Source organism: Kocuria sp. KKT182, assembly GCF_055635395.1.
In genome coordinates, this window is sequence record NZ_CM145757.1 from 2193446 (window position 1) to 2251116 (window position 57671).

Annotated in this window: 50 protein-coding genes and 1 pseudogene; 28 read left to right on the plus strand and 23 right to left on the minus strand. The window is 68.9% G+C overall.

The genetic code is table 11. The features are described 5' to 3' along the window. Window positions 1-150 precede the first annotated feature (150 nt). The 8 genes and pseudogenes from ACZ2G1_RS10210 (at window position 151) to ACZ2G1_RS10245 (ending at window position 9479) form a co-directional block, all read left to right on the plus strand. Window positions 151-288 (plus strand): hypothetical protein, encoded by a 138-nt coding sequence (locus ACZ2G1_RS10210; RefSeq protein WP_161976678.1) that lies wholly within the window; start codon window positions 151-153, stop codon window positions 286-288. Between the two features lie 45 nt (window positions 289-333). Further along, complete coding sequence (locus tag ACZ2G1_RS10215; protein ID WP_470376674.1) at window positions 334-1458, plus strand: maleylacetate reductase; 1125 nt, start codon at window positions 334-336, stop codon at window positions 1456-1458. A 71-nt stretch (window positions 1459-1529) separates the two neighbouring features. Further along, window positions 1530-2492: an aldo/keto reductase gene (locus ACZ2G1_RS10220; RefSeq protein ID WP_470376675.1), complete on the plus strand. Its 963-nt coding sequence runs from the start codon at window positions 1530-1532 to the stop codon at window positions 2490-2492. A 34-nt stretch (window positions 2493-2526) separates the two neighbouring features. Then, window positions 2527-3458 (plus strand): annotated as a pseudogene (locus ACZ2G1_RS10225) (dioxygenase family protein). A gap of 69 nt (window positions 3459-3527) precedes the next feature. Further along, entirely contained in the window at window positions 3528-5024 is a 1497-nt protein-coding gene (locus tag ACZ2G1_RS10230; RefSeq protein WP_470376676.1) for a sugar porter family MFS transporter, read from the plus strand. A 382-nt stretch (window positions 5025-5406) separates the two neighbouring features. Next, window positions 5407-6540: an MFS transporter gene (locus ACZ2G1_RS10235; RefSeq protein ID WP_470376677.1), complete on the plus strand. Its 1134-nt coding sequence runs from the start codon at window positions 5407-5409 to the stop codon at window positions 6538-6540. Window positions 6541-6580: 40 nt separating this feature from the next. Continuing rightward, a protein-coding gene (locus tag ACZ2G1_RS10240) for an IS5 family transposase (RefSeq protein ID WP_470376661.1) occupies window positions 6581-7386 on the plus strand; the annotation gives its coding sequence in 2 pieces (ribosomal slippage) (window positions 6581-6920 and window positions 6920-7386; 807 coding nt in all). A gap of 533 nt (window positions 7387-7919) precedes the next feature. Next, window positions 7920-9479, plus strand: a complete 1560-nt coding sequence (locus tag ACZ2G1_RS10245) for an IclR family transcriptional regulator (RefSeq protein WP_109244631.1) — start codon at window positions 7920-7922, stop codon at window positions 9477-9479. 236 nt (window positions 9480-9715) lie between these two features. On the opposite strand, the gene ACZ2G1_RS10250 is transcribed toward ACZ2G1_RS10245, so the two are convergent. The 8 genes from ACZ2G1_RS10250 to ACZ2G1_RS10285 form a co-directional block, all read right to left on the minus strand. Continuing rightward, a protein-coding gene (locus tag ACZ2G1_RS10250) for an IS5 family transposase (RefSeq protein WP_470376678.1) occupies window positions 9716-10545 on the minus strand; the annotation gives its coding sequence in 2 pieces (ribosomal slippage) (window positions 9716-10194 and window positions 10194-10545; 831 coding nt in all). A gap of 147 nt (window positions 10546-10692) precedes the next feature. Continuing rightward, window positions 10693-10944, minus strand: a complete 252-nt coding sequence (locus tag ACZ2G1_RS10255) for a hypothetical protein (protein ID WP_109221892.1) — start codon at window positions 10942-10944, stop codon at window positions 10693-10695. Window positions 10945-11125: 181 nt separating this feature from the next. Next, entirely contained in the window at window positions 11126-11953 is an 828-nt protein-coding gene (locus ACZ2G1_RS10260) for a pyruvate, water dikinase regulatory protein (RefSeq protein WP_109244636.1), read from the minus strand. A gap of 94 nt (window positions 11954-12047) precedes the next feature. Then, window positions 12048-14441, minus strand: coding sequence for a phosphoenolpyruvate synthase (ppsA, locus tag ACZ2G1_RS10265; protein WP_470376679.1), 2394 nt, complete (start codon window positions 14439-14441; stop codon window positions 12048-12050). Window positions 14442-14613: 172 nt separating this feature from the next. Continuing rightward, a complete protein-coding gene (locus ACZ2G1_RS10270; RefSeq protein WP_470376680.1) occupies window positions 14614-18066 on the minus strand; it encodes a pyruvate carboxylase in 3453 nt (1150 codons plus the stop codon). A 222-nt stretch (window positions 18067-18288) separates the two neighbouring features. Then, entirely contained in the window at window positions 18289-18930 is a 642-nt protein-coding gene (locus ACZ2G1_RS10275; protein WP_109223274.1) for a LutC/YkgG family protein, read from the minus strand. Continuing rightward, window positions 18927-20513, minus strand: coding sequence for a LutB/LldF family L-lactate oxidation iron-sulfur protein (locus ACZ2G1_RS10280; RefSeq protein ID WP_470376681.1), 1587 nt, complete (start codon window positions 20511-20513; stop codon window positions 18927-18929). Before ACZ2G1_RS10280 ends, ACZ2G1_RS10275 begins: the two co-directional genes overlap by 4 nt. Continuing rightward, window positions 20510-21361, minus strand: a complete 852-nt coding sequence (locus tag ACZ2G1_RS10285; protein ID WP_284563686.1) for a (Fe-S)-binding protein — start codon at window positions 21359-21361, stop codon at window positions 20510-20512. The genes ACZ2G1_RS10280 and ACZ2G1_RS10285 overlap by 4 nt, the downstream gene beginning before the upstream one ends. 446 nt (window positions 21362-21807) lie before the next feature. Here ACZ2G1_RS10285 and ACZ2G1_RS10290 point away from each other — a divergent pair, with 446 nt between their 5' ends. The 4 genes from ACZ2G1_RS10290 (at window position 21808) to epsC (ending at window position 25722) form a co-directional block, all read left to right on the plus strand. Then, window positions 21808-23595: an L-lactate permease gene (locus tag ACZ2G1_RS10290; protein WP_470376682.1), complete on the plus strand. Its 1788-nt coding sequence runs from the start codon at window positions 21808-21810 to the stop codon at window positions 23593-23595. Window positions 23596-23745: 150 nt separating this feature from the next. Continuing rightward, entirely contained in the window at window positions 23746-24459 is a 714-nt protein-coding gene (locus ACZ2G1_RS10295) for a FadR/GntR family transcriptional regulator (RefSeq protein WP_095651903.1), read from the plus strand. Between the two features lie 342 nt (window positions 24460-24801). Then, the gene (locus ACZ2G1_RS10300; protein ID WP_141246871.1) at window positions 24802-25047 is read left to right on the plus strand and encodes a hypothetical protein; all 246 of its coding nucleotides are present in this window, start codon (window positions 24802-24804) and stop codon (window positions 25045-25047) included. 165 nt (window positions 25048-25212) lie between these two features. Next, complete coding sequence (epsC, locus tag ACZ2G1_RS10305; protein ID WP_470376683.1) at window positions 25213-25722, plus strand: serine O-acetyltransferase EpsC; 510 nt, start codon at window positions 25213-25215, stop codon at window positions 25720-25722. Window positions 25723-25809: 87 nt separating this feature from the next. On the opposite strand, the gene ACZ2G1_RS10310 is transcribed toward epsC, so the two are convergent. Further along, window positions 25810-26298: a GNAT family N-acetyltransferase gene (locus tag ACZ2G1_RS10310; protein WP_272027739.1), complete on the minus strand. Its 489-nt coding sequence runs from the start codon at window positions 26296-26298 to the stop codon at window positions 25810-25812. A 104-nt stretch (window positions 26299-26402) separates the two neighbouring features. Here ACZ2G1_RS10310 and ACZ2G1_RS10315 point away from each other — a divergent pair. The 3 genes from ACZ2G1_RS10315 to ACZ2G1_RS10325 all read left to right on the plus strand — a co-directional run bounded on the left by ACZ2G1_RS10315 (window position 26403) and on the right by ACZ2G1_RS10325 (window position 28600). After that, window positions 26403-27637 (plus strand): IS3 family transposase gene (locus tag ACZ2G1_RS10315; RefSeq protein WP_272028149.1). Its coding sequence is split into 2 segments (ribosomal slippage): window positions 26403-26712 and window positions 26712-27637, totalling 1236 coding nucleotides; the frame shifts between segments, so codons are not numbered across the junction. Window positions 27638-27859: 222 nt separating this feature from the next. Continuing rightward, on the plus strand, window positions 27860-28027 hold the full coding sequence (locus ACZ2G1_RS10320; RefSeq protein ID WP_426120815.1) for a hypothetical protein: 168 nt from the start codon (window positions 27860-27862) through the stop codon (window positions 28025-28027). A gap of 63 nt (window positions 28028-28090) precedes the next feature. Beyond that, window positions 28091-28600, plus strand: a complete 510-nt coding sequence (locus tag ACZ2G1_RS10325) for a hypothetical protein (RefSeq protein ID WP_426120811.1) — start codon at window positions 28091-28093, stop codon at window positions 28598-28600. A gap of 58 nt (window positions 28601-28658) precedes the next feature. Here the strand turns inward: ACZ2G1_RS10325 and ACZ2G1_RS10330 are convergent, their stop codons facing one another. From ACZ2G1_RS10330 to ACZ2G1_RS10345, 4 genes are all read right to left on the minus strand, one after another. Then, window positions 28659-28850 (minus strand): 3'-5' exonuclease family protein, encoded by a 192-nt coding sequence (locus ACZ2G1_RS10330; protein WP_017834438.1) that lies wholly within the window; start codon window positions 28848-28850, stop codon window positions 28659-28661. Between the two features lie 542 nt (window positions 28851-29392). Then, complete coding sequence (locus ACZ2G1_RS10335) at window positions 29393-29716, minus strand: hypothetical protein (protein WP_470376684.1); 324 nt, start codon at window positions 29714-29716, stop codon at window positions 29393-29395. Further along, window positions 29716-30294 carry a hypothetical protein gene (locus ACZ2G1_RS10340; protein WP_138976442.1) on the minus strand — a complete coding sequence of 193 codons (579 nt, stop codon included), beginning with the start codon at window positions 30292-30294 and terminating at the stop codon, window positions 29716-29718. Before ACZ2G1_RS10340 ends, ACZ2G1_RS10335 begins: the two co-directional genes overlap by 1 nt. A 237-nt stretch (window positions 30295-30531) precedes the next feature. Beyond that, a complete protein-coding gene (locus ACZ2G1_RS10345) occupies window positions 30532-31779 on the minus strand; it encodes an IS256 family transposase (RefSeq protein WP_031282481.1) in 1248 nt (415 codons plus the stop codon). A gap of 316 nt (window positions 31780-32095) precedes the next feature. On the opposite strand from ACZ2G1_RS10345, the gene ACZ2G1_RS10350 reads away from it, so the two are divergent. Together ACZ2G1_RS10350 and ACZ2G1_RS10355 are read left to right on the plus strand one after the other, a co-directional pair. Beyond that, a complete protein-coding gene (locus ACZ2G1_RS10350) occupies window positions 32096-32263 on the plus strand; it encodes a hypothetical protein (protein WP_470377744.1) in 168 nt (55 codons plus the stop codon). A 63-nt stretch (window positions 32264-32326) separates the two neighbouring features. Further along, window positions 32327-32836, plus strand: a complete 510-nt coding sequence (locus tag ACZ2G1_RS10355) for a hypothetical protein (protein ID WP_470376685.1) — start codon at window positions 32327-32329, stop codon at window positions 32834-32836. Between the two features lie 104 nt (window positions 32837-32940). On the opposite strand, the gene ACZ2G1_RS10360 is transcribed toward ACZ2G1_RS10355, so the two are convergent. Next, complete coding sequence (locus tag ACZ2G1_RS10360; RefSeq protein ID WP_470376686.1) at window positions 32941-34218, minus strand: amidohydrolase family protein; 1278 nt, start codon at window positions 34216-34218, stop codon at window positions 32941-32943. A gap of 54 nt (window positions 34219-34272) precedes the next feature. Here ACZ2G1_RS10360 and ACZ2G1_RS10365 point away from each other — a divergent pair, with 54 nt between their 5' ends. The 5 genes from ACZ2G1_RS10365 (at window position 34273) to ACZ2G1_RS10385 (ending at window position 40608) form a co-directional block, all read left to right on the plus strand. Then, window positions 34273-35046, plus strand: a complete 774-nt coding sequence (locus ACZ2G1_RS10365) for a MerR family transcriptional regulator (RefSeq protein WP_035929384.1) — start codon at window positions 34273-34275, stop codon at window positions 35044-35046. A gap of 497 nt (window positions 35047-35543) precedes the next feature. Next, entirely contained in the window at window positions 35544-38222 is a 2679-nt protein-coding gene (locus ACZ2G1_RS10370) for a multicopper oxidase domain-containing protein (RefSeq protein WP_470376687.1), read from the plus strand. A 179-nt stretch (window positions 38223-38401) separates the two neighbouring features. Then, a complete protein-coding gene (locus ACZ2G1_RS10375) occupies window positions 38402-38734 on the plus strand; it encodes a cupin domain-containing protein (RefSeq protein ID WP_058874019.1) in 333 nt (110 codons plus the stop codon). Window positions 38735-38912: 178 nt separating this feature from the next. Then, on the plus strand, window positions 38913-40115 hold the full coding sequence (locus ACZ2G1_RS10380) for a globin domain-containing protein (protein ID WP_109269495.1): 1203 nt from the start codon (window positions 38913-38915) through the stop codon (window positions 40113-40115). Window positions 40116-40140: 25 nt separating this feature from the next. Then, window positions 40141-40608: a pyridoxamine 5'-phosphate oxidase family protein gene (locus ACZ2G1_RS10385; protein WP_058874003.1), complete on the plus strand. Its 468-nt coding sequence runs from the start codon at window positions 40141-40143 to the stop codon at window positions 40606-40608. A gap of 314 nt (window positions 40609-40922) precedes the next feature. Here ACZ2G1_RS10385 and ACZ2G1_RS10390 read toward each other — a convergent pair whose 3' ends face one another. Genes ACZ2G1_RS10390 through moaA form a run of 4 tightly spaced genes read right to left on the minus strand, consistent with a single transcriptional unit; the run spans window position 40923 to window position 43328 of the window. Further along, window positions 40923-41213, minus strand: coding sequence for a DUF6457 domain-containing protein (locus ACZ2G1_RS10390; RefSeq protein WP_058874004.1), 291 nt, complete (start codon window positions 41211-41213; stop codon window positions 40923-40925). Between the two features lie 28 nt (window positions 41214-41241). Next, window positions 41242-41835: a molybdenum cofactor guanylyltransferase gene (gene mobA / locus ACZ2G1_RS10395; RefSeq protein WP_051063819.1), complete on the minus strand. Its 594-nt coding sequence runs from the start codon at window positions 41833-41835 to the stop codon at window positions 41242-41244. Then, window positions 41832-42167 (minus strand): MoaD/ThiS family protein, encoded by a 336-nt coding sequence (locus tag ACZ2G1_RS10400; protein ID WP_017834538.1) that lies wholly within the window; start codon window positions 42165-42167, stop codon window positions 41832-41834. Before ACZ2G1_RS10400 ends, mobA begins: the two co-directional genes overlap by 4 nt. A 39-nt stretch (window positions 42168-42206) precedes the next feature. Continuing rightward, window positions 42207-43328, minus strand: a complete 1122-nt coding sequence (moaA, locus tag ACZ2G1_RS10405) for a GTP 3',8-cyclase MoaA (protein ID WP_470376688.1) — start codon at window positions 43326-43328, stop codon at window positions 42207-42209. A gap of 422 nt (window positions 43329-43750) precedes the next feature. On the opposite strand from moaA, the gene ACZ2G1_RS10410 reads away from it, so the two are divergent. The 6 genes from ACZ2G1_RS10410 (at window position 43751) to ACZ2G1_RS10435 (ending at window position 53264) form a co-directional block, all read left to right on the plus strand. Further along, window positions 43751-47470, plus strand: coding sequence for a nitrate reductase subunit alpha (locus ACZ2G1_RS10410; RefSeq protein ID WP_470376689.1), 3720 nt, complete (start codon window positions 43751-43753; stop codon window positions 47468-47470). Then, entirely contained in the window at window positions 47470-49140 is a 1671-nt protein-coding gene (gene narH / locus ACZ2G1_RS10415) for a nitrate reductase subunit beta (protein WP_058874010.1), read from the plus strand. Before ACZ2G1_RS10410 ends, narH begins: the two co-directional genes overlap by 1 nt. Beyond that, window positions 49140-49838 carry a nitrate reductase molybdenum cofactor assembly chaperone gene (gene narJ / locus ACZ2G1_RS10420; protein ID WP_017834488.1) on the plus strand — a complete coding sequence of 233 codons (699 nt, stop codon included), beginning with the start codon at window positions 49140-49142 and terminating at the stop codon, window positions 49836-49838. Before narH ends, narJ begins: the two co-directional genes overlap by 1 nt. Beyond that, window positions 49835-50668 (plus strand): respiratory nitrate reductase subunit gamma, encoded by an 834-nt coding sequence (narI, locus tag ACZ2G1_RS10425; protein ID WP_109223117.1) that lies wholly within the window; start codon window positions 49835-49837, stop codon window positions 50666-50668. Before narJ ends, narI begins: the two co-directional genes overlap by 4 nt. Window positions 50669-50704: 36 nt before the next feature. Continuing rightward, window positions 50705-51949 (plus strand): MFS transporter, encoded by a 1245-nt coding sequence (locus ACZ2G1_RS10430; protein ID WP_470376690.1) that lies wholly within the window; start codon window positions 50705-50707, stop codon window positions 51947-51949. A gap of 217 nt (window positions 51950-52166) precedes the next feature. Further along, window positions 52167-53264: a cytochrome P450 gene (locus ACZ2G1_RS10435; RefSeq protein WP_017834491.1), complete on the plus strand. Its 1098-nt coding sequence runs from the start codon at window positions 52167-52169 to the stop codon at window positions 53262-53264. Window positions 53265-53382: 118 nt separating this feature from the next. Here the strand turns inward: ACZ2G1_RS10435 and ACZ2G1_RS10440 are convergent, their stop codons facing one another. The 5 genes from ACZ2G1_RS10440 to ACZ2G1_RS10460 all read right to left on the minus strand — a co-directional run bounded on the left by ACZ2G1_RS10440 (window position 53383) and on the right by ACZ2G1_RS10460 (window position 57615). After that, the gene (locus ACZ2G1_RS10440; protein ID WP_470376691.1) at window positions 53383-53577 is read right to left on the minus strand and encodes a hypothetical protein; all 195 of its coding nucleotides are present in this window, start codon (window positions 53575-53577) and stop codon (window positions 53383-53385) included. Window positions 53578-53728: 151 nt separating this feature from the next. After that, complete coding sequence (locus tag ACZ2G1_RS10445) at window positions 53729-54646, minus strand: NADP-dependent oxidoreductase (RefSeq protein ID WP_470376692.1); 918 nt, start codon at window positions 54644-54646, stop codon at window positions 53729-53731. Between the two features lie 44 nt (window positions 54647-54690). Further along, a complete protein-coding gene (locus ACZ2G1_RS10450; RefSeq protein WP_017834494.1) occupies window positions 54691-55119 on the minus strand; it encodes a cupin domain-containing protein in 429 nt (142 codons plus the stop codon). A gap of 114 nt (window positions 55120-55233) precedes the next feature. Next, window positions 55234-57162: a heavy metal translocating P-type ATPase gene (locus ACZ2G1_RS10455; RefSeq protein ID WP_017834495.1), complete on the minus strand. Its 1929-nt coding sequence runs from the start codon at window positions 57160-57162 to the stop codon at window positions 55234-55236. A gap of 213 nt (window positions 57163-57375) precedes the next feature. Then, window positions 57376-57615, minus strand: coding sequence for a heavy-metal-associated domain-containing protein (locus tag ACZ2G1_RS10460; protein ID WP_017834496.1), 240 nt, complete (start codon window positions 57613-57615; stop codon window positions 57376-57378). Window positions 57616-57671 lie beyond the last annotated feature (56 nt).

The following is a 57671-nucleotide window of genomic DNA, read 5'->3' on the forward strand; positions in this document are numbered from 1 at the left end:
AACCTGGATCACCCCTAGCGCCTTGCCGTGCTACTGTGCGAACATGTTGTCCATTGTACGGTACTAAGCGGTCGTAGGAAATCACTTCCCCGGCAGCGCGGCCGGTGGCGGCACCGGGGTAGCTACCGCCACCGGCTGCTCCGCGAAACGGTGTTTCCTCCGCCAGCCATCACGAGGGGTGGTGGATCCGCCGGTGCCACGGCGATCCGCGAGGACCGCGAGGACCTCGTGCTGCTGCCGGCGACGGTCTGCGGCATCGACCCCGTGGGCCGCTCGAGCTCCTGCTGACCCGCCGGCCCATCCACCCGTTCCAGTCCATCGGAAGGTCCCCACATGAACGCCCAGACCAACGAGACCACCCTGACCGACACGCCCCTGGCCTCCCGCCAGTTCGTCTACGAGGCCCTGCCCATGCGGGTCCGCTTCGGCGCCGGGACCCTGTCGACCCTGCCCGAGGAGCTGGATGCGATCGGGCTGGCGCGTGTGCTGGTCCTGTGCTCTCCGGAGCAGGAGGACACCGGCCAGCGGGTGGCCCAGGCACTGGGCACCCGCTGTGTGGGGGTGCTGCCCGAAGCGGTGATGCATGTGCCCAGCGAGGTCGCCCAGCGCGCCAGTGAGGAAGCGGCCCGGGTGGGTGCCGATGGTTGTGTGGCCGTCGGTGGAGGCTCTGCAATCGGGTTGGGCAAGGCCATCGCGCTGCAGCACGGCCTGCCGATCGTGGCGGTGCCGACCACCTACGCCGGGTCTGAGATGACCCCTGTGTGGGGTTTGACCACCGATGGGCGCAAGGAGACCGGCCGGGACCCGCGGGTGCTGCCGCGCAGCGTGGTCTATGACCCCGAGCTCTCGGCGACGCTGCCGGTGTCGATGTCGGTGACCAGTGGCATCAACGCCATCGCCCATGCCGTGGAGGCCCTCTACGCCCCCGACGCCACCCCGATCATCTCGTTGATGGCCGAGGAGGGAGTCCGGGCCCTGGCCACAGCGCTGCCGGCGATCGCCGCCGACGGCACCGACCCCGCGGCCCGCAGCGAGGCCCTCTACGGGTCGTGGCTGTGCGGGGCCTGCCTGGGGGCGACCACCATGTCCCTGCACCACAAGCTGTGCCACGCCCTGGGCGGGACTCTGAACCTGCCCCACGCCCAGACCCACACCGTGGTCCTGCCCCACGCCCTGGCCTTCAACCAGCCCGCGGCCCCCGAGGCGACCGCGGCGCTGTCGCGGGCGCTGGGCGGGGCCCCAGATCCGGCCGCGCGGCTGTGGCAGATCGCCGAGGAGCTCGACGCGCCGCGGTCCCTGGCCGAGCTGGGCATGCAGGAGGAGGACATCGAGCGCATCGCCGAGGAGGTCACGAGCCGTTCCTACGGCAACCCCCGGCCGGTCACGTATGAGGACGCCCGGGCCCTGCTGCGCGCCGCCTGGGCCGGGGAAGCCCCCAGCGCCCATCCCGGCGCCTGACCTTCGCCCCCGACACCTACCCACCCACCACGACCTGCACCGCGCACCGTTACGACACCAGGAGGACACCCTTGGCCGCCACGCAGACCATCGCCCCCGGACTCGACGTCTCCCCGCTGGCGTTGGGCACCAACGTCTTCGGGTGGACCGCCGACGCCGCCACCTCGCACCGGATCCTCGACCGCTACGTCGAGTCCGGGGGCAACGTCCTGGACACCGCCGACTCCTACTCGTTCTGGGCCGACGGCAACAGCGGCGGAGAATCCGAGACCATCATCGGTCAATGGCTCACCGGCCGCAGCGACCGCGACGAGCTGGTGATCGCCACGAAGGTCAGCCACCACCCGCAACTGGCCGGCCTGGCCCCGGAGACCATCCGCACCGCCGTCGACGGGTCCCTGTCCCGGCTGGGGGTCGAGGCCATCGACATCTACTACGCCCACTACGACGACCCCGACACCCCGCTGGTCGAGAGCATCGAGGCCATGTCCCAACTCGTGGACCAGGGCAAGGTCCGTTCCATCGGGCTGTCCAACTTCACGGCCGAGCGCATCGCGGAATGGCTGCGGATCACCGACCGGGAAGGCTTCCACACCCCCATCGTCCTGCAGCCCCAGTACAGCCTGGTCGAGCGCGGCATCGAGACCGACGTCCTCCCACTGGCCCGCACCCATGGCCTAGCCGTGATGCCGTACTACTCCCTGGCCCACGGCTTCCTCACCGGCAAGTACACCGGGGAGGGTCCGGTCGACACCCCTCGCGCCTCCGAGGCCTCCCAGTACCTCACCGTCCAGGGCCGGGCCGTGCTCCACGCCCTCAAGCAGGTCGCAGCGGAACACGACGTTGAGCCCGCCGCCATTGCCCTGGCCTGGTTGGCCGCCCAGGACGGGGTCGTCGCACCCATCGCCAGCGCCCGCAACACCGAGCAGCTAAAACCGCTGCTCCAGTCCATGGAGACCCCCTTGAGCCGGCCCGAACTGGACCTGCTCGAAGAGGCTTCCAGGCCCTCCCCCGTCTCCACACCCGTTCGTTAGACCGCCGACTCCACGACTGAAAGGCAGGCCCGCCATGGCCCAGCAGACCCCAGTCCCCACCACCGAGAGCTCTCCCGGGCACCCGCAGGTCTCCACCGCCCAGCAGGCGGTGGAAGAGCAACTGATCCGCACCGTGCTGCGCTCCTTCGAGGACTGCCAGGACCCGCGACTGAAGCAGCTGATGCAGGCCCTGGTGAAGCACCTGCACGCCTTCATCCGCGACGTGCGCCTCACCGAGGCCGAATGGAACCAGGCGATCGAGTTCCTCACCGCCGTCGGGCACATCACCGATGACCGGCGCCAGGAGTTCATCCTGCTCTCCGACGTCCTCGGCGCCTCGATGCAGACCATCAACGTCAACAACGAGGCCTACGGCGACGCCACCGAAGCCACCGTCTTCGGCCCCTTCTTCGTCGACGACGCCCCGGAGATCCCCCTCGGCGGGGACATCGCCGGGGAGGCCCCCGGTCAGCCCTGCTGGGTGGAGGGCACCGTGACCGACACCGACGGCAACCCGGTGCCCCGGGCGCGGATCGAGGTCTGGGAGGCCGACGAAGAGGGGTTCTACGACGTCCAGTACGACGACAACCGGGTCTCCGGCCGAGCCCACCTCTTCAGCGACGACCAGGGGCGGTACAACTTCTGGGGCCTCACCCCACCCCCTACCCCATCCCGCACGACGGGCCGGTGGGGAAGATGCTCGAGGCCACCGGCCGATCCCCGATGCGCGCCTCACACCTGCACTTCATGGTCACCGCCGAAGGCCTGCGGACCCTGGTCACCCACATCTTCGTGCGCGGGGACGAGCTGTTGAAGTACGACACCGTGTTCGGCGTCAAGGAATCCCTCATCAAGGACTTCACCGAACAACCCGCCGGCACCCCGACCCCCGACGGCCGCGACCTCACCGATCGGAGCTGGTCCAAGGCCCGGTTCGACATCGTCCTGGCCCCGGCCCAGTCCTAGCCCCATCACCGGATCGGCGCTCCACACGATCCATCCCTGCTTCATCAGGTCACCAACAAAGGAATTCCCATGTCACACAACACCGCAGACGGCACCCGGGTCGCCCTCCCGCCGTTGACCCAGGGGCCGCACCGGAAACGGCTCGGACTGATCTCGGTCGTCGCTTGCCTGGGCGGGCTGCTGTTCGGCTACGACACCGGCGTGACGAACGGCGCCGAGGGGCCGATGGCCCAGGACCTGGGACTGAACCTGCTCCAGCTGGGCGTGGTGATCAGCTCCCTCATCTTCGCCGCCGCCGTCGGCGCCCTGGTCTGGGGTCGGGTCTCGGACGCCTGGGGCCGGCGCCGGACGATCATCCTGCTGGCCGTGCTGTTCTTCCTCGGCACCGCCCTGGTGGTCCTCACCCCCACACCTGCTGAGGAGGGAACGTTCTCCCTGACCGGGTACACGGTCCTGGTCTGCGGCCGGATCCTGATCGGCCTCGCCGTCGGCGGAGCCTCCACGGTGGTGCCGGTGTACCTGGCCGAGCTCGCCCCCTACGAGATCCGCGGGTCGATCACCGGCCGCAACGAACTGGCGATCGTGTTCGGACAGCTCTCCGCCTTCGTGATGAACGCGGTCATCGCCGTCACCCTCGGCGACGTCGTGGAGGGCATCTGGCGGATCATGTTCGCCGTCTCCGCGCTGCCGGCGATCGGACTGTTCATCGGGATGCTGCGCATGCCCGAGTCCCCGCGCTGGCTCACCGAGAAGGGCCGGTACGACGAGGCTCTGGCGGTGCTGGAGACGGTCCGCCCGGCCGATCGCGCGAAGGCCGAGCTGCAGGAGATCGAGCGCATCGCCGCCATCGAGGTCCAGTCGCACCAGATCGGGCTGAAAGCGGTCCTGACGAACAAGTGGTTGCTGCGGATCATCCTGGTCGGTATCGGGGTGTCCATGACCCAGCAGCTGACCGGCATCAACTCCGTCATGTACTACGGCACTCGTATTCTGGAGGAGTCCGGGATGACAGCGCAGCAGGCCGTGCTGGCCAACATCGCCTTCGGTGTCGTGGCGGTGATCGGTGGCATCATCGCCCTGTACAACATGGACCGGCTCGACCGGCGCAAGACCTTCATCATCGGTTTGAGCCTCACCACGACCTGCCACCTGCTGATCGGGATCGCCGGCAATCTGCTTCCCGAGGGCCACCCGGCCCGCCCGATCGTGATCCTCGTCCTCGTGGTCGCCTTCGTGCTCTCGATGCAGACGTTCCTCAACGTCGCCGTCTGGGTGTGGCTGGCGGAGATCTTCCCGCTGCACATGCGGGGACTGGGCATCGGCATCTCGGTGTTCTTCGGCTGGACCATGAACGGTTTCCTGGCCCTGTTCTTCCCCTCCCTCGTTGCCGCGGTCGGGATCTCGGGCACGTTCTTCCTCTTCGCCGGCATCGGCGTCCTCGCCCTGATCTTTGTGGCCACCCAGGTCCCCGAGACCCGGGCCCGCTCCCTGGAAGATCTCGAGGAGGACGTCTCTACCGGAGCGATCTACCAGGTCGCCAAGCCCGCCGACGCCCATCAGTCCTGAGCCCCACGGCTCTGCTCCACGTCCCGGGCCGGCCGACCTCTCCAGGTTGGCCGGCCCGGGACCACTGGGCTGCTGTGGTGATCTCAAACAGTGCAGTTGCTGGGTTCCCCGGCTCGCATGAGACCTCGCCGGGCGTTGTCGTCCATCCAGCGATGAGCCCTTCACACTGTGCTGGGAATGAAGGAGGGACAGCCGCTGGCTGTCCCTCCTCTTCCATGGGCGCCCCTCGCCCCCGCGGATCCACTGGTCTCAGCAGGGCCCGCTCCGCCCGACCTCCGAGGAGCCGTCATGACCACCGCGCCCGAGTCCCCTCCGGGCATCACCGGACGCCGCGCCGGCGGCCGACCCGTCCAACGTCTGCTGCCCGGTCAGAAGGACTGAGATGAGCACGCTCCCCATCCCGCCGCGCGCCCTGCCGTGGGTCGTCGTCGGCATCGTGCTCGTCGCGCTGAGCCTGCGCGGGCCGATCATCGCCCCGACCCCCGTCATCACGCAGATCCAGTCCGAGCTCGGGCTCTCGGCGGCGACCGCGGGCCTGCTCACGGGTCTGCCGGTGCTGCTCTTCGCACTGGTCACCCCGCTGGCCTCGAAGCTGATCGGACGCTTCGGGCCCGAGGCGGCCGTCTTGGCGTGCCTGAGCGGCGTGCTGGCCGGGACCGTGATCCGCTCGGCGGGCCCCACCGCGGTGGTCCTGGCCGGCACCGTGGTCATCGGTACTGCGATCGCCGTGGGCAACATCGTGGTCCCGGTGATCATCCGCCGCGACGTCTCCTGGCGCCGGATCCCCACGGTGACCGCCGCCTACACCGCCGCCCTCAACGTCGGGTCGATGATCACCGCCCTGGGCACTGCGCCGCTGGCCGCGGCGGTCGGGTGGCGCTGGGCCCTGGTCGCCTGGGGCGCCCTGACCGTGGTGGCCCTCGTCTTCTGGCTGGTCGTGGCGCGCCGCCGGACCGGCACACCGCCCGCGGCCTCCACCCCGGCCGAACCCAGCACGGCCACCGGGACGCGGAGGCAGGCCCGGGGCACGGGCCAGGTCCGGCGCATCGGCTGGTGGCTGACGCTGGCGTTCTGCGGGCAGGCCTTCTCCTACTACTCCGTCACCGCGTGGCTGCCCACCCTGCTGGCCGACACCCGGGGGCTGAGTCTGGCCGCCTCCGGGGCCAGCGCTTCCCTGTTCCAGGTCGCCGCCATCGCCGGCGCCCTGGGGGTGCCCCTGCTGGCCGACCGGGCCCCGGCGTGGACGCCGGTGGTCCTCGTCGGAGGGCTGTGGATCGCCCTGCCCGTCGGGCTGCTGCTCGCCCCCGAGGGCTACCTCGTGTGGTCCGTCATTGGCGGCGTCGCCCAGGGCGGGGGCTTCACCACGATTTTTTCGATCGTCGCACGCATCGTGCGGACCGACGCCGAGGCCGCGGCGACCTCCGCCCGCATCCAGGGCGCCGGCTACCTCGCCGCCACGGTCGGCCCACCCCTGGTCGGGGCGCTAAGAGGTCATTTCATAATGAGTTCGACGTAGCCCTTGAGTGCTGACGGGGTCCTCGGTGACCCTGGTGGGCATGATGGGGGATCTCGTACCGGACTCGCTGTGGGAGCGAGTCGAGCCGTTGCTGCCACCACGCCCACCCCGGCGCCACCAGCACCCAGGGCGCAAGCCCGCCGATGACCGGACAGCTCTGGCCGGGATCGTGTTCGTGCTCAAGACCGGGCTCGGCTGGAACCAGCTGCCCCGGGACCTGCTCGGCGTCTCCGGAGTGACCTGCTGGCGGCGCATGAGGGACTGGACCGAGGCCGGAGTGTGGCCGGCGGTACACGAAGTGCTGTTGGCTGAGCTGCGCGCGGCCGGGGCACTGGACCTAGACCGGTGCGCTGTGGACGGCTCGCACGTGCGGGCCCTCAAAGGGGGGACCACATCGGGCCCAGCCCCGTCGATCGCGGCCGGCCCGGTTCCAAGCACCACCTGATCGTTGAGGCGAACGGCATCCCGCTACAGGTCACCCTCACCGGCGGCAACCGCAACGACGTCACCCAGCTGTTGCCCCTGGTCGACTCGATTCCGCCGATCCGCGGGTTGCGTGGTCGGCCCCGCCGCAAGCCCCGGGAACTGTTCGCGGACCGTGGCTATGACCACGACAAGTACCGGCGGCTGCTGCGCGCCCGCGGGATCACTCCGCGCATCGCCCGTCGAGGCGTCGCCCATGGTTCCGGGCTGGGCCGGCATCGCTGGGTGGTGGAGCGCGGCTTCGCCTGGCTGCACTCCTACAAGCGACTCCGGACTCGGTGGGAACGCCGGGCCGACCTCCATCTCGGACTGCTGCAACTGGCCTGCGCGCTGATCTGCCACAGACGCCTCACCGCATTATGAAACAAGTTCTAAACGCCGGCACCGGAGGATGGACCGTGCCGCTCTTGGTCGTCCTCGGCGCCACCCTGGTGTTCCTGGCCGGCGGCCTCCTGGCCGTCGCCGAGACCCGCCCCACCCATAAGAGTCCATCAGTGGAAGCATCCCAATGACCCCACCAGGGTCTTTAACTGGGCTGTATGCACGCAGAAGGGGCGCCCTGATCGACTCTTAAACTGGTCTTGCGACAGCCCCTTCGCCGGGCGGGGGCGGCACCGGGCTGGACGGTCCGGAAAACGAAGGCAGCGTGCATCTGCCCGCCGCCGCACCGACCTGCGTGACTTCGACAGGCTCGCGTCCGGCGGAGCGGTGTCACCTCGGACAGCAAGTCGCATACGCTGGACAGGGAGTCCACAGGAATGGGAGGACTGAGCCGCTGTCAGGGTCCACAGCCCGGCGCTTTTGTTCTGAGTTAAGTACTCAAGAACGGCATCCTTGCTGACTCTCGTCCATTCGCAGTGCATGCGGGCGAGGAGTTCGATCCGAGGAGTGCAAGCATGAAGCATACGGGCAAGCTGATCCAGCTGGTGCTCAAGGCGACGCAGGCGGTGGACGAAGTATCCGCCCTCGGCCCCTCGATTCCCGCGGATCTGGCGAAGGCCCTGGAGGAACCGCGGCCGTCGGTCTACCGCATCATCAGCGCGCTGGAGGGGTCAGGGATCCTCCGCCGCTCCCCAGGCGGGCTCGTGGAGCTGGGCACCGGCATTTTGAGGCTGGCGGAGGCGGCAACCGAAGCCCTCGTCGACCACGCGGCGCTTGAGCGGGTACTTGAGGGCGTCCAGTCGGATCTCGGCCTCACGTCCGCCTTCTGGATTCCCCGCAAGGACACCGCAGTCTGCTTGGAGCAGGTCGATTCCACCGAGGTTGATCTCCACGAACTCTCGTCCGGGCGCATTCTGCCCCTCCACGCAGGTGCCGCCTCCCATGTGCTGCTGGCTTGGCAGCCCGAGGTTCTGGACGAGCTTCTTGCACAGGAACACTATGCGCAGCTGGCGGCGAGGACACCCGTGGATGCAGACACGCTCCGCCGCCTGGTCGAGGGCACTAAACGGGATGGCTGGAGGATGGAGTCGAACGAGGTTGTCGACGGCATCGCGGCGTTGGGATTTCCCGTCTTCAACCCGGACGGCAGCATATTCGGCGCCTTGACGGCGGCGGGCTTGGTCGACCAGGTAGACAACCTGCAGGAGGAAGCCATGAGGGTCCTCAAGGCCGCCGCTCAGACGTTGACTGATCTCATGGCGGACTTCAAGCCGTCACTCGCAGCCCGTGAATTCAAAGCTCCTGATTCGAACGGATCGGTGCTGGCCAAGGCCGCCTCTCTCATGGACGCCCTGGCTGTCGAACGCGTGGCGACTTCCGCAAGACTCGCGGAGCTCATCGGCGAACCCCTTAGCTCCATCTACCGCATGCTGGCGAGCCTCATTGAAGCCGGCTGGATCGAGCAGCTTGGCCACCGCGGTTCCTATCGAATCGGCAGCAAGATGATCTCCCTCGCGGGGAGTCTCTTGAACCAGTTGGACTTGCGGCGGGCCTCGCTTCCCATACTCCAAGAGATTCACGACGCCACAGGCGAAACGGTGTTCCTGTGCATCAGGAGCGGCCCCCGTGCCGTGTGCATCGAGCGGATCGAGGGCAAGCGTGTGAACAGCCGCCGTTTGACCCTAGGCAACTCCTTGCCCCTGCACATCGGCGCAGCGCCCCGCGCCCTATTGGCTTTCGACTCCCCCAAGGCGTGGGAGGACTACGCGGTGGTCTTGGGCCATAGCCCGGACTTCAGTCTCGGGGCGCGATCCCGGGCTGAGTTCTTCGGGAAGCTCAAAGACATCCGCGATGCCGGCTTCGCGTTGAGCGACGACGAACTGACCCGGGGCATGGCCGCCGTCGGAGTTCCTGTTTTCGACCACCGCGGCCATGTGATGGCGTCCCTGTCTGTGAGCGGACTGCGTGAAGGCATCCTGCACGAACCAGATGACTCGCCCAGCATCGTCGACCTGGCCCGCGATGGGGCGCGGCGATTGTCTGCCTACTTCGGCGCCCCGAGCTCTTCCGTGTAGCGGTTTGCGCCGCCTGCCTCCGGACATGCGGAGCCAGCACGGAGGCAGGCGGCGGCGACGATTTAACGGATGGATTCCCCCGCGCCACTAACGCAGAAGGGACTGCCGCACGAATGGGACACCCTGACCTGACCTACGGTTTGATTTCCGGTGGCGGTCGCTAGTTAGCCAAAGGCCTTCATGGAACCCCCCGTGGGTTGGTCCGCCGCTAACCGGGCCATATGTAAGAAGTGGTTTCAATAGTCTTTGCGGGGCAGTCGCCGGGCGCAGATGACGGTGATGGCCAGGGTCGCTACGGCGGTGACCGTGGCCGCGCTGCGGTCGTATCGGATGGCCAGGCGGCGGAAGGCCAGCAACCAGGCGATGGTGCGTTCCACGACCCAGCGGTAGCGGCCCAGGCGTTCGCTGGAGTCCACCCCGATCCGGGCGATGCGGGCGGTAATTCCGCGTCGGCGCAGGTAGCGGCGCACCCTCTTGTTGTCGTAGGCCTTGTCCGCGTGCAACTTGACCGGTCGGCGCCGTGGCCGGCCACGGACTGGGCCTTTGACCGGGCTCAGTCCGTCCAGGATCGGCTCCACGAGCATGGAGTCGTGCCGGTTGGCCCCGGTGATCGCCACTGCCAAAGGCAGCCCGTCGGCGGTGACCAGCAGGTGGTACTTGGTGCCGAGTTTGCCGCGGTCAGTGGGGTTGGGCCCGGTCAGCTCGCCCCCTTTTTCGCCCGGACACTGACCGAGTCCAAAGACGCTCTCGACCAGTCCAGCGCCCCGTCCTGCCCAAGCTGGTCGAGGACGGCGTGGTGGAGCTTCTCCCATACTCCGGCCTCCTGCCAGGCGCGCAGTCGGCGCCAGCAGGTGATCCCGGAGCCGAAGCCCAGCTCCACGGGCAGTTTCTTCCAGGCGATGCCGTGCTCGGCCACGAACAGGATGCCGTTGAGGGCCGCTCGGTCATCCACGCGCGGTCGCCCGGTGCGCCCGTTCTTCGCCCGCGGGGGCGGTGGGATCAAGGGTTCCAGCAACTCCCACAACTGGTCGCTGACCAGCCGCCTGGAGGTCTTCTGACTCGTCATAGCAGCCATGATCACCAGCCGGGTGGACACCGCTCAATGCCTCACCCATAACTATTGAAACCATTTCTAAAGCCGTAGTTGAGAAGTTCTCAAAGGAACTTGCCATTGTGGCTCTAAATGTTGGGACGCGAACGGCCGCAGCAGCAGCTACGACCGTGCGTCCAGGAGGTGCTGTTGCTGGTGGTGTCGGCGGGCCTCGATCTGTGCCCTGGTCCGATCGACGTGCTGGCGCGACTGGGACTCGAAGTCCACGACGACACGAGCGATCAATGCCACCGCCCCGATCATGAGCAGAGCGATCGCCGCCGGCTCGAGCGCACCACTGGTGCCGATCGACAGGCTCAGCTGGATCATGGCCGCCGCAGTGGCCACACCACCTGCGCCTGTGGCGACGCTCATTAACGTTCCTGCCATGGGAGCCTCCTGGAGCCGAGCACTAGACGTTTGTCTATGCAAAACAGACTAGTAACCTTACTCACCAGTAATCAATACAGGAGCCGAGGGACATGTCCACATCGTGAGACACCATAAAGGCCGCACCTACACATGGGGGCGTCTACGGCTTGGTGCCTCGGTGTTTTCAGCCGATGCCGGTTTCTTGGAGATCCATTCTCTGGAGGATGGTGGCGGAAATTTCTTCTACGGACATGAAGGCTGAGTTGAGGTGGGGGATGTCGTTGAGGGCGTACATCTGTTGGGCGTTGCGCAGTTCCCAGGTGCATTGGGGCAGGGAGGCGTAGACGGTGCCTGGGCGTCTTTCCTGGCGGACCTGGCTCAGTCGCAGGGGTTTGGAGGTGAGTCCGAAGCACTTGGTCGCGTAGGCGGCGATGGGTGCTGGCAGGGACCGGTGGGCGAAGTCTTCGTCGACTAGGGGGAAGTTCGCGGTGCGGATGCCGTGCTGCAGGGCGAGGTACATGCTGGTGGGGGTCTTGCCGCAGCGTGAGGGGGCGATGAGGATCAGATCGGCCCGTTCCAGGGCGCGGATGGATTGCCCGTCGTCGTGTTCCATGGCGTACTCGACGGCTGTCATCCGCGACTGGTAGCGGATGGCGTCGCCGAGCCCGTGGGCCCTGCCGGGTTGGGGGTTCGCGGTGGTGTGCAGGGCGGTTTCGAGCTGGTGGATGTGGGAGCCGAAGAGGTCCACGAAGTATCCGGCGCCAGCCTCGAGGATGCCGCGCAGGTGCGGGTCCACGACGGTGGAGAACACTACGGTGGTGCGGCCGGTTCCTGCGGCGGTGGTGATCCGGGCCGCGACCTGGTGGGCGTGCTCGGCGGTGGTGAGGAAGGGCACGGTGTGGCGTTCGAAGCGCTGGGCCGGGAACTGGGTGATGAGGGTGTTGCCGAGGGTCTCGGCGGTGATGCCGGTGCTGTCGGAGACGAAGAACGCCACCGGGCAGGAATCGGTCACGGGTGCCTCCGTTGTCTTCTCGTGGGGATGTCCGGTGGTCCGGGTGGGGGTTGGTGCCCTGGTCCTGGCGCCGGCGGCGCCAGGACCAGGGTGTTCACAGGGCCGGCTCTGCTGTGGTGGCGGCCAGGGCCAGCCAGGTGTCCACGACGGCGTCGGGGTTCAGGGACACGGAGTCGATGCCCTGGCCCAGCAGCCAGGCGGCCAGCTCGGGGTGGTCGCTGGGGCCTTGGCCGCAGATCCCGACGTACTTGCCGCGCTCCTTGCAGGCGGTGATGGCCATTTCCAGCAGCTTCTTCACCGCCGGGTCGCGTTCGTCGAAGGAGGAGGCGACCAGGGCGGAGTCGCGGTCCAGGCCCAGGGTGAGCTGGGTGAGGTCGTTGGAGCCGATGGAGAACCCGTCGAAGTGCTCCAGGAACGCCCCGGCCAGCAGGGCGTTGGCGGGCAGCTCGCACATCATCACGATCTCCAGCCCGTCCACCCCGCGGTGCAGGCCGTTGGCGGCCAGCAGCTCGATCACACCTTGGGCTTCGTCGAGGGTGCGCACGAAGGGGACCATGAGCTTGATGTTGGTCAGTCCCATGGTGGTACGGGCGTGGACGACCGCTTCGCACTCGAGCTCAAAGGCGGCCCGGAAGCTCTCCGAGAGGTACCGGCAGGCGCCCCGGAATCCGAGCATCGGGTTCTCCTCGTCGGGCTCGAACTGCGGGCCGCCGAGCAGGTTGGCGTACTCGTTGGACTTGAAGTCCGAGAGCCGGATGATCACCGGCTCCGGGGCGAAGGCGGCGGCGATCGTGGCGATGCCCTCGGCCAGGCGCTGGATGTAGAACTGGCGGGGTCCGGGGTAGGCGGCGATCCGCTCCCGGATCTGCCCGGCGACCTCGGCGGGCAGATCCGGGGACCCGTTTTCCACGGCCAGCAGGGCCAGGGGGTGGATGCCGATCTGGCGGTTGATGATGAACTCCAACCGGGCCAGGCCCACCCCGTGGTGGGGCAGTTGAGCGAAGGAGAACGCCTGCTCGGGGGTGCCCACGTTCATCATCACTTTCAGCGGTGCTTCGGGCATCGCGCCCAGGGTGGTCTCCTCCACGGTGTAGTCCAGCAGGCCCGCATAGACCAGGCCCGCCTCGCCTTCGGCGCAGGAGACCGTCACCGGGTCCCCCTCGGCCAGCGCTGTCGTGGCGTCCCCGGCGCCCACGACGGCGGGGATGCCCAGTTCCCGGGCGATGATCGCCGCGTGGCAGGTGCGCCCGCCGCGGTCGGTGACGATCGCGGCGGCTTTCTTCATGATCGGCTCCCAGTCCGGGTCCGTCATCGAGGCCACCAGGACATCCCCGGCCTGGAAGGAGGCCATCTGCTCGACCGACTCCAGCACCCGTACCCGTCCGGCGCCGATCCGTTGGCCGATGGCCCGCCCCTCGACCAGGACCGTGCCGGTCTCGTGGAGCCGGTAGCGGGCCACGGCCCCGGCCCCGCGGCGGGAGACCACGGTCTCGGGGCGGGCCTGCAGGATATAAAGGTTCCCGTCGGTGCCGTCCAGGCCCCACTCGATGTCCATCGGACGGCCGTAGTGCTCCTCGATCGCCACCGCGTAGCGGGCCAGCTGCTCCACCTGCGCATCGGTGAGACTGAACCGCCCCCGCTGCTCATCCGGCACGGGCACGAATCCCACGGTCTCCCCGAGCTCCTGGGAGTCGGTGTAGGTCATCTGCAGGGCCTTGTCTCCGAGCCCGCGCTTGAGCACCGCGGGCCGCCCCGCGGCCAGGGCCGGTTTGTAGACGTAGAACTCGTCCGGGTTCACCGCCCCCTGCACCACCGCCTCCCCCAGCCCGTAGGAGGAGGTGATGAACACCGCGTCGGTGAACCCGGACTCGGTGTCCATGGTGAACATCACCCCCGAGGCGCCGACGTCGGAGCGCACCATCCGTTGTACCCCGGCCGAGAGCGCGACCTCGGCGTGGGTGAAGCCGTGGTGGACCCGGTAGGCGATCGCCCGGTCGTTGTAGAGGGAGGCGAAGACGTCCTTGACCGCCGCCAGCACGTTCCCCACCCCGCGGATGTTGAGGTACGTCTCCTGCTGTCCGGCGAAGGAGGCGTCGGGCAGGTCTTCGGCGGTCGCGCTGGAGCGCACTGCCCAGGACACCCCTGCCGGGTGGGTTCCGGCCAGCTTCTCGTAGGCATCCCGGATCCCGGCCTCCAGCCTGGCCGGCAGCGGTGCGTTGCGGATCAGCGATCGGATGTGCGCACCGGCGGCGGCCAGGGCGGTCACGTCGGCGGTGTCCAGGCCCTCCAGGGTCTGGGCGATCCGGTCGTCCAGGCCGTCGGCGGCCAGGAACTGGCGGAACGCGGTGGCTGTGGTGGCGAAGCCACCGGGGACCTGCACCCCGGCGCTGCTGAGGTTGCGGATCAGCTCACCCAAAGAGGCGTTCTTGCCGCCGACCTCCTCGAGGTCGGAGAGGTCGATGTCGGTGAAAGGAAGGACAGAGGTCAAGGAGAACTCCTTCGGTGGGCGCCGCCCAGGCGGGGTGCCAGTGGATTGAAGATCGGTTCTGCCCGCCGGGCCGGCCGCAGGAACATCAGCGGTCAGGGCCGACCAGCTCCTGCCGGGACAGGGGGCCCAGAGCAGGGGGCAGGGGACGGGGTGGTTCGGGGTTGTGAAGGGTTCAGTTGGTGGGGCGCAGGACCAGCAGCAGGTCCCCACCGGTGACCTGGGTGACCCCGGTCAGTGCGACCCGGGCGACCGTGCCGCCGGTGGGGGCGGTGATGGAGGCCTCCATCTTCATGGCCTCGATGGTGGCCACCTGGCCGCCCGCCTCCACGGTGTCGCCCTCGGCCACCGTCACGGTCACCGCCCCGGCGAACGGGGCGGCCACGTGGCCGCGGTCCGTGGGGTCGGCCTTCTCGGTCTCGGGCACCGAGGAGGTGATCGAGGTGTCGCGGACCTCGATCATCCGGGGCTGGCCGTTGAGGGTGAGCATCACGGTGCGCATGCCCTTGTCGTCCGGCTCCGAGATGGCCTGCAGGGTCACCAGCAGCCGCACCCCCTTGCCCAGGGAGATCACGTGCTCCCGGTCGGAGGTCAGCCCGTAGAGGAAGTCCCGGGTGTGCAGCAGCGCCAGCTCGCCGTACTTCGCCCGGCTGGCCTCGTAGTCCCGCGTCGGGCCGGCGAACAGCAGCCGGTTCAGCGTGGCACGGCGGGTGGCCGAGTCCCCGGCCAGGGCCTGGGAGTCCTCCGGGGCCAGCTCCGTGATCCCGACACGCACGTTGCGGCCCTCCAGGGCCTTGGAGCGGAACGGTTCGGGCCACCCGCCGGGAGGCGTGCCGAGCTCCCCGGCGAGGAAGCTGATCACCGAGTCGGGGATGTCGAACTTCTGCGGGTTCGCCTCGAACTCGGCCGGGTCCACGCCCATGCCCACCAGCTGCAGGGCGAGGTCGCCCACGACCTTGGACGAGGGAGTGACCTTGACCAGTCTGCCGAGCATGGCGTTGGCGGCGGTGTACATGTCCTCGATCGCCTCGAACCGCTCCCCCAGTCCCAGCGCGATGGCCTGCTGGCGCAGATTCGACAGCTGCCCGCCGGGGATCTCGTGCCGGTACACGCGCCCGGTCGGGGCGGTGAGCCCGGACTCGAACGGGGCGTACATCCGGCGGATGACCTCCCAGTAGGGCTCCAGGGCGGTCGCGGCCTCCAGGGGGATGCCGGTGTCCCGGTCCGTGTGGGCCAGGGCGGCGATCAGCGCCGAGGCGGGCACCTGGGAGGTCGTGCCGGCCATCGAGGCCTCGGCCACGTCCACCGCGTCCACGCCCGCGTCGATCGCGGCCATCAGCGTGGCGAGCTGCCCGCCGGCGGTGTCGTGGGTGTGCAGGTGCACGGGCAGGTCGAAGCGCTCCCGCAGGGCGGTCACCAGCTTCGCCGCCGCCGCGGGGCGCAGGAGCCCGGCCATGTCCTTGATCGCCAGCACGTGGGCCCCGGCGTCGACGCACTGCTGGGCGAGCTCCAGGTAGTAGTCCAGGGTGTAGAGGTCCTCGGCCGGGTCCAGCAGGTCCCCGGTGTAGCACAGGGCGACCTCGGCGACCGCAGTGCCCGTCCTGCGCACGGCCTCGATGGCCGGGGCCATCTGCTCCACGTCGTTGAGGGCGTCGAAGATCCGGAAGATGTCCACCCCGGTGGCCGCGGCCTCGGCCACGAACGCGTCCGTCACCTCGGTCGGGTACGGGGTGTAGCCCACGGTGTTGCGCCCGCGCAGCAGCATCTGGATCGGGATGTTCGGCATCGCCTCCCGCAGCAACCGCAGCCGCTCCCACGGGTCCTCGCCGAGGAAGCGCAGCGCGACGTCGTAGGTCGCCCCGCCCCAGGCCTCCACGGACAGCAGCTGCGGCAGCGTGTGGGCGTAGGCCGGGGCCGCGGCCAGCAGGTCCCGGGTGCGCACCCGGGTGGCCAGCAGCGACTGGTGGGCGTCCCGGAACGTCGTCGAGGTCACCGCCACCGCCTGCTGCTCCCGCAGGGCCCGGGCGAACCCCTCGGGGCCGAGCTCGACGAGCCGCTGCCGCCACCCCGGCGGCGGGGTGTGCTCGGAGGGTCCGTCGAAGGGCGAGCGGAACGGCTCGTCCTGCTTGTCGCCCGGGTAGCGGGGCAGCTTGGTGCGCGGGTCGATGCCCTCCACCCGCTCCCCGTTGGGCTGGTTCACCGTGACCTCGGCCAGCCAGGTCAGCGCCTTGGTGGCCCGGTCCCCGGAGGTGCGGGCCTCGAGCAGCTCGGGGCGGCGCTCGATGAAGTCGGTGGCCACGTTGCCGGCGAGGAACTCCGGGTCGGCCAGCACGGCCTGCAGGAACTGGATGTTGGTGGACACCCCGCGGATCCGGAACTCGGCCAGGGCACGCTGGGACCGGTGCACGGCGGTGGCGTAGTCCCGGCCCCGGCAGGTGAGCTTCACCAGCATCGAGTCGAAGTGCGGGGAGATCTCCGCCCCGGCGTAGACCGTGCCGCCGTCCAGGCGCACCCCCGCGCCGCCGGCGGAGCGGTAGGCGGAGATCTTCCCGACGTCGGGGCGGAACCCGTTGGCCGGGTCCTCGGTGGTGATCCGGCACTGCAGAGCGGCCCCGCGCACGGCCAGCTCGTCCTGGGCGATGCCCAGGTCCGCCAGGGTCTCCCCGGAGGCGATGCGCAGCTGCGACTGGACGAGGTCGACGTCGGTGATCTCCTCGGTCACCGTGTGCTCCACCTGGATGCGCGGGTTCATCTCGATGAACACGTGCTGACCCGCCCGCTCCCCGGCCGTGTCCACCAGGAACTCCACGGTGCCGGCGTTGACGTAGCCGAGCTCCTTCGCGAACTTCACCGCGTCCCGGTGCAGGGCCTGGCGGATCCCCTCGTCGAGGTTCGGCGCCGGGGCGATCTCCACGACCTTCTGGTGCCGGCGCTGCAGGGAGCAGTCGCGCTCGAACAGGTGCACCATCCCGCCCTCGTTGTCGGCGAGGATCTGCACCTCGATGTGGCGGGGCCGGAGCACGGCCTGCTCCAGGAACACGGTGGGGTCGCCGAAGGCGGTGTCGGCCTCGCGCATCGCGGCGGCCAGCGCCTCGGGCAGCGCCTCGGGGGTCTCCACCCGGCGCATGCCGCGGCCCCCGCCACCGGCCACGGCCTTCACGAAGATGGGGAACCCGATGCCCTCCGCCTGCGCCAGCAGCTCCTCGGGGTCCGCCGAGGGCTCCGTGGAGGCCAGGGTCGGGATCCCCGCCCGCTTCGCCGCCTTCAGCGCCGCGACCTTGTTGCCGGCCAGCTCCAGGATCTCGGCCCGCGGGCCGACGAAGGTGATGCCCTCGCGCGCGGCGGCACGGGCCAGGTCCGGGTTCTCCGAGAGGAACCCGTAGCCGGGGTAGATCGCGTCCGCCCCGGACTCCTTGGCCACCCGGACGATCTCCTCGACGTCGAGATAGGCCCGCACGGGGTGGCCCTCCTCCCCGATCCGGTACGCCTCGTCGGCCTTCTGCCGGTGGATCGAGTTGCGGTCCTCGTACGGGAACACCGCCACCGTCTTGGCGCCCAGCTCGTAGGCGGCACGGAAAGCACGGATCGCGATCTCGCCGCGATTGGCCACCAGGATCTTGGAGAACATTGACACCCGTTCCGCACCTGGACGCTCCACTGGAGGCCTGGGTGCTGTGTTGTGAATTTCTGACAAGGTCAACTGCGAAGGAGAAACGGCCGGGCACGGCAGGGGCCGCCGTGCCCGGGCAGGGCAGACCCGGGCCCTCGGGGCCGCGATGGGGCCGGGGTGCCGAGCGGATCCGCGACGGTGCGTCTGCGCGTGCTGCGGTTCACGCGCCATCCGGGCCTGTCAGCCGAGTAGGATCACGTCGAGCGTCCGGGGCCCGTGCACGCCCTCCACCCGCTCCAGCTCGATGTCCGAGGTCGCGGACGGCCCGGAGATCATGGTGACCGGGGCCGTGGGCTCCACCAGGGCGAGGGCCTCGGGGATCAGCTCGACCACCGAGTCCAGCGGCACCACGCAGATGTGGTGGTCGGGGACCAGGCTGATCGCCCTCCGGCCCTCCTCGGGACGGCCGGTGAGGAAGATGGTGCCGGTCTCGGCGCAGGAGACGGTCGAGGACGTCACCACCGCGTCCACGGCGTTGAGTTCACGCACCCCCAGGGCCGAGGGGTCGCGGGCGTCATTGGGATCCACCAGCATCCGGCGGGTGGCGGTGTCCTGCGGCAACCAGGCGGTGTCCAGACCGGCCGGGACCACATACCGGGCGGAGACCCCCAGCAGCTGCTCGATCCGCCCCGGCAGGGAGGCGGGGGTCTCGTGGTGCACCGCGGCCTTGTAGTCGACCAGCCGGTCCACGAGCATCTCGACGACCTCCTCAGCCGCACGCTCCGAGACGCGGCGATAGGTGCGCTGCGCCGGTGCAGGGGTAGGCGCGTCATGCAGCGCCCCGCGGATCCGGTTGAGGATCTCGGTCTTTGCCTCGCTCATCGTGCTCCCCCGTCGTCTTCGGTGTCGGTCTCGGCCCCATCCGGTGCGGTACTGCCCGCATCCGGGCCGGCGGCCGGGCCGCCGTCGGCGGCCACCCGTTCCTGGGTCTCCTCGGCGTGCTTGGCCCACCAATGGCGGAAAGACTCCTTCGGCGGGGCGGGGATGTCGCGCTCATCGGTCCAGCCCCCGGCGATCCCGGGCAACCAGGAAATCGCCCGATCCTTGCCCGCCACCGCCCTCCCCAACGGCAGACCCTTCTCGGCCAACCCCATCCGGGTGCCCGAGGACATCACCACCGAAGCACCCTTCATCATCAAATCCATCTGGGAGGGCACCCGGGGGGTGGGCTTGCTGCGCACGTCCTCGTCGCGCAGGTGCACGAGGATCTCGGGGATGTTGATCTTCACCGGGCACACGTCGTAGCAGGCCCCGCACAGTGAGGAGGCGTAGGGCAGGGAGGCGTTCTGCTCGGAGGTGATGCCGGTCAGCTGCGGGGAGAGGATCGCCCCGATGGGCCCCGGGTAGGTGGAGCCGTAGGCGTGACCGCCGGCCTGCTCGTAGACCGGGCAGACGTTCAGGCACGCCGAGCAGCGGATGCAGTGCAGCGCCGAGCGCCCGGCGGGGTCGTCGAGCACGGCGGTGCGGCCGTTGTCCAGGAGCACCACGTGCACGTTCTGGGGGCCGTCCCCCGGTGTCACGCCGGTCCACATCGAGGTGTAGGGGTTCATCCGCTCCCCGGTGGAGGAGCGCGGGAGCAGCTGCAGGAACACCTCGAGGTCCTGGAAGGTGGGCACGATCTTCTCGATGCCCATCACGGTGATCAGGGTCTCGGGCAGGGTCAGGCACATGCGGCCGTTGCCCTCGGACTCCACCACGGTCAGCGTCCCGGTCTCGGCCACGCCGAAGTTCGCCCCGGAGACCGCCACGGAGGTGGAGAGGAACTTCTCCCGCAGGTGGGTGCGGGCGGCCTCGGCGAGGTCCCGGGGCTCGGACGTGAGCGTCTCGTCGGTCTCGGCCATCTCGGCCAGGAAGATGTCGCGGATCTCGTGCCGGTTCTTGTGGATCGCCGGGACCAGGATGTGGGACGGCTTGTCGTGGCCCAATTGGACGATCAGCTCGGCCAGGTCCGTCTCCGTGGCGGTGATCCCGTGCTCCTCGAGGTGGGCCTCGAGGCCGATCTCCTGGGTGGCCATGGACTTGATCTTGATGACGTCGGTGGACCCGGTGGCCTGCACGAGCTCGGTGACGATCCGGTTGGCCTCCTCGGCGTCGCGTGCCCAGTGCACGGTGCCGCCGCGGGCCGTGAGGTTGCGCTCGAACTCTTCGAGCAGGTGCGGCAGGTTCGCCATGACCTGCTCCTTGATCGCGGAGCCGGCGGAGCGCAGCTCCTCCCAGTCGGGCAGCTCGCCCGTCACCGCGGCGCGCTTGCCGCGGATGGTGTGGGTGGCGTGGCGGATGTTGGCGCGCATCTGCGTGTTGCCCATCTCGGCCTTCGCCGCGGCGGGGAACGCGGTCTGCGCGTGCAGGTTCCCCTGGCCGTGGACGGGGCGGACGGCGGGCATGCCCAGGGCCGTGCGGCTCATCGAGCTCCTCCGGTCGTGCGGGGGGCCGAGGACGACGCCGTGCGGCGCGCCCCGGGCCCCGGGATGGACAGCTCGACCGGCCCGGAGACCTCGAGCGGGTTCTCGCGGGTGGACGCGAGGATCTCGGCGAAGTGGACGGTGCCCGCACCCGTTCCCCGGCGGGCCATGGCCCCGCCCAGGTGCATCAGGCAGGAGGCGTCTCCCCCGGTGCACAGCTCGGCGCCGGTGGAGACGATGTTGTCGATCTTCTCCTCGGCCATCGCGGCGGAGACGTCCGGGTTCTTGAACGAGAAGGTCCCGCCGAAGCCGCAGCACTCCTCGGCGTCGGGCAGCTCGACGAAGTCGATGTCCCCGACCGAGGCGACCAGGTCCTTCTGCCGGTCCCCCAGGCGCAGCAGCCGCATCCCGTGGCAGGACGGGTGGTAGGTCACCCGGTGGGGGAACCAGGAGCCGAGCTGCGCGGCCGCGTCGTGGACGCCGAGCACGTCGGTCAGCAGCTGCGAGAGCTCGTAGGTGGTGGCGGCCACGGCTGCGGCCTCCTGGGCGAGGGTCTCGTCGCCGCCGGCGCGGGCGATCATCGGCTGCTGGTGGCCCAGGGAGGCGACGCAGGAGCCCGACGGCGCCACGGCCACGTCGTAGTCCGCGGCGGAGAAGGCCTTCACGTGGTTGCGGACCACGGGCAGGGCGTCGTCGAAGTAGCCGCTGTTGACGTGCATCTGGGAGCAGCAGCCCTGACCGGGCGGGAACACCACCTCGTGGCCGAGCCGCTCGAGCACCCGCACGGTGGCCAGCGCGACCCGCGGATACATCGCGTCCACGATGCACGTGGCGAACAGGGCGATTCTCATGGGACCTCCGGGAACAGGAGAACGAGGACGGGCGAAGAAGGAAAAAGGGTCGATGCGAGGACACCGCACCGCCTGTGGTCTGACCATAGTAGGACTATGAGCCGCACCACACAATCAGGGCGGCAGGCGGCGAAAACATTGCGCCGCAGGGGTTGGAGGTGTGACCTGGCTCATGTACTCTTCGTGGTCAGACCATTGTGGTCCGACCATACGGTGGTCGCGTGTGAGGTCCTTCCCGAACTCGTATGCGGGAAGCACCGAACGACCACCCGACCGACACCAGGTCTGTACTGCTCTCCGCAACTCTCAGGGGAGCGCATCGAGATCACTGGGGCCGGGATGAGCTACGCATCGCGTCCCGGAAACCTCGACCCAGCCCGTACCACGCACCCGGCCCGACCCGGCACCCGCGATCCTCCGGGGCAGGGCCCAGAAAGGATCTGTCCGTGGACAATCTCGCTGTCCTGAGCCTTCTGGCTCTGCTGCCCCTGCTGTTGGTGGGTGTGCTGTTGGCCGGTTTCCGCTGGCCGGCGAAGTTCGCGATGCCGGTGGGCTACCTCGCGGCCGTCGTGGTGGCGCTGACCGTGTGGCAGATGAGCTTCACCGGAGTGCTGGCCGCCACCATCGAGGGCCTGATCGTGGCCATCACCATGCTCTACATCGTCTTCGGCGCCCTGCTGCTGCTCGCCACGCTCACCGTGGGCGGGGCCATGGCCACCATCCGCGCTGGCTTCAACAACATCTCGGCCGACCGGCGGATCCAGGCCATCATCATTGGCTGGCTCTTCGGCTCCTTCATCGAGGGCGTCTCTGGCTTCGGCACCACCGCCGCGGTCGTGGCCCCGCTGCTGCTGGCCATGGGCTTCCCCGCGATGGCCGCCGTCATGATCGGCCTCATCGTCCAGTCCACCCCCGTGAGCTTCGGGGCGGTCGGCACGCCCATCCTCGTCGGGGTCGCCAACGGCCTGGGCGGGGACCCCGCGGTCGCTCAGCGCGTCGAGATTCTGGGTGTGACCATGCCCGAGTTCATCAATTCGATCGGCTTCTACACCGCGGCCATCCACGCGATCGTGGGCATCCTCATCCCGCTGATCCTCGTGACCCTGCTGACCGGATTCTTCGGCCCCGACCGGCGCTTCCGCGACGGGCTGGCCGTGTGGCCCTTCGCCGTCTACGCCTCCCTGGCCATGACCGTCCCCTACGTGCTGGTGGCCCGCTTCCTCGGCCCCGAGTTCCCCTCAATGTTCGGCGGGCTCCTCGGCATGGTGCTGGTGATGTTCACCTCCAGCCGCGGCTTCCTCATGCCCAAGGACACCTTCCAGTTCGGCCCGCGCGCCGACTGGCCCACCCGCTGGATGGGCACCATCGAACCGGCCGAGGCCACCGACGTCTCCACCCACATGAGCACGGTCCGCGCCTGGGCGCCCTACGCCCTGATGGCGGGGCTGCTGGTGGCCACCCGTGTCATCGCCCCGCTGAAGGAATGGCTGACCGGCCTGGCGATCCCGTTCGAGAACATCCTGGGCACCGAGATCACCACCACTGTCCAGCCGTTCTACCTCCCCGGCTTCGTGCTGATCCTCGCCTCGGCCTTCGCCTACCTACTGCACCGGATGAACTCCCGCGAGATCGCCCAGACCCTCAAGATCTCGGCCGGCCAGCTCGCCGGCACCGCCGCCGCCCTGCTCTTCGCCGTGCCCCTGGTGCGCGTGCTCATCCAGTCCGGCCCGGCCCTCAACGACTCGGGGCTCTCCAGCATGCCGGTGACCCTCGCCGAGGGGGCCGCCGCGATCTCGGGCAGCTCCTGGCCCGTGATCGCCCCCTGGATCGGCGCGCTGGGTGCCTTCGTGGCCGGGTCCAACACCGTGTCGAACCTGACGTTCTCCCAGTTCCAGTTCTCCACCGGTGCCGCGATCGGACTCGACCGGCCCGAGCTCGTGGTCGCCGCCCAGGCTGTGGGTGGGGCCGGTGGCAACCCGATCGCGATCCACAACATCGTGGCGGCCTCCGCCACCGTGGGCCTGCTCGGGCGCGAAGGCGACCTGCTGCGCAAGACGATCATCGTGACCACCTACTACTGCTTCGCGGGCGGTGCGGTCGCGTACCTCTTCATCCACGGGGTGGGTCTCAACCTGGGCACCGTCATGCTGGTCCTGCTCGTCGCCGGACTGGCCCTCATCGCCCGCTGGTTGTGGCGCAAGGACGCGCCCGCCAGGAGCGAGCTCCGGGTCTGATCCGGCACGTGGGGCCGGTGCCGACGGCATGTCAGGTGCCGGCCCCACGCCTCCGGGGCCCCGAGGCTGCGCCCGACCCATCCGGTCAGGTGCAGCCTCGCGGTCTCTCTAGAATGGTCCGGTTCCCCATATACCCTCCAGGAGCCCCTCGTGCCCGCGGTCACACGCACCTACACCCTCGTCCTTGACTGGCTCGAGGAACGCCTGCGCTCCGGGGAGATCTCGGTGGGCGACAGACTGCCCGCAGAGCGCCACCTGGCCGAGGAGTTCGGGATCTCCCGCGCCTCGGTCCGCGAAGCATTCCGGGTCCTCGACGCCATGGGCCTGGTCCGTTCCTCCACCGGGTCCGGGCCCAACGCCGGGGCGATCGTCATCTCGGACCCCTCGGCCGCACTCGGCTGGGCGCTGCGGATGCACGTGGCCAACCGGTCCTTGCGCATCCGCGATCTGGCGCAAACCCGACTGCTGCTCGAGACCCAGTCCGCCCACGAAGCCGCCACCGCCCCGGACACTCCCCAACGCACCGCGATACTCGACCAGGCCACCGAACTGGTGGCCGCCATGGACGACCCGGACCTGCCGGACGAGCGCTTCCACGCCCACGACGCGCAGTTCCACATCCTGCTCGCCTCTCTGGCCGGCAACGTGGTGGTCGAGACGATTATGTCCTCGCTGCGCCAAGCCACCATCGGCTACGTCCAGGAGACCGTCGCCGACCTCGAGGACTGGCCGAAGGTACGCCAGACCCTTCAGGAACAGCACAAGAGCATCCTGGAGGCCTTCCAGCAGCGCCGAGGCGCAGACGCCGCCGACGCCCTGCGCCACCACATCATCTGGTTCTTCGAACTCAGCGACCACCGCTAAAAAGCGGTACCCAGAGTCCCGCATCACCCAGGATCGTTGACCGCTGCGCACTGACCGTTCCCGTCAACACGGGACCGCGTGCACGAACCACCCCAGGCACATCCCAGCGGACTGCATACTCACACCTCAAGAGCCTCCGGCTCCAGCCGGCCGCGACCGACCCCTGCCTCGTGCCGCCGCGGGGAAGCCATGCGCGTTCCAGGCCGAGAACACCGGGCGCCGATACCGCACCACGGAGCGCATCACATCGGGACGACCACGCACCATGGGCTCACCGCACTCCGGATGACCACCCCGAGGCCACAACCCAACCCAGAAGCGCCGACGAAAGGCACCGCCACCATGACCAGCCCCGACCCCGGCCCCGTCCCCGTCCCCGTGGAGGACTGCACCGTGCTGCAAGCAGGTGATCGCATCGATGTCCACCTTGCCGGTGACCTCTACTACCGCGGACTCGTCGAGGAGACCATGCCACTCCTCCACGTGGTGTGGGCCCGAGAACTCGGAACCGGCGAACGGAAAATGTTCTCCACCGACGAGAACCGCATCTTTCGGCACCCACCACCAGCCACCCCAGAAAAGCGCTGACGAAGACCTCTCCTGAAGGCACGCTCCACCGTTGTGACGGAAATCCGTGGAGCGCATGGATGCCAGACGCCCAAGGGCCGACATGGAGCCCGGCCGCTAACCGGGCCATATGTAAAGCCGGTAAGGGTGAACGGTTCCCGGTTGGATGTCTTCTAGGGTGTGGCCATGACCGAGCCCACCCGTCCTAGTGTCCTGGCCGATGCCCGTTCGATCGCTGCCGCCGCCCCCGCGGGGCAAGGCACCGTCGCGACGCTGCTGAGCTATCCGGGGCTGCACGCGGTGGCCGCCCACCGCATCGCCCACCGCCTGTGGTCCACCCGGTGGGGCAGACCCGCCGCCCAGGCCATCGCCACCGCCTCCGCGAAGGCCACCGGGATCACCATTCACCCTGGTGCGGTGATCGGGCACCGGCTGTTCATCGACCATGGCAGCGAGGTTGTTCTCGGAGAGACCAGCGTGATCGGTGACGACGTGACCATCTACCAAGGGGCGAGCTTCGTCGGGGATGGCTCCCCGGGTCGGCGCCACGCCGTTGTCGGGGACGGGGTGCTCATCGGTTCCGGGGCGAAGGTCATCGGCCCGATCACCATTGGGGCGGGGGCGAAGATCGGCGCTGGCGCCGTGGTGACCCGTGACGTCGCGGCCGACACCACGGTCGTGGGCATCGACGTGTAATGATCTCACGCCGCAGCTCAGACGTAACGTCGGATCTGCGTGACGGCGCCAGTCACGCTGCGGGGCGAGCCTGCGTCTGTTTGCGGCTCAGGCCAGTCGTGGCCACTCCATCTCCATGGCGTGCCAGGGCTGGCCGTTCACCTCGGTGCTGCGCACCTGGCCGGTCTCTTTGAACCCCAGGTCCTCGTAGACGCGTCGAGCTAGGACGTTGTGCGAGTACACGCCCAGTTTCATGGCCGGCACCTCCGTGGTCTCGAAGCCCGTGCGCACCGCCTCCCTGATCAGCTCCCGCCCCAGACCACGCCCGCGAGCTGCCGGGTCGAGGAGGACGCAGCCGAGCCGCATCATGGCCGCGTCAGCGTCGACGAGCAGGGAAGCGTGACCGACCGGATGCCCCGACTCCGGGTCCAGCCCGGTCCAATACCGGCGTTGATCATTGTGCAGGTAGCTCTCCAGCTGACCCCGATCCAGCGGCCAGGTGAACGTGCGCCCGGACCAGAGCACCATGTCCGCCTCGGACGGCACCCAGCCCAAGAGGAAGTCCAAGTCGGCTGGGACCGTCTCTCGCAGGCGCATGTCCCCATGCTAGGAATGCCACCACGTGGGCCGGTCCAGGGGCTTGACCCTTGATCTTGGACACGCGGTATCCAGCACGATGCTGGGGAAGCGAGAATCCAAGGATGGCCAGGAAGAACTACACCGACGAGTTCCGTCGCCGGGCGGTGGACTTGTACGAGTCCACGCCGGGCGCGACGCTCAAGGGGATCGCGGCGGATCTGGGCGTGTCCCGGGGCTCGTTGAAGGAGTGGGTCGACAAGCTCGGCTCTAGGACCACGACCGCGGGGGCGCCCACGGCCGCGCCGGCCGGTCGGCCGGAGTCGCAGGCTGCGCGGATCGCCCGGCTGGAGGCCGAGAACGCGGCGCTGCGGACCGAGCAGGCCAAGCTCGCCGAGGAGCGGGACATCTTGCGCCAGGCGGCGAAGTATTTCGCCGGGGAGACGAACTGGTGAACCGCTTCCAGTTCGTTGAGGACCACAAGGACGCCTGGAGCGTGAAGCGGTTGTGCGAGGTCGTGGAGATCGCGAGGTCGTCGTTCTACGCATGGCTGGCCGCCGCGCCGCAACGGGCCGCGAGGGTGGCAGCGGACGCGGCGCTGGCGGCGCGGATCCGGGCGCTGCAAGACCCGCAGCAGGGCGGGGACCGCGCATCCGGGGCGCCGCGGATCACCGCCGACCTCAACGAGGACGCGCCTGCCGACGAGCGGGTCAACCACAAGCGGGTGGCCCGCGTGATGCGTCAGCACGGCTTGGCCGGCATCCGCCTGCGCAAGCGCGTGAAGACTACGGTGCCGGACCAGTCCGACCGGAAGTTCCCCGACCTGGTCGGCCGAGACTTCACCGCTGGGGAGCCGGGCCGCCGCTACGTGGGCGACATCACTTACCTGCCCATCGCCGACGGCACGAATCTCTACCTCGCGTCCTGCATCGATCTGGGCTCGCGGAAGCTGGCAGGGTGGAGCATGGCCGGGCACATGCGCACCGAACTCGTCGAGGACGCGCTCAGGACCGCGCGGCGCGAGCGCGGCACTCTGCGCGGCGCGATCTTCCACTCGGACCACGGGTCGGTCTACACCTCGAAGTCGTACGCAACTCTCTGCGAGCGGCTCGGGGTGACCCAGTCGATGGGCGCGATCGGCTCGTCCGCGGACAACGCCTTGGCCGAATCGTTCAACGCGGCTCTCAAGCGCGAGCTGCTCGAGGGTCGCCCCGCGTTCCCCGACCAGGCCACGGCCTACCGGGCCGTGTTCCGGTGGGCGAACCGCTACAACACGCGCCGCCGCCACTCCGCGATCGGCAACATCGCCCCGAACGCCTACGAGACCGCTGCGTCCGCTACGCTCCCGGAAGCGGCATAACCGAAACGACACCGTGTCCAAGACCCGGGGTCAAGACCCCCAGATGCTGGTCGAGCCGCATGATCGACGAGGAACCCTTGATGAAACACGGCACCGGGATGTGAGGTAGTCGCACGACGCGTGGAACACGGGGTGACCGACCGACACGCACGGTGCGAGCGGGGTGCCAAGGACGGAGGCATTCCCTTATAGCGTGGACAGACCTACCCCAGGAGGTTCCTCGTGATGGACGTCGCCGGCTTCGGAGCGTTCCTTGGACTGTTCATCTGGTTGCTCATGGTCGCCTTCACCTTGTGGTTGCTCTATTGGGTGGTGCGCAAGGGCGTCACCGCCGGCGTCAAGGACTACGCGCACCAGCACGGCGACCGCAGCGGCAGCTGGCAGCCATAGCCCCCAGCACCGTCCCGGTCGGAGACCAGGACCCCATCCTCGATGCGCCAAGGAGCCCCCGCCGTGCAGCGATCCACCCGTGTCCTCAGCCTCGCCGTTGCCGCTATCACCTCCCTGGCCCTCACCGGGTGCGAGGACAACCTGCTGCTCCAAGACAGACCAGAACCCCTTTCCCAGGTCACGCCCACCGCGATCACCCCCGACCCGGGGTGCACCATCTCCGAAGGCGCCATGGGCCCGGGGCAGAGCGAGGACCTCACCACAGCACCCCCGTCCCTGAGGTTGAGCTGCGACGGCCGGTCCCTGAGCCTGGCCGGCGATTACACGAACAAGACCGCCAACAGCTTCTTCCCGGACCACACCGCCATCAAAGCGGCCATCGTCGTCGACGGCGAAGCCCGCATCTGGCACCTCCTCGGCCCCCGGGGAGAGGAGGAGGGATGCCTGACCATTCAGCGCCTCGACGAGACCAGCGCCTCCCGCGACGAGTGCGACGCCGATCGGCTCAGCCAGTGGCAGGACAGCGACCCCGCCGCAGAAACCCGCGACACCCCCGCAGCCCAGATCCCCTAGGGGCTGCCCCACGGAACAACAGCTGCCCCAAAAGGAACCCCTGCTGCAACGCAACAGGTCAAGGAGTCAAGCGATCCGGGGGCAGTCCCCCTGCTTCCAGGGCGGCGAGCAGGCCGGTCTCGGTGTGCATGTTGCGCACGAAGGGGACCATCGACTCCAGCTGCTCGGTCGTGGCGTTGATCTTTGCCTCGTAGGTCGCCACGACGTTCAGCCCGGCGTCCACTACGGCGGCGGCGACCTGCAGCGGCACGAAGCGCGGGTTCGGCTCCCCCGGGGGCGATCTGCGGCAGCCCGGTGGACTCGAAGTCCACGAACAGGTAGTCGGGGGCGTCTGCGCCCGGCGCCGGGGCGATCACAGTGGCGAGCACACCGCGCACCAGGCCTATCACGGGGCGGTACCCGGCGTCGACCAGATCCGCCTCGTCGGCCTCGCTCAGTCCGGCGGCCGTGAAGGAGACCTCCACGTAGGGCAGCTCTGGCGCCCACCCGTCGACGTCGAAAGCGGTGCTGGACTGGAACTCGCTGGACGGGGCAGTGGCGTTGAGGAACACCTTGCCGTTGGAGGTGTTCAGCTGCAAGAAACCGAGGATCGGGGCGCCGGTCGTCTCGATCTCCGTGGCGGCCGCGGAGGCGGCGGGGGTCGTGGTGCTCATGGGGTCCTTCCCGACGGTGAACTCTGTGGGGACGGCACCCATGTGTGCGGACACCCCAAGAGGCCGCGCCAGGGTGCGGACATGGGAACGGAGGGTCTGCTCTGGGGAGACAGGCCCTCCGTTGATGGCAGCGGCTGGATCAGCTGGTCTGGGCGGAGGCCTCCTGGCCGTCGACCATCCGCTCCCAGTGCTCGAGCTGGATCCACACCTCGTCCCCGACGGCCGTCTGCACCTCGGCGGCCAGGCGCCGCCCCTCCTGCCGGGAGGCCTCGTATGCCTGCGCCGAGGGCCAGCCGCGCTCCTCGTCGTAGTGGCGGGCGAAGTCGGACGTCCACGCCAGGACCTGCTCGGTGAGCTCTGCCGGCAGCGGGAACTCCTCCTGGCTCATCAGGCTCTCGGGGCCGAAGAACGGCCAGGGGCAGCCGTGCTCGTTGAACATGCGGACCGTGATCGGTGCGGGCATCAGCACGAGCCTCCTGGGATGGACGTGATTACTCGACGGTTGGTCGAGGAGATGATAATCCGAGGATAGAACGTCTTCACGACGGCGCCGCGGGAGTTCCGGATCTGGACTGGGGTGGTGTAGCAGTACTTACCGCTGCCCTGGAAGGCGGTCTTGGACGGAGAGGCCAGCGCCTGCTTGGTGGCGAAGTCCATGAAGTCGTCCCAGTTCGCCCGCAGTGGGTACATCTTGTTCTGCCAGTCCTGCTGGTGGCGGGAACGGATGTGCCGGTAGCCGTAGCCGGCGTCGGTGCCGCACTCCATCTTGATATAGCCCCCGGAGAAGCCCGATCGGGCGCGGGCGTTGTACGTGGTGACGATGTGGGATGGGCGGTTCAGGACGTTGCAGTTCAATGAGTCGATCGGGCCGAGCAGCATTGGTGTGAACATGTCGTCGTCCTTCTGGGGCGAGGACTGCTGGTCGGGCTCCTCAATCGTCAACGTCTGGCGGGTGGTGGGGGCGTAGAGCACGAGCTCGTTGTCGTCGGGCTGGGGCGGCGGAGCGGCCAGGGCTGGGCCGACTGAGCCAGTGACAGCCATGATGAGGCCGAGCAACAGAGCGTAGCGTGAAGTAGATTTCAAGCGCATCGAGACTCTCTTTTCCTGCGGAGTGGACGTGCCTGCGGTGCCCGGGTCGGCACTCAAGTGCACAATGTGCGGACAGCACACCACGACCAGTTGCAAAAGAGAACGGCCGAAAGGATGTTTCGGACATGGGAACGGAGGGTCTGCTCTGGGTCAAGCCCCGAGAAGTGGTGTAGCGATCTTTCGTAGGGGTCAGGCAGTGAGGGCGGTCAGGGGGTCGGGGATCACCTCGCTTCCGGTGCGGGCCACGGGGGTGAGCCGGCAACGGGTGAGGACCTCGAGTCCGAGGTAGCGGCGGCCCTCGGCCCACTCATCGGTCTGCTCGGCCAGCACCGCGCCCACGAGGCGAACGATGGCGGCTCGGTTGGGGAAGATCCCGACCGCGTCGGTGCGCCGGCGGATCTCCTTGTTCAGCCTCTCGGCGGGGTTGTTGGACCAGATCTGCATCCACACGTCTTTCGGGAAGCCGGTGAAGGCCAGCAGGTCCTCCCGGGCGTCGGCCAGGTGCTCAGCCACCTCGGGCAGCTTCTCGGCGACGTAGTCGATCAGCCGGTCGAACTGGGCGTTCACCGCGGCGGCATCGGGCTGGTCATAGACCGAGTGCAGCATCGCCTTCACGGCCGGCCACATGCTCTTCGGGCAGATCGACATGAGATTGGCCGCGTAGTGGGTGCGGCACCGCTGCCAGGACGCCCCGGGCAGGTGCGCGGCGATCGCGTCCTTGAGACCGGCGTGGGCGTCACTGGTGACCAGGCGGACTCCGCCCAGGCCCCGGGCCACCAGGTCGGCGAAGAACTCGTTCCACGCCGCCCCGGTCTCGGCCGTGGCCACCCGCATGCCCAGGACCTCCCGGTGGCCGTCGCCGTTGACTCCGGTGGCCAGCAGCACGACCGCGTTGACCACCCGCCCGCCCTCTCGGACTTTCATGGTCAGTGCGTCGGCGGCGACGAACGTGAACGGGCCGGCCTCGTCCAGGGGTCGGTGGCGGAAGGACTCCACGTGCTCGTCGAGGTCGGTGGCCATGCGCGAGACCTGGGACTTCGACAGGGAGTTGATGCCCAGGGTCTTCACCAGCTTGTCCATCCGACGGGTCGAGACCCCGGCGAGGTAACAGTCGGCGACCACGGTGATCAGCGCGGACTCAGCCCGTTTGCGCCGCTCCAGCAACCACTCGGGGAAGTAGGTGCCGGTGCGCAGTTTCGGCACGGCGACGTCGATCGTGCCGATGCGGGTGTCGAGGTCGCGGTGCCGGTAGCCGTTGCGCTGCGCAGACCGGGTCGGGGTGGGCTTGCCCCATTCGGCGCCGACCACCGCCTCGGCATCAGCAGACAAGAGAGCGTTGATCACCGTCTGCAACAAGCTGCGCATCAGATCCGGGGACGCGTCGGACAGGGCTTCGCCGAGCAGGCCAGCAGGGTCGACAATATGAGGAGCGGTCATCGTGATGATGTCCTTTCGAGGGTGCTGTGAGAGGTGAACTCGAAAGATCTCACGGTGGCCGCGCTCTCGTCGGCAACGACGAGCAGGGCCACCGCGCTACACCACTATCGGGGGCTCAACTGATTCCCCGAATGCCATCTGGCCGCCGTACGCCGCCCGTGACGGCAACCCTTGATGAAACACGGCACTGGGATGTGATGCAGTCGCACGACGCCTGGAACACGGGGTGACCGGCCGACACGCACGGTATGGGCGGGGTGCAAAGTACGGAGCCGTTCCTCGATAGCGTGGACAGACCTACTCCAGGAGGTTCCTCGTGATGGACGTCGCTAGCTTCGGGGCATTCCTCGGACTGTTCATCTGGTTGCTCATGGTCGTCATCACCTTGTGGCTGCTCTATTGGGTGGTGCGCAAGGGCGTCACCGCCGGCATCAAGGACTACGTCCACAAGCACGGCGACCGCAGCGGCAGCTGGCAGCCATAGCCCCCAGCACCGTCCCGGTCGGAGACCAGGACCCCATCCTCGATGCGCCAAGGAGCCCCCGCCGTGCAGCGATCCACCCGTGTCCTCAGCCTCGCCGTTGCCGCTATCACCTCCCTGGCCCTCACCGGGTGCGAGGACAACCTGCTGCTCCAAGACAGACCAGAACCCCTTTCCCAGGTCACGCCCACCGCGATCACCCCCGACCCGGGGTGCACCATCTCAGAAGCCGGCAAGGACCCAGGACAGACCGAGGACATCACCACAGCACCCGACAACTTGAAGCTGAGCTGCGGCGATCGGACCCTGATCCTCGCCGGTGACTACACCAACAAGACCGCCAACAGCTTCTTCCCGGACCACACCGCCATCAAAGCGGCCATCGTCGTCGACGGCGAAGCCCGCATCTGGCACATCCTCGGCCCCCAGGGCGAGGACGAGGGATGCCTGACCATTCAGCGCCTCGACGAGACCAGCGCCTCCCGCGACGAGTGCGACGCCGAGCGGCTCAACCAGTGGCAGGACAGCGACCCCGCCGCAGAAACCCGCGACACCGCCGCAGCCCAGATCCCCTAGAACCTGCCCCACGGAATAACAGCTGCCCCAAAAGGAACCCCAACTGCAACGGGGTTCATCGGCGGTTTCTCGATCGGTCCGCTGGGGCTGGTCGAGTGCCGCGGTCAGGAGGTGAACTGCGGCCACACCTGGTGGATGGCGGCGATGATCTTCTCGTTGGTGGCCTGCAGTGCCACCAGGTCGGTCTCCTCCTCAAGGCTGCCCCGATACCCGTCCAGATCCACTGCCACACCCTGTTTCCATACGGCGGTGATGTCCTGGGTGGCGGTGATGCCTTCATCCGGGCGCCCGGCCACGAGGACGAGATCGGCCCGTGCCCCCGGGCGGATCACCCCGCGGTCCTGAAGGCCGAAGGCGGCCGCCGGGCCGGAGGTCGCCGCGGCCAGTGCGTCCAGCGGGCTCAGCCCGGCGGCCACGAGATGCTGGAGTTCCCGGTGCAGGCTCGCCCCGTGGACCAGACCCGGGTTGGGGGCATCGGTGCCGGCCAGGATCGGCACCCCCCGGGCGTGCAGTGCCCCCACGTTGCGCCTGGCGGCGGCGAAGTCGGGCGCCCCTGGGGGCATCCACCGCTTCCCCTGGCGCTGGAGCATCCCGGTCCATCCCGGTCCCAGGCGCGAAGCCAGGCGCGACTGACCCAGTAGCGGCATGGTGCCGTCCGGGCCCGGGAAGCCGTCGGCGATGCCCAGTGTGGCGATCACCGGTACCCGGGATGCGGCCAAGACCTCCAGCTGGGCCTCGCTCAACGGCTCGAACGGCACGTGGGCGAGGACGTCGACGCCCTGGGCCACGACGTCGACGGCAGCCGCGGCACTGGTGACGTGGGCGACCACCAGCATCCCGCCCGTGTGGGCGGCCCGGACCAGGGCGGCCACCGTGGGCAGATCCAAGGAGGGCATGCGCATCGGGGCGGTCGAGCCGTCGTCGTAGAAGACCTTCAGATGGGTCGCACCCTCTCCCCTGCGGTCGGCGACGAAGGCCGCGGCGTCCTTGGGTCCGGTGACGTAGGGAAAGGGTGCGTAGGCCATCGTGGGATGCCCACCTGGGGCGGTCGCCCCGATGCTCGAGGTCCTGATCTGCGCCACCTCCGGTCGGTGGTTGCGGGCCAGGACCGGGGTGATCACCTCAGGTTTGCTGAACTGGTCGATCCCGGTGGTCACCCCGAACGTCACCGCCTGGTGGGCGGTCCCGGGCAGCAGGTGCAGGTGCGCATCGATGAGCCCGGGCAGCAGGGTGGCCCCACCTGCCTCCACCACGATGTCCCCGGCGGCCACCAGTTCGGGCCCTCCCACAGCTTCGATGCGCCCGTCCACCACGCGCACCGTGTCATGGGCGCTCAAAGTGGTGCCGTCGAAAATCCTCGCGTTATTGATCGTCAGTGCCATGGCTTTCACGGTAGAAGTTGACGCTACGAGAAGGTCAAGGCGATACGGTGGAGCGTGCGCTACTCCATCAGCCAGCTCGCCACCATGGCCGGGATCAGCGCCCGGACCCTGCGCCACTACGACGCCATCGGGCTCCTGGCACCGGCTGAGATCGGGGCCAATGGCTACCGTTGGTACGGCCGGGAGCAACTGCTGCGTCTGCAGCGCATTCTGTTGCTGCGCGAAGTGGGTGTGCCGCTGGGGCAGATCGGGCAGGTGATCGACGGGCAGGTCAACGAGATCACCGCCCTGCGCGCCCAGCGCGAACAGATCCTCGCCGAGCAACACCGTCTGGGCACCGTGATCGAAACCATCGAGGCCACGATCACCGACCTCACCGGCGCCCACACCATGGAACCTGCGGACTTCTTCCGCGGCCTCCACCACGACCGCACTCGGCTGAAGGACCGGCTCAGGGCCGCCCACGGCCCAGCAGTCGAGCACACCTTCGCCGCCGTCGAGACCGCCACCGACGGCTGGGAAATGACCGACTACGAACAAGCAGCCGCCGATAGCCGAGCCTTGCTCCACCGCATGGCCGGACTCATGCGACACCAGGTGCCGCCTGATGACCAGGACGCCCAACAGCTCGTCGAGGAACACCACGAAGCCATCGCCCAGTTCTGGAAACCGGATGCCGAGGCCTACCGCGCCCTGGCCGATCACTACCTCAACGACGACCAACAACGGACCTGGATCGCCGACGTCGACCCAGCCCTACCCGGCTGGCTGGCGACAGCAATGAAGTACTACGCCACCCACCACCTGCACGGCGCAACCACGCCTTGACCCCTAGCAGAACCGGTCACGGAGGAACCCCCATCGCAACCTCACCCTTGTGGAGATGTCCGGTAGCCGGGCCATATGTAAAGCGGTGGAGGCGCCCCGACTCCCTCACTCGACTCCGCACTTCCTGCGCGGGGCTTGGTATCGGTGTGGGGTGGCAGCGACAGGACAATCAGGGTGCTGCGCGGTCTTTTCCGACTCATGCGTGTGGTGGCCGATCGTGCGGATCGGTCATCGATGACGACGGTGATGACGTGTGGTCATCGGGTACGAGTGAGCGGGTCCATCCGGCGAACGTGGTCGTGCGCCAACTCTCGGGCCGATTGCAACCCCCTCTCCTCAGGATCGCGACTTCCTCGCGTTATGGGCAGCCGATGACGACACCTATACTTGCAAATGAAATGCAAGATTAAGAATGGATGAGTCACGTGACCAGTCGCCCACGGCTCCACGGCCGCGCGTCATGGCATCGCCGGAGTGCCGCACCGATCCGCATCTGGATGGGCGTGCTGCTGGTCGTCATCTTGGTCCATCGCTGGGTTCCTGACTTCCGCTGGGTGATGGTGCACCTGGTGACCCTGGGCTTGATCACCAATTCGATCATGGTGTGGTCCCAGCACTTCACCGAGTCGTTGCTGAAGAACCGGCTGCCCGATGGCGCCAGGAGACGGCAACTGGCCCGCATCCGCACGCTCAACGTCGGGATCGTGCTGCTGATCGCCGGGTTGCTGAGCACCTGGTACTGGCTGACCGTGCTGGCGGCGGTCCTGATCGGGGCCGCGCTGACCTGGCACGGCACTGCGCTGCTGGGGCAGCTGCGCACGGCGCTGCCGTCGCGATTCGCTGTGACCGTGAAGTATTACGTGGTGGCGGCGTTCCTGTTGCCCGTCGGGGCGGTGCTGGGGGCCGTGCTGGCCGCCGGGCTGTCCGCACCGTGGCATGCCCGGGTCCTGTTGGCGCACGAGGCGACCAATGTGCTGGGCTTCGTGGGGTTGACGGTCGCGGGCACGCTGCTGACGCTGTGGCCCACGATCTTGCGCACCCGCATGGTCGGTTTCTCCTCTCGGATCACCGCAGTCGCTCTGCCGGTGATGACCGGGGGGATCGTGACCACGGTCGGGGGATCCCTGCTCGGGACGGTGTGGGTGACGGTGGCCGGTCTGGCCGCCTACATCTGTGGGCTGGTGGCCGTGGCGGTGGTCATGGCCGGCACCGCTTGCCGTCGGCGGCCGGCCGACTATGCGGGCTTCTCCGTGGCTGCCGGGGTGATGTGGTGGTTGGCCACGACGGTGGTGATCACCTGGCTGGTGGCCGGGCACGGATTCGAGACCGCGGTGCTGCGGCAGCTGACCGTGCCGTTCGTGGCCGGTTTCCTGGCCCAAGTACTGCTGGGGGCCATGACTTATCTCCTGCCTATCACGATGGGCGGCGGCCCGGCGACCATGCGGGCCGCCAATCAGGTGATCAACCGGGCGGCCATGTTCCGTGTGGTGGTCATCAATCTGTGCGTGCTGCTGTTCAGTCTGCCCCCCGGTCTGTTGCCGTCCTGGGTACGAGCCGTGGTCTCGGTGCTGGGGGCCGCGGTGTTCTTCGCCTTTGTTCCTCTGATGGTCTCTGCGGCCAAGGTCTCGGTGGCCGGGCGGAAGGCCGCTGCGGCACCGCCGTCTCGAAACCGGGCCCGGGCGGACACGTCGGCACCGAGCCCGGCTGCCCCGGGCGGGGAGGTGCCGGCTTCCCGGCATGTCCGCGGGGCAGTGGCCGGGGTCCTCACCGTGGCCACCGCGGTGGTGGTGGGCATCGCGCTGAATCCGGCGGCGGCCGGCTTCGATCTTCGCGCTCAGGGCGCCGGCCCGGTGCAGGCCACCGGAAGGACCACCACCGTGGAGGTCAGCGCCGAGGAGGGCATGCGGTTCGAGCCGGCCTCGGTGGAGGTCCCGGTGGGTGACGAGCTGGTGATCGAGCTGACGAACAACGACCCCACGAACGTCCATGACCTCGTCCTGGCTTCCGGGGCCAGCAGCGGCCGGGTGGCCCTCGGGCAGACCGTGACCGTCGATGCCGGGGTGATCGGTGGGTCGGTGGAGGGTTGGTGCTCGATCGTCGGGCACAAGAGCATGGGCATGGGCTTCGACGTCATCGCGGTCGACGCAGACGGTACCGCCGTGGCTGCGGCACCGGCGGCAGCGCAGGAGGCGCCCGGGCACCCCGGCCTGCACGCGCCCGCCTCGGATCCAGCCGCGGATCCGGCCGCGGATCCAGACCCGGCCGTGGACTTCGGCGCCGCACCCGGGGATCAGTTCGACACCCGCTCCCCCGTGCTGGAACCGGTGGACGGTGAGCCGGAGAGCGGGCGCCGGGTGCACCGGGTGGAGCTCGAGGTCGAGGAGATACCGCAGGAGATCGCCCCGGGAATGCAGTTGCAGGGGTGGACCTACAACGGCCGGTACATGGGCCCGACCCTGCACGGGCGGGTGGGCGATGTCTTCGAGATCACCCTGGTCAATGACGGTTCGATGGGGCATTCGGTGGACTTCCACGCCGGTGCACTCGCCCCGGACGGGCCGATGCGCACCATCGCCCCGGGAGAGTCGCTGGTCTACCGGTTCGAGGCCGTTCGCTCAGGCATCTGGCTCTACCACTGCTCCACAGCTCCGATGAGCACGCATCTGGCGGCCGGGATGTTCGGGGCCGTGGTGATCGACCCGCCCGGTCTGCCGGGCGTGGACCGGGAGTTCCTGCTGGTGCAGAACGAGACCTATCTCTCCCCGGCCGGGGACACTGCCGATGGAGGGGCGAACGCGGTGGTGGCCCCGGAGCGGGTCGCGCAGGGCGTGCCGTCGCTGACGATGTTCAACGGGCACGCCACCCAGTACGTCCACGACCCGCTCACTGCGCGGACCGGTGAACGGGTGCGGATCTGGGTGTTGGCCGCCGGGCCGTCGAAGGGGATGAGTTTCCATGTGGTGGGTGGCCAGTTCGACACCGTCTACAAGGAGGGCGCCTATCTCCTGCCTCCGGGTGGCACCGGGCAGGGCGGGGCCCAGGTCCTGGACCTGGCACCGGCCCAGGGCGGGTTCGTGGAGCTGGAGTTCTCCGAGCCCGGGACCTACCCGTTCGTCAATCACTCCCTGGCCGAGGCCGAACGCGGGGCCAGAGGGCTGATCCGGGTTTCCCCGTGACACCTCCTCTGCGCGCCCGACGAAGCCCACTCGTACCTGCCTGTCAGGACGACAGTCAAAGGTTTGTGACGCTCCCGCCCGCCCGAAGGGCAGAGCGCGGTGGAGGCCGTGTGAGTGGCCGGGACCCACCGGTACGGCCACAACGAACCCGTCCATCGCTACCGAAAGGAATGATCATGGTGCAGAAGTCGTCGTTGACCGCCCTGGCCCGCCACCAGCTGGAGATCGCCCAGCAGGCCCCGAGTGGGCGCAGCGCTCACACAGTGTTCGGCGGCCATGAGCAGGTGATGCGCCAGACCGTCATCGCGCTGCGAGCCGGCTCCGGGTTGAACGAGCACAACAATCCCGGTGAGGCCACCGTGCACGTCCTCCACGGACGAGTGCTCCTGAGCGCCGGGGAGCTTCAGTGGAACGGATCCCCAGGGGATCTGCTCATCGTCCCGCAGGCCCGTCACGGGCTGGAAGCGGTGGAGGACTCCGTCGTGCTGTTGAGCGTGGCCAAACACCGCTGAATTCCCGATGCGCGGCCACGGCACCCGCTACCGCGCACAATGATCGCCCAACTTCCCGTTGAGCGACGATGCGGCACCCGCTTGGTGCTCGCACCGGGACCCGCTGGAGAACCCGATGCCAGCTCGGGCATGAACCGCCAGAATCCTGATCCTGCCGAACCCATCAGAGGAGCAAAATATGCTGTCAGACACCGCCTACCCCGTCGTGAAGTCCACCCTGCCCGTGGTCGGGGAGAACATCCAGGAGATTGCCCGGCGCTTCTACGCGCACATGTTCGGCGAGCACCCCGAGCTGCTGGACGGGCTGTTCAACCGCGGCAACCAGGCCGACGGCCGTCAGCAGCAGGCCCTGGCCGGGTCCGTGGCCGGCTACGCCGGATATCTGGTGAACCGGCCCACCGAGCTGCCCGACCATCTGCTCTCGCGCATCGCGCACAAGCACGTCTCCCTCGGGCTGCACCCGGACCAGTACCAGATCGTCCATGACCACCTCATGTGGGCCATCGTCGATGTCCTCGGCGAGGCCGTCACCGAGGAGGTCGCCGCGGCCTGGGACGAGGTGTACTGGCTGATGGCCAATGCGCTGATCACCCAGGAGCGTGGCCTCTACGAGGCCACCCGCCTGTCCCCGGACACCGTGTGGCGCACCTGGCGGGTGGCCGAGAAGATCCCGGAGACCGCCGACGTCACGACCTTCGTGGTGGAGCGCGTCGATGAGCGGGAGGTCAAGCCCTCACTGCCGGGCCAGTACGTCACGTGCAAGATGCCGATGCCCGACGGGGTGCACCAACCGCGCCAGTACAGCCTCACGAAGGCCGACGACGGGCGGCACCGGGTGTTCGCCGTCAAGCGCGTCCACGGCAATGGCACCCCGGCCGGAGAGATGTCGACCCTGTTGCACGATCAGGTGCAGGTCGGCGACGAGATCACCCTCTCGGCGCCCTTCGGGGACGTGGTCCTGGAGTACACCGACCGGCCGGTCGTGCTGGTCAGCGCCGGGATCGGCATCACCCCGATGGCCGGGATGCTCTCCCACCTGGTGGCGGCCGCAGCTCAGCGCAAGGTGGTGCTGCTGCACGCTGATGCCTCCCCTGAGGCCTTCGCGCTGCGCACCCAGGTCACCACCGACCTCGAAAAACTGATGGACGGGTCCCTGGCCGTGTGGTTCGAACACCCCTCCCCCACCCCGGGGACGAACGAACACGCCGGGCTGATGGATCTGCGGTCGGTGGAGCTGCCCGCCCAGGCCCAGTACTACCTGTGCGGGCCCCTGCCGTTCATGCAGGCGGTGCGCAGCGACCTCATCGCCCACGCAGTGCCGGCCAAGGACATCCAGTACGAGGTGTTCGGCCCCGACCTGTGGCTCGCCGATTTCGAGTAGGAACGCAAGTTCTGAGGAGGATGTCATGACCGAGGAGTACGAGGAAAGAATCGAAACGCTGTCGGCCAGTGCTTGCTGGACGCTGTTGCGGGCGACCGGCATCGGCCGTCTGGCGGTCTGGGTGGAGGACCACCCGGAGATCTTCCCGATCAACTACGTGGTGGATCACAGCAGCTTGGTGTTCCGCACCACGGAAGGCACCAAGCTCTCGGCGGCTCTCTCAGGTGTGCCCGTGGCCCTGGAGATCGACGGGTACGAAGCGTCGGTCAACCGGGCGTGGAGCGTGGTGGTCAAGGGACGGTCCGAGCAGATCCGCGGTATCGAGGAACTGACCGACACGCTGAGCCTGCCGCTGCTGCCCTGGCAGAGTGGACCGAAGGGACGGTTCGTGCGCATCGGCCCCACCACCGTGTCGGGACGCCGGTTCCAGGTGGCCGACCCGAAGGCGTGGCGCACCGGTCTGTCGGAGGCACCGCGTTCACCCGTGGACTGACCCACCGCAACGCCGACCGTCTGGGTCGGTTCTTCAGTCCAGCCCTGTGGCCTCGCCCGTGCGAGGCCACAGGGCTCGACGACGAGCACCGGTGACACTGGGCGATGCGCCGGGGCCGGCAGTGCTGCCGGTGTCAGCAGTCCGCTCTGACTCCGCCCTGGTCGGTCCTGCTGGCTCCACCCACCGTCCCCGTGGCGAGGCCATGCGAGCCCCGGAACAGGGACGGGGCCGCGGTGGTGGCGGGCGCGTTCATCCACGGCATCACCAGGCACCTCGACACCGCAGCTGGGGTTGTGCCAGGAGCCGGGGCAGGATCAGGTGTCTTGTGGATCCGCAGCAGGTACCGGTACGACCGCGATGACGTCCTGAATGGTGTGGGCGGCGCCGTGATCCGGTGCCTGCCGGGTGCGTAGTGCCGCGAGGTATCCGGCGACATAGGCCGTGACCGGCACGGCGGGGCGAGCCACCCCGGTGGAGACTACCCCGGCCAGAGCCAGCAGGTCGTCCAGAGGCACGTCCATGGCGTCCAGCTCGAACTCGGTCTTGAGCTGGGCGATCCATTCGGAGAGCAGGCGTCGTTCCTCAGACGTCATCTTCTTCGCCATGCCGCGTTCCTTTCCTCGGGGTCTTCTGTCAGCTGAGCCGGAACTTGTGCACGTCGTCCCAAGTGTCCACGTCCGCGGTGGCGTCCTCGGCCACAGTGACCTCCTGCAGGAGAAGGTCGTGGGTGAAGGAGCGTACCGAGCGGTTGGTGGGGTCCTGGTCCGCGTAGGCCGCGCGCAGCGCCTCGGTGCGGTACAGGGCGGCCAGCGGCTGGCGGCGACCGTCGGGGGTGACGCCGATGTGTCCGTCCGTTTCGGGCGCGGCCCCGGCGGACCCCAGCAGCAGGGGTACGGCGCGGGCCACTTCGGGCATGTCGCAGGCCAGGGTCATGGTCCAGTCCGCCAACGGCAGCGCCTCGAGGGCGGCCAGCCCGGCCGCGATGCCCGCAGCCGGCCCGGAGAACGGCGGATCCTCCCGGGTGCGCAGAACGCCCGCGGGGACGGCCAGCTCCGCGGGTCCGACCACAACGACCCCGGCAGCCCCTTGGACCGCTTCCACCGTGAGTTCCACGAGGGTGCGCCCGTTTCGCCGCAGGCTCGCCTTGGGTGTGCCGCCCAGCCGGGAGGATCGGCCCCCGGCCAGGACCACAACATGGAAGAGCAGAGCGCCGGCCGGAGTGTTCATCCGCCGGAAAAGGGCGGCAGGACGTCGAGCACGGCCCCGTCCGGGATCTCGGCCGCCGCATCTGGGCAGGCCACCCCGTCGAGCAGGAAGCTGGCACGGGACAGCACCTGGCCCAGCAGCGGTTGTCCAGGCACCGGTTGCTGGTGGCGTTGCGCGAGCAGTACCTCCACATCAGCGCGGGTACGGGGCGCGCCGTCTCCGGTGGGCAGCTCAAGGGTCTCGGCCTCGGTCCCGGCGGCTGCGCGTGCAGCCGCGAAGTACCGTACCCGCATGGTCGTACTGGTCGCGGAGGTCAGGGTACGGGGGTTGCTCTCTGTGGTGTTCTGGGTCATCGTTCCTGTTCCGGTCGGTGTGGTGGGGCGGCCACGGGTTCAGCCCCCGATCGCGCTCATCGGCCGCTCCGGCTGGACGTAGTCGGGTGAGTCCAGGCCCGTGTGGTCCATGCCGTGGGCGGCCGGCTTGGCCCACATCGCCGCCCGCCACCGCTCGGCGAGCTCGGCGTCGGTCGCACCGGCGCGCAGCAGCGGCAGCAGCTCGACCTCCTCGTGGGAGAACAGGCAGGACCGGACCCTGCCCTCGGCGGTGATCCGGGTCCGCTTGCAGTCGGCGCAGAAGGGCTCCGTCACCGAGGCGATGACACCCACGGTCCCCAGCGGCGCCTCCCCGGCCCCGGGAACCTCCTCGGGGGCCCCGGCGGGGGTGGTGGGGTGGACGTCCCAGAGCTCGGCCGGGGCGCCGTCGCGGGCGCCGGGGTGCGGGGTGAGCCGGAACCGGGTGCCGAGCCGGTGGCGGATCTGCGCGGCGGTGACCATCTCCGCCCGGGTCCAGCCGTGGTCGGCGTCCAGCGGCATCTGCTCGATGAACCGTAGGGCGAAACCGCGCTCCAGGGCCCAGGCGAGCAGCTCGGGGGCCTCGTGGTCGTTGACCCCGCGCATTAGCACCGCGTTGATCTTCACCGGGGCCAGCCCGGCGGCGGCCGCGGCCTCGGCCCCGGCCAGCACCTGCGCCAGGCGGTCCCGGCGGGCCAGGGCCCGGTAGGTCGCCGCGTCCAGGGTGTCCAAGGAGATGTTGATCCGGCTCAGCCCGGCCGCGGCCAGGGCCTGGGCCCGGGTAGCGAGGCCGATGCCGTTGGTGGTGAGCGAGACCGGCAGCTGCGGGTGGGCGGTGCGCACCCCGGCCACGATCTCCTCCAGGTCGGCCCGCACCAGGGGTTCCCCGCCGGTCAGGCGCAGCTCGGTGATCCCCAGCTGCCGGACCCCGACGTCGACGATGCGGGTGATCTCACCGGCGCTCATCAGCCGGGCGGCGGGCAGCCAGGGCAGGCCCTTGGCGGGCATGCAGTAGGTGCAGCGCAGATTGCACTTGTCGATGACCGACAGCCGCAGGTCGGTGGCCCGGCGGCCGTGCCGGTCGGCGAGCCCCGCCTCCCGGGGCGCGCCGCTGGGGCCCGGACCGGCACCGCGGATCTGCGGAAGTCCCAGGGAAACGCCCATGTCACCGCCTCCAACATATCGATCAGCGCAATAGCACAGACATCACTTGCGTTATTTGACCCACCTTATGGGGTCACCTTGCTGGTCCCCAAAAGTTACTGATCGTTCCTTGGGTTGCGCACAACACCGTGCGTCCCGGGCATTAGGGACACGATTAGGGCAGGCCGATATGACGAAATCCCAGTGATTCGAATCGAACGATTTTCGAAGCTTTCGGCTAGGGGAGCCAACCGCCCTAGATCCCCGACATGCCGCCTCAGGAAGCGCAATGGGCTCGCCTTCTGAAACAAAGTTCTCTTTCTGAAACATATGACACGTCAGCATTTACCACGGAATGCATTATGGCCAGAACAAGTCGTGGCGCGACGATCAGTAACGCGTAAGAATGGCATTCTTGCCGGCGCATTACTAGGTTTCTTTCCATGACGACCGAATCCGTCCCGCCGCGCACCGATGGTCCTGCCTCCGACGCCCTGCTCAAGCTCGGGAAGTTCTTCACCCGCTGGGAGGAGTCCCCGGACGGCCGCGCGGTCTTCCGCGAGGGCGGGCGGGCCGGTGACGCGTTCTACCGGAACCGGTGGAGCCACGACAAGGTGGTCCGCTCCACGCACGGGGTGAACTGCACGGGCTCGTGCTCCTGGAAGATCTATGTCAAGGATGGGATCATCACCTGGGAGGCCCAGGAGACCGACTACCCCTCGGTGGGCCCGGACCGCCCGGAGTACGAACCACGCGGCTGCCCCCGCGGGGCCGCCTTCTCCTGGTACACCTACTCCCCCACCCGCGTGCGCTATCCGTACGTGCGCGGGGTGCTGCTGGAGATGTACCGGGCCGCCAAGGCAGAGGTCGGCGGGGACCCCGTCCTGGCCTGGCAGGCCGTGGTCGGGGACCCGGAGAAGCGCCGGGCGTTCCAGCAGGCCCGGGGCAAGGGCGGGCTGGTGCGCTCCAGCTGGCAGGAGGCCCTCGAGATGACCGCGGGCGCCCACGTGCACACGATCAAGACCTACGGCCCGGACCGGGTCACCGGGTTCTCCCCGATCCCGGCGATGTCCATGGTTTCCCACGCGGCCGGCGCCCGGTTCTTCAACCTCATCGGCGGGGTGATGAACAGTTTCTACGACTGGTACGCGGACCTGCCGGTGGCCAGCCCCCAGGTCTTCGGGGACCAGACGGACGTGCCCGAGTCGGGCGACTGGTGGGATGCGACCTATCTGATGATGTGGGGCTCCAACATCCCGGTCACCCGCACCCCGGACGCGCACTGGATGGTCGAGGCCCGCTACCGCGGCACCAAGGTCGTCTCGGTGAGTCCCGACTACTCCGACAACACGAAGTTCGCCGACGAGTGGCTGCCCGCCCAGGCCGGCACCGACGCCGCCCTGGCCATGGCCATGGGGCATGTGATCCTGAAGGAGAACTTCGTGGACCGGCGGGTCCCGTTCTTCGAGGACTACGTGGTGCAGTACACCGACCTGCCCTTCCTCGTCACCCTCGAGCAGCGCCCAGACGGCACCGTGGTGCCCGGCAAGTTCCTCACTGCCCAGGACCTGGGGCAGACAGAGGCCGCGGACGCGGCGTTCAAGACCGTGCTCCTGGACCGGGACGCGGGCACTCCGGTGGTGCCCCAGGGGTCGACGGGCTTCCGCTACAACGAGGCCGACGAGGGGAAGTGGAACCTGGACCTGCAGGGGGTGCGCCCGGCCCTGTCCGTCGCCGACTCGGCGTCCTACGAGCAGGCCACTAGCGTGATCGATCTGCCCGCGTTCACCGATGCCACGGGCGAGGGCTCGGTGGTCCACCGCGGGGTGCCGGTCACCGAAGTGGCCGGACGCACGGTGACCACGGTCTTCGACCTCATGCTCGCCCAGTATGGGGTGGGCCGGGCCGGGCTACCCGGCCAGTGGGCGTCCGGGTACGACGACGTGGAGACCCCCTACACCCCCGCGTGGCAGGAGGAGATCACCTCGGTCCCGGCGGCGGCGGTGGCCCGCATCGCCCGGGAGTTCGCCACCAACGCGGAGAAGTCCGGCGGCCGGTCGATGATCATTCTCGGGGCCGGCATCTGCCAGTGGTACCACGGGGACGTCACCTACCGGGCGATCTTGGCGATGCTGATGCTGTGCGGGTGTCAGGGCCGCAACGGCGGCGGGTGGGCGCACTACGTGGGCCAGGAGAAGACCCGACCGATCACCGGCCAGGCCACGATGGCCGCGGCCACCGACTGGACCCGCCCGCCGCGGTTCATGATCGGCACCGCGTTCTGGTACATGCACACCGACCAGTTCCGCTCCGACGGGTACTCCTCCGACTCGCTGCAGTCCCCGCTGGCCCAGGGTCACCTGAAGGGCATGCACACCGCCGACGTGGTCGCCAAGTCCACCCGCATGGGGTGGATGCCGTTCTTCCCGCAGTTCGACCAGAACTCCCTGGACGTGGCCGACGCCGCTTCCGAGGGTGTGGCCCGCGGGGAAGCACCTGATGAGGCCCGGTGGGTCGCGGACCGGCTCAAGGCGCAGGACATGCGTTTCGCCGTCGAGGACGTCGACGCTCCGCAGAACTGGCCGCGCACCCTGATGCTGTGGCGCTCGAACCTGCTGGGCTCCTCCGCTAAGGGTGAGGAGTACTTCCTCAAGCACCTGCTGGGCACCCACCACAACGTCCTGGGCTCCGACCACTCCGGCTCCCGCCCCAAAGACGTGACCTGGCACGAGCAGGCCCCGGAGGGCAAGCTCGACCTGCTGGTCTCGGCCGACTTCCGGATGACCAGCTCCACCCTGCTCTCCGACGTCGTGTTCCCCGCCGCGACCTGGTACGAGAAGCACGACCTGTCCTCCACCGACATGCACCCCTACGTGCACGCCTTCACCCCGGCGATCAACCCGCCGTGGGAAGCGAAGACGGACTACGACCTGTTCCGGCTGCTGGCCGAGGAGTTCTCCCGCCAGGCGCGGACCCACCTGGGGGTGCGCAAGGACCTGGTGGCCACCGCGCTCACCCACGACACCCCGGGCGAGCTCGCCCAACCCGGGGGCCACGCCCCGGACTGGAAGGGCACCGACGTCCCGGCGGTACCGGGCAAGAACCTGCCGAACCTCCAGGTGGTGGAGCGCGACTACACCGCGGTCGGGGAGAAGTTCTCCGCGGTCGGGCCACTGGCTGAGAAGCTGGGCCTCACCACGAAGTACATCACCTACGACGTCTCCCACCAGGTGGACCAGCTGGCCCGCCTGCACGGGGTGTTCGACTCCGGGGCCGCGGCAGGCCGACCGGTGATCAACACCGACGCGCGGATGGCCGAGGCCATCCTCCTCTTCTCCGGCACCACCAACGGGGAGCTGGCCGTGCAGGGCTTCGAGACCCTCGAGAAGCGCACCGGGGTGGAGCTCGCAGACCTCGCCCGCGGCTCCGAGGAGAAGCGCATCACCTTCGCCGACACCCAGGCCGGCCCGGTCCCGGTGATCACCTCCCCGGAGTGGTCCGGCTCGGAGACCGGCGGGCGGCGCTACGCCCCGTTCACCATCAACATCGAACGCCTCAAGCCCTTCCACACCCTCACCGGACGGATGCACTTCTTCCTGGACCACGACTGGCTCAAGGACATGGGTGAGTCCCTGCCGATCTACCGCCCGCCCCTGGACATGCACCGCCTGTTCGGGGAACCCAAGCTCGGGCAGCGCGGGGAGCTGTCGATCGCCGTGCGGTATCTGACCCCGCACAACAAGTGGTCGATCCACTCGGAGTACCAGGACAACCTGTTCATGCTCTCCCTGGCCCGCGGGGGCACCACGGTGTGGATGAGCCCCCAGGACGCCGCACTGATCGAGGTCTCCGACAACGACTGGGTCGAGTGCCTCAACACCAACGGCGTCTACATCGGCCGGGCCATCGTCTCCCACCGGATGCCGGCCGGGGTGGTCTACGTCCACCACGCCCAGGAGCGCCTGATCGACGTCCCGAAGTCCGAGGCGACCGGGCGCCGCGGCGGGATCCACAACTCGGTCACGCGCATCCTCGTCAAACCCACCCACATGATCGGCGGCTACGCGCAGCTGTCCTGGGCCTTCAACTACCTCGGGCCCACCGGCAACCAGCGCGACATCGTCTCCGTGGTCCGCAAGCGCTCCCAGGAGGTCCAGTACTGATGCGAGTCATGGCCCAGGTCGCCATGGTGATGGCCCTCGACAAGTGCATCGGGTGCCACACCTGTTCGGTGACGTGCAAGCAGGCGTGGACGAACCGCGCCGGCACGGAGTACGTGTGGTTCAACAACGTGGAGACCCGTCCCGGGCAGGGCTATCCCCGCCGGTACGAGGACCAGGAGAAGTGGAAGGGCGGCTGGGAGCTCAACCGCCGCGGCAACCTCAAGCTCAAATCCGGCGGGCGCTGGGCGAAGCTGGCCGGCTTGTTCGCCAGCCCCGTCCAGCCCGAGCTCAACGACTACTACGAGCCGTGGACCTACGACTACGAGACCCTCACCAACGCCCCCGCCGGCACCGACTTCCCCGTCGCCCGACCGAAGTCCCTGATCACCGGCGAGGACATGAAGATCTCCTGGTCGGCCAACTGGGACGACAACCTCGGCGGCGCCCCGGAGATGGGCCACCTGGACCCGATCGTGGAGAAGGTCCGGAAGGAGTCGGAGGAGAAGATCAAGTTCGAGTTCGAGCAGACCTTCGCCTTCTACCTCCCCCGGATCTGCGAGCACTGCCTGAACCCGTCCTGCATGGCCTCCTGCCCCTCGGGGGCGATCTACAAGCGCACCGAGGACGGCATCGTACTGGTCGACCAGGACAAGTGCCGCGGCTGGCGCCAGTGCGTCACCGGCTGCCCGTACAAGAAGATGTACTACAACCACAAGTCCGGCAAGGCCGAGAAGTGCACCTTCTGCTACCCCCGCATCGAGGTCGGGATCCCCACGGTGTGCGCCGAGACCTGCGTGGGCCGGCTGCGCTACATCGGCATCTTCCTCTACGACGCCGACCGGGTCACCGAAGCCGCCGCGACACCGGACGAACAAGACCTCTACGAGGCGCAACTGGACCTGATGCTCGACCCGCACGACCCGACAGTGATCGCCGCCGCCCGGGCCGAGGGCATCCCCGAGGACTGGCTGGACGCGGCGCGGAAGTCCCCGGTCTACACCCTGGCCAAAGAGCTGCGGGTGGCCCTGCCCCTGCACCCCGAGTACCGCACGATGCCCATGGTCTGGTACGTCCCGCCACTGTCGCCGGTCGTGGACCTGCTCAAGGACCAGGGCCACGACGGCGAGGACGCCGCCAACCTCTTCGGGGCGATCGACTCCCTGCGCATCCCGGTCGAGTACCTGGCCGAGCTGTTCACCGCCGGGGACACCGAGAAGATCCGGGAGGTGCTCAACAAACTGGCAGCCATGCGCTCCTACATGCGCGACATCGCCCTGGGCGAGGAAGCGGACGAGGCGATCGCCGAAGCCGTCGGGATGACCGGGACCGAGATCCAGAAGATGTACCGGCTCATGGCCATCGCCAAGTACGAGGAACGCTACGTCATCCCCTCCGCGCACCTGGAGGACGCGCACAACCTCGAGGAGATCGGCTGCTCCCTCGACGTGGACGGTGGGCCCGGCATGGGCCAGACCGGGGTGTTCGGCGAAGCCTCCGGAACGCCGATGCCAGTCGCGGCCGAGAACTTCGCGGCCCTGCAGGCACGGCAGCGCGGGACCGACCCCACCGGAAACGAGGAACTGGGAGGGCGGGTCAACCTGCTCAACTGGGACGGGCGGGGCAAGCCCCAGGGCCTGTTCCCGCCCCAGGACGGGAACGGGGCGCGCTGATGGGGCTGCTGGAGAAGCTGCTCGGCAAGGCCGGGCCGGGCACCCTCGACCCGGGCGCCTACGCCGACCCGGACCCCCGGCGCAGCGCGGTGACCCGGCAGGCCGCCGCAGTGCTGCTGGGCTACCCGGACCCGGCGATGCTCGAGGTGCTCCCGCTGCTGCACGGGGCGCTCACAGAGGTAGAGGCCCCCGTGGAGGAGGTCGAGGAGCTGTTCGAGTGGTTCACGGCTCGCCCCTTGGATGAGGTGCAGGCCGACTACGTCCAGGAGTTCGACCTGTCCCGGCGGCACAGCCTGCACCTGACCTACTGGACCGACGGGGACACCCGACGCCGTGGGGAGGCACTGGCGGCCTTCAAAGAGATCTACCGCTCCCACGGGGCGCAGCTGGACGAGTCCGAGCTGCCGGACTACCTGCCACTGGTGCTGGAGTTCACCGCGAAGGTCTCCCCCGAGGACGGCTACGAACTGCTGCAGCGCTACCGCCCGTCCCTGGAGCTGCTGCGGCTGTCCCTGCGCGACGACGGCCTGCCGCACCGCGGCGCCCTCGCCCTGGTGTGCTCCACCCTGCCCGGGGTCTCCCCGGAGGACCGCGACGCGGTGATGCGGATGGCCGGCTACGGCCCGCCCACCGAATCCGTGGGCCTGGACCCCTACGACCCCCGGCTGCTGCCCGTCACCGAAAGGAACAGCCCATGATCCCCACCGCTCCGCCTCCCGAGACCGTCGAGATCGGGGTGGGGGACGTCCTGTTGTGGGGTGCCCTGCCCTACGTCGTGCTGGCGCTGATCATCGGCGGCTCGATCTGGCGCTACAAGTACGACCAGTTCGGTTGGACCACCCGCTCCTCCCAGCTCTACGAGTCCCGCATCCTGCGCATCGCCTCCCCGCTGTTCCACTTCGGCATCCTCGCAGTGCTGGCCGGGCACGTCATGGGGCTGGTGATCCCCCGCACCTGGACCGACGCCGTCGGGATCAACGAGCACCTGTACCACATCATGGCCCTGGGCATCGGCACGATCGCCGGGGTGGGCACCCTGGTCGGGATCGTGCTGCTCATCTGGCGCCGGCGCACCACCGGGCCGGTGTTCATGGCCACCACCAAGAACGACAAGCTCATGTACATCATGCTCGTCGGCGCGCTGCTCACGGGCCTGGGCACCACGGTGCTGTCCCTGTTCGACACCACCGTGGTCGACTACCGCCAGACCGTCTCCCCGTGGTTCCGCTCCATCTGGATCTTCCAACCCGACGTCGCCGCCATGGCCGCGGCCGGCCCCGGCTTCAAGGTGCACGCCCTGTGGGCGATGGCGCTCTTCGCGCTGTGGCCCTTCACCCGCCTGGTGCACGCCTTCACCGCACCGGTGCACTACCTGTTCCGCCCCTACATCGTCTACCGCTCCCGTGACCGCGCCTCCGGAACGAACCTGGCCCCGGTGCGCCGGGGTTGGGAGCCCGTGGGCACCCGGGACCGGGCCCGTGGCACCACGAAAGCACCCACGGGCCGCAACCGCGCCGGTCGCCACTGACGTCTCGCCCTGCCCACCGAACGCACGAGGACAGCCATGTCATCCACCTCCCCCGCGACCTCTTCCGGCACCACTGCCCCTCACCTCAAGGCCGGGCAGCTGCGCAACCTGCTCCTGGCCACCCTGGCGTCCGCAGTCGGCTTCTGGGCATGGACGATCGTGGGGCCGCTGGCCAAGCGCTATGCCCAGCAGATGGACCTCGACGCCACCCAGACCTCGGTGCTGGTGGCCATGCCGATCCTCGTCGGCGCCGTCTGCCGGGTGCCCGTTGGCGCGTTGACCGACCGCTACGGCGGGCGGGTGATGTTCACCGTCATCCTGGGCATCACCGCTCCCCTGGTGCTCGTCACCGGGCTCGTCGGGCAGCTGGGCAGCTTCGGACTGCTCGTGGCCGTGGCGTTCTTCCTCGGCATCGCCGGTACCGTCTTCGCCGTGGGCGTCCCGTTCTGCTCGGGGTGGTACGAATCCCACCGCAAGGGCTTCGCCACCGGGGTCTTCGGCGCCGGTATGGTCGGCACCGCCGTCTCCGCGTTCCTCACCCCCCGCCTGGTGACCGGGATCGGATACCTGGGCGCCCACGTCCTGATCGCGGTGATCGTGGGAGTCATGGCTGTGCTGTGCTGGGCGCTGCTACGGGACTCTCCCGTGCACGGGGCCAAGGCCCCCGAGCCGGTCCTACCGAAGATCAAACACGCGTTCACGCTGAAAGTCACCTGGCAACTGTGCTTCCTCTACGGGGTCGTCTTCGGGGCGTTCGTCGCGTTCTCCAACTACCTGCCGACCTACCTCGACAACGTCTACGACTTCGACGCCACCGCCGCCGGCACCCGCACCGCCGGCTTCGCCCTGGCCGCCGTCATCGCCCGACCCATCGGCGGGATCCTGGCCGACAAGATCGGGCCGAAGACGGTGACCCTGACCGCTCTGTCCGGCACCGCCGTGCTCGCCATGGTCGTAGCCTTCCAACCCGGTCAGGAACGCGTCTACGGCCCCACCTTCCTGCTCATGGCACTCTTCCTCGGCCTGGGCACCGGCGGTGTCTTCGGCTGGGTCGGCCGAGCCGCCCCGGCCAAGGACGTCGGCACCATCGGCGGCATCATCGCCGCCGCCGGCGGCCTGGGCGGATACTTCCCGCCGCTGGTCATGGGCGCCACCTACAACGCCGAGCACAACAGCTACTTCGTGGGCCTGACCCTGCTGGCCGGCTTCGCGATCCTGTCCCTGCTGCTCGCCCTCACCGTACGCAACGGCGGGAAAGTCGACGAACGAACCCACCCCTGAACACCACCACCAACTGCCCCCACCGCCGGCGCGGAGGTCCCCGCGCACCGCGCTGACGGCCACCCACGACAGGACACACATGACAGGCCATCCCTCGGCCGATGACGCCATCCCCCACGCACCCCCGCTGGCCGGACCCGCCACGGCACCGGGACCGGCCACGGATCCCGTCCGGTCCGATTGGAACCCGCGGGGCCCGCAGGTCCGTCGCGATCCTGTGGCCGCCTACGACAAGCTGCGCTCACGCTGTCCCGTGGCCCGCGATGCCAGTGGTGCTTGGACGTTGTTCACCCACGCTGACGTCACTGCCGCCGCGCTGGACCACGAGAGCTTCTCCAACGCAGTCTCCCGCTACCTCCAGGTGCCCAACGGTCTTGACGGCCCTACCCACACGGCCTTCCGCGCCCTCGTGGAGCGGTTCTTCACCCCTGAGCGGATGAGCGCCCTGGAGCCGGTGGTGCAGCGGGTCGCCACCGACCTGGTGGGCCAGCTCGAGGTCCCCGGCCCGATCGACGCCGTGGCGGTCGGCTCCCGCTTCGCCGTGCGCGCACAGACGGCCTGGCTGGGGTGGCCTGCAGGCCTGGAGGAGGATCTGCTGCAGTGGATGCAGGACAACCATGCCGCCACCCGCTCCCGGGACCGTTCCCGCACCACTGAGGTCGCCCAGCGCTTCGACGCCATCATCCGATCCTTGACCGACGTCCGCCGCGAGGCCGGCGACGGTGCGCCCGATGACGTGACCACTGAGCTTGTGCGTGCCCAGGTTGATGGGCGGGAGCTCAGCGACGATGAGATCGTCTCGATCCTGCGCAACTGGACCGGCGGTGACTTGGGGTCGATGGCGTTGTGCACCGGCGTGGTACTGACTTATCTGGCCGATCAACCCGAGTTGCAGGCCCGGCTGCGCTCGGGGGTGTCCGACCGGGAGTTCGACGCGATCCTCGATGAGATCCTGCGGATCGATGACCCGTTCGTCGCCAACCGCCGCATCACGACGGAACCCGTCACAGTCGGTGGTCGAGAGCTGGCCGCCGGCGACCGGGTGCTCCTGAACTGGACCGCCGCCAACCGCGACCCGCGGATCTTCGCTGACCCGGACGCGTTCGACCCGGTCGGCAACGCCCCGTACAACCTGGTGTACGGGATCGGCAAGCACGTGTGCCCTGGCAGGCCGCTGGCGACCCTCGAGCTGCGAGTACTGACCCGCGCCGCCCTGGCGGCGACGGCCGTGATCGAGCCCGATCCGGACCGGCCCCGGGAACGCGAGTTGCCGCCCGTGGGTGGGTTCGCCACCGCTCCGCTGCGCCTGCGGTGACACCCACCGCTCCGGCGGGAACACCGACCCCGTGTCGGGGTGGAGGAATCAGCCTCTCCCCGGCCGGGGCCGAGCACGCGTCGCTTGTCGGGACGCCCGAGCAGCCAACCCCTGGGGTTTAGTAGTTCTGGGGCGGGTCGGAGGCGGGGAAGGAATCGAGTCCCCACTGCTCGATCTTCGCTTCGTTCCGTTCGTACTGGGCGGCGGCTGTTTCCGCGTTCTTGATCAGCTGCTGGAGCTGGACGGTTTCGACGCTGGTGAGCGTCGCCGTGGCGATGCGGGGGCTCGTGGTCGGACTGGTCTTCTGGCACATGGGATGTTCCTTCTGTGGGCTGGATCCGCTCTCTCGCGCCCCGCCTCAAGATGAGTCGACAGGTGCCGGTGTGACGGCCCCCGTCAATGGGCTGGGGCCGCCACACCGGCGCCCTTGTTCTCACCGCATGAGGCTCCGGGCGTGCCCATGATCAGCACACGGGGGTGGGTTCGATGACGATCTTGCCGGTGGCGTGACCGGCCTCGACCTCGGCGATCGCCCGTCCTGCTTCTGCCAGGGGATAGCAGGCGGTGACGTGGGGATCGACGAGTCCGTATTCGATGACCTCGGTGATCTTTTCCATCGCCTCCTCGGTGCGTTCCAGTGCCGCCCCGCCCAGTTCTGTGGCGGTCGTGGCGTCGGCCGCCGAGATGATCCTGGCCGGATCGGTAACCAGGCCGGCGACCTCGCCCAGGGCCTCACCCCCGACGAGGTCGACGATAAGGTCCACCCCCTCGGGGGCGACCTCGCGGACGCGGTCAGCAGCTCCTTCCCCGGAGGGGACGAAGGTCGCCCCGGTGCATTCGACGATCTTGCGCTTGGACTGGCTGGCGACGCCGATGACGGTGAACTGGTGGACGCGCCCAATTTGGGCGGCCATCAGTCCCACCCCGCCGCCGGCGCCAAGAATCAGCAATCTCTGGCCGGGTTCGAGTTCGAACTGGTGGGTGGCGTCATAGGCGGTGGCCGCAGCCACCGGGATGGTGGTGGCGTCGGCGAAGGAGATCTCCTCGGGCTTGGCGACCGCCTCGGCCGCCCGCACGAAGGTGTGCTCGGCGAACCCGCCGTGACCCGGAGCGACGGGGCCGAGGATCTCGTCGCCGACCGCGAAACCCTTTACGCCTTCCCCGAGATCGGTCACGACGCCGGAGACCTCCCGGCCCATCGGGGCCGGCAACTCCCGGTCCCGCCCCAGTACCCCGGAGCGGATCTTCCAGTCGACAGGATTCACCCCGGCGGCCCGAACCTCCACGGCCAGCTCGCCCGGGCCAGGCTGCGGGGCGGGCCGATCGAGGAGCTGTTGGGTCTCAGGACCGCCGAAATCGGTGAACACGTAGACCGTGGACATCGTCTTCCTCGTTTCTTCTCTAGAGGGTGTGGATGAGTGCGGGCTCAACCGGTCGGGGGTTCGTCCCGGCCGGTGGCCTCGGCCGCGTCCGCCTCCTCCTTGGTGGCGTAGGCGGCCTCGGCGGCGTGCTCGGGCGGGCTGTAGACGGTGTAGAGCACCAGGGGCTCATCCCCGGTGTTGCGGAAGTTGTGCCGGGCCCCGGCCGGGACCGCGCACTGGTCACCGGCCTCGATCGGATGCGTGTGCCCGTTCAGGTCGGCTTCCCCGGTGCCGGCGACGAAGGTGAGGATCTGATCGGTGTGCTCGTGGACCTCCTCGCCGATCTCACCACCGGTAGGGATGGTCATGACAACGATCTGAGCGTGTTGGCCGGTCCACAGCACCTGGCGGAAGTCGGGGTTGCTGCCAGCGATGTCGGCGATGGTGAAGTGCTCAATGTTGCCCTCGATGATGAAGTGCTCTTGCGCGCTCATGATGCTCCTCCTGCAGTGATGGTGGTCTCTCCGCCCGGGGCCGGGCAGGACTGGTGGTGCGTTCCACCCCGTGGCGGGCGGTCCTGGTGTGGGGCCGCCCGCCACGGTGGTGTCCTAGGACCGGGATGTCACCCGGTCTGTGGCCGGGGCGGCCGGTGTGGTGCCCGTCGCGGGGGTGGTGTCCTGGGCGCGGCGCAGCAACCGCATGGCGTTGGCGATCACGACGAGCACAGAAGCCTCGTGGACGAGCATCCCGATCGACATCGTGACCCCGCCGGCGAAGACCCCGGCCAACAACAGCACCACGGTGATCAGGGCGACGGTGATGTTCTGATGCATCACGGCCACGGTGCGCTTGGCCAGCCCGATCGCTTCGGGCAGCTTCAGCAGGTTGTCGCCCATCAGCGCGATGTCGGCGGTCTCCACGGCCACAGCCGAGCCGGCCGCGCCCATGGCCGCGCCGATGTCCGCGGTGGCCAGGGCGGGGGCGTCATTGACGCCATCGCCGACCATCACCACCAAGTGGCCCTCCCGCTGCAGCGCCGCGACCGCCTCGAGCTTGTCCTCGGGCAGCAACCCGGCGCGGATCTCGTCCACCCCGGTGACCTTCCCGATGGCCTGAGCCACCAACGGGGCGTCACCGGTGAGCATGACGACCTTCTCCACCCCGGCCTCGTGGAGCCGGGACACCATCTCGGCCGCGTCGGCCCTCACCTGGTCGGCCACGGCGATGACACCGATCACGGCATTGTCGACGGCCACGATCATGGGTGTCCGCCCAGCCGCGGCGAGCTTCTGGGCCGCAGCTGCAGCCTTCGGGTCGGTGATGCCGTACTGCTCCAGCAACGCGGCGTTGCCGATCAGCACCCGCACCCCGTCAGTGGTCGACACGATGCCCTTGCCCGGCACTGGGTCGACCGCCTCGGGGACCACGGAGGCGCCCACGCCCTCGGCCGCAGCGGCGTCGAGGATCGGGCGGGCCAGGGGGTGCTCGGAGCCGGCCTCCGCGGCCGCGGCCCAGCCCAGCACGTCCGCGCGGTCCAGCGCCGGGTCCAAGACGACCACGTCGGTCAGCTGCGGGCGGCCCTCGGTGAGCGTGCCGGTCTTGTCCACGGCGACGGCGGTGATCCTCGCGGAGGTCTCCAGGAACTCCCCACCTTTGATCAGGATGCCATTGCGGGCCGCACGGCCGATGCCGGCCACGATGGCGACCGGGATGGAGATCACCAGGGCTCCGGGACAGCCGATGACCAGCAGGGTCAGGGCGAGCACCACGTCCCCGGTGATCAAGCCACCGACCAGTGCCAGGACCATGATTGCGGGGGTGTACCAGGTGGAGAAGCGGTCGATGAATGCCTGGGTGGCCGCCTTGGCGTCCTGGGCCTCCTCCACCCGGTGGATGATGCGGGCCAGCGTGGTGTCGGCGCCGATGCCGGTGGCCAGCACCTGAAGAAACCCGCCGCGGGAGACGGTCCCGGCGAAGACCTGGTCGCTCTTGGCCTTCTCCACCGGGATGGACTCCCCGGTGATGGAAGCCTCGTCCACGGCACCGGTGCCGGCCACGACCTGGCCGTCGACGGGAACCTTGGCGCCGTTCTTGACCAGCACGACCTCGCCCATCGCCACGTCCGCGGCCGGAACCTCGACCTGCTCCCCGTCACGCAGGACCACGGCGGTGTCCGGGGCGACCGCGACGAGCTCGGCCAGCGCCGAGCGGGTCTTGTTGAGGGTGGCCGACTCCAGGGCGTGGCCGACCGCGAAGAGGAAGGTCACCGCGGCGGCCTCCCAGTAGTTGCCGATGATGACCGCCCCGATGGCGGCGACCGCCACCAGCAGGTCGATCCCGACCATGCGGGCGACCATCGCCCGGACGGCCTTGACCACGATCTGATTGCCGGCGACGACGGCGGCGGCGAGCATGAGCACATCCGCCCACAGGACCGAGCCGACGACCTCGGAGGCGACGAACGAGGCGAGGATCAGCACCCCCGCAACCGCGGGGATCGCCCACCGGCCGTAAATCCACCTCTGCACCCTGTTCATGATGTCCGTCCTTCCTGGTAACCGTTCTCGCCCCTGATGGGGGCTTGTTCACGACGCTACGCACAGCCCACGGACCCGAACATGTCGGGGATCAATCAACCGCACGATCGCAGGAAGGGCCAATGAGCGCCGGCTCGGCGGGCAACGAAGAGCGCCGCTGCCGTGACCTCCTGGGGAGGTCCCGGCAGCGGCGCGGGCTGTGGGTGCGGCGGGTCAGAAGGCGGCGGGGCGGGCGGTGTAGCCGACCTTGGCAACAGCGGCGACGATGTCCTCCACACTCACGAGGGCAGGGTCGTGGTCGACCTCGATGCGGGCCGAGGCGAAGTGGACCTTCACCGCGTCGACGCCCTTCAGACGCCCGACGCGCTTCTCGATCTTGGCCACGCAGGAGGGGCAGGAGAAGCCCTCGGCGCGCAGGACCGTGTGAGTGGTGGTGGCTGTGGTGGTGGTCATGGTGGTGGTTCCTCTCCCTGTTGTGGAGTACTCACCTCATCGGGTGTGTCTCCAAC

What these genes read in the sequence shown, in the direction of transcription:
- ACZ2G1_RS10215 (WP_470376674.1), top strand. Translation starts at nt 334, where the DNA reads ATGAACGCCCAGACCAACGAGACCACCCTGACCGACACGCCCCTGGCC.
- ACZ2G1_RS10230 (WP_470376676.1), top strand. Translation starts at nt 3,528, where the DNA reads ATGTCACACAACACCGCAGACGGCACCCGGGTCGCCCTCCCGCCGTTG.
- ACZ2G1_RS10235 (WP_470376677.1), top strand. Translation starts at nt 5,407, where the DNA reads ATGAGCACGCTCCCCATCCCGCCGCGCGCCCTGCCGTGGGTCGTCGTC.
- ACZ2G1_RS10245 (WP_109244631.1), top strand. Translation starts at nt 7,920, where the DNA reads ATGAAGCATACGGGCAAGCTGATCCAGCTGGTGCTCAAGGCGACGCAG.
- ACZ2G1_RS10255 (WP_109221892.1), bottom strand. Translation starts at nt 10,944, where the DNA reads ATGAGCGTCGCCACAGGCGCAGGTGGTGTGGCCACTGCGGCGGCCATG.
- ACZ2G1_RS10270 (WP_470376680.1), bottom strand. Translation starts at nt 18,066, where the DNA reads ATGTTCTCCAAGATCCTGGTGGCCAATCGCGGCGAGATCGCGATCCGT.
- ACZ2G1_RS10275 (WP_109223274.1), bottom strand. Translation starts at nt 18,930, where the DNA reads ATGAGCGAGGCAAAGACCGAGATCCTCAACCGGATCCGCGGGGCGCTG.
- ACZ2G1_RS10280 (WP_470376681.1), bottom strand. Translation starts at nt 20,513, where the DNA reads ATGAGCCGCACGGCCCTGGGCATGCCCGCCGTCCGCCCCGTCCACGGC.
- ACZ2G1_RS10285 (WP_284563686.1), bottom strand. Translation starts at nt 21,361, where the DNA reads ATGAGAATCGCCCTGTTCGCCACGTGCATCGTGGACGCGATGTATCCG.
- ACZ2G1_RS10300 (WP_141246871.1), top strand. Translation starts at nt 24,802, where the DNA reads ATGACCAGCCCCGACCCCGGCCCCGTCCCCGTCCCCGTGGAGGACTGC.
- epsC (WP_470376683.1), top strand. Translation starts at nt 25,213, where the DNA reads ATGACCGAGCCCACCCGTCCTAGTGTCCTGGCCGATGCCCGTTCGATC.
- ACZ2G1_RS10310 (WP_272027739.1), bottom strand. Translation starts at nt 26,298, where the DNA reads ATGCGCCTGCGAGAGACGGTCCCAGCCGACTTGGACTTCCTCTTGGGC.
- ACZ2G1_RS10335 (WP_470376684.1), bottom strand. Translation starts at nt 29,716, where the DNA reads ATGCCCGCACCGATCACGGTCCGCATGTTCAACGAGCACGGCTGCCCC.
- ACZ2G1_RS10340 (WP_138976442.1), bottom strand. Translation starts at nt 30,294, where the DNA reads ATGGCTGTCACTGGCTCAGTCGGCCCAGCCCTGGCCGCTCCGCCGCCC.
- ACZ2G1_RS10345 (WP_031282481.1), bottom strand. Translation starts at nt 31,779, where the DNA reads ATGACCGCTCCTCATATTGTCGACCCTGCTGGCCTGCTCGGCGAAGCC.
- ACZ2G1_RS10360 (WP_470376686.1), bottom strand. Translation starts at nt 34,218, where the DNA reads ATGGCACTGACGATCAATAACGCGAGGATTTTCGACGGCACCACTTTG.
- ACZ2G1_RS10370 (WP_470376687.1), top strand. Translation starts at nt 35,544, where the DNA reads ATGGGCGTGCTGCTGGTCGTCATCTTGGTCCATCGCTGGGTTCCTGAC.
- ACZ2G1_RS10380 (WP_109269495.1), top strand. Translation starts at nt 38,913, where the DNA reads ATGCTGTCAGACACCGCCTACCCCGTCGTGAAGTCCACCCTGCCCGTG.
- ACZ2G1_RS10385 (WP_058874003.1), top strand. Translation starts at nt 40,141, where the DNA reads ATGACCGAGGAGTACGAGGAAAGAATCGAAACGCTGTCGGCCAGTGCT.
- ACZ2G1_RS10390 (WP_058874004.1), bottom strand. Translation starts at nt 41,213, where the DNA reads ATGGCGAAGAAGATGACGTCTGAGGAACGACGCCTGCTCTCCGAATGG.
- mobA (WP_051063819.1), bottom strand. Translation starts at nt 41,835, where the DNA reads ATGAACACTCCGGCCGGCGCTCTGCTCTTCCATGTTGTGGTCCTGGCC.
- ACZ2G1_RS10400 (WP_017834538.1), bottom strand. Translation starts at nt 42,167, where the DNA reads ATGACCCAGAACACCACAGAGAGCAACCCCCGTACCCTGACCTCCGCG.
- moaA (WP_470376688.1), bottom strand. Translation starts at nt 43,328, where the DNA reads ATGGGCGTTTCCCTGGGACTTCCGCAGATCCGCGGTGCCGGTCCGGGC.
- ACZ2G1_RS10410 (WP_470376689.1), top strand. Translation starts at nt 43,751, where the DNA reads ATGACGACCGAATCCGTCCCGCCGCGCACCGATGGTCCTGCCTCCGAC.
- narH (WP_058874010.1), top strand. Translation starts at nt 47,470, where the DNA reads ATGCGAGTCATGGCCCAGGTCGCCATGGTGATGGCCCTCGACAAGTGC.
- narJ (WP_017834488.1), top strand. Translation starts at nt 49,140, where the DNA reads ATGGGGCTGCTGGAGAAGCTGCTCGGCAAGGCCGGGCCGGGCACCCTC.
- narI (WP_109223117.1), top strand. Translation starts at nt 49,835, where the DNA reads ATGATCCCCACCGCTCCGCCTCCCGAGACCGTCGAGATCGGGGTGGGG.
- ACZ2G1_RS10430 (WP_470376690.1), top strand. Translation starts at nt 50,705, where the DNA reads ATGTCATCCACCTCCCCCGCGACCTCTTCCGGCACCACTGCCCCTCAC.
- ACZ2G1_RS10440 (WP_470376691.1), bottom strand. Translation starts at nt 53,577, where the DNA reads ATGTGCCAGAAGACCAGTCCGACCACGAGCCCCCGCATCGCCACGGCG.
- ACZ2G1_RS10445 (WP_470376692.1), bottom strand. Translation starts at nt 54,646, where the DNA reads ATGTCCACGGTCTACGTGTTCACCGATTTCGGCGGTCCTGAGACCCAA.
- ACZ2G1_RS10450 (WP_017834494.1), bottom strand. Translation starts at nt 55,119, where the DNA reads ATGAGCGCGCAAGAGCACTTCATCATCGAGGGCAACATTGAGCACTTC.
- ACZ2G1_RS10455 (WP_017834495.1), bottom strand. Translation starts at nt 57,162, where the DNA reads ATGAACAGGGTGCAGAGGTGGATTTACGGCCGGTGGGCGATCCCCGCG.
- ACZ2G1_RS10460 (WP_017834496.1), bottom strand. Translation starts at nt 57,615, where the DNA reads ATGACCACCACCACAGCCACCACCACTCACACGGTCCTGCGCGCCGAG.